The organism is Psychrobacter sp. NPDC078409, assembly GCF_050268505.1.
Taxonomy (GTDB): Bacteria; Pseudomonadota; Gammaproteobacteria; order Pseudomonadales; family Moraxellaceae; genus Psychrobacter.
On the sequence record NZ_JBNNGW010000005.1, the window covers coordinates 1 to 57,671 of the forward strand.

Below are 57,671 nucleotides of genomic sequence, written 5' to 3' on the forward strand. Positions count from 1 at the left end.
CTGATCCCTTCCCGAACTCAGAAGTGAAACATCGTAGCGCCAATGGTAGTGTGGTTCGCCCATGTGAGAGTAGGTCATCGTCAGCTCTCTATTCTGAAATATCCCCCGACATTAGCTTGTCGGGGGATTTTCTTTGTGTGCGGTTTGGTGACGGATTCTTTACCTAATTTATTCTAGCAAGCGTATTGCAGTATTGATTATAGAAAAACTTGAAGGTATGCTATTTTTTATTGAAAGCGCTTATAACTTGTAAAAAGCACTGTATTAAAGACAAAGCCGTCATTAGACTAATAAGGAAGTATGCGTGTCAATTTGGTTGCTGGTTCTAATATCATTTATGCATATTACTATTGGCGGGGCTTTTGCCTTCGGGTTTCTTTTCTATATTTGTGCGGAAGGAAGCCCACGCTTAACCAAAATTGAGAATAATGTTCTCTTTACCTTGCTGATTGGATATGCAGCTTCGCTTGTAATCAGTGTTGGAATGGCTGTTTATTTTTACGTATTTACTACTAGCGATTTATATTATTGGTGTTTCGCCATACCGTGGGTATTATTGACTTTACTTTTAGGTTATTGGGTATATATTTTGGCGAAATTTAATGCATTTTGAGGATACTATTAGCATGTCTGGCGTGATTAATTACTTCTTAAAATAACTCACCTATCTCAGGTATCTCTTCAAAATCAAAGCCTAACTGCTCATCTTTACGCTGTTTCATCTGCTCGATACGCAGCTTGCGTCCTGCGATAAGCCTTAGCACCTCGCGCTGCTGCTCTGTCGTCATATCATGCCATCGCTGGCGCTCAGTTCGACTACGCAGGCAACCAAAGCAATAACCCTTCTTATTGCTTTGGCAAAGACCAATACATGGATTGGCAATCTCGAACAGCTCAAACTGTTGATTCATGACTCCTCCATAATGACTACCGTCATTCCTTTGACCTGCATAAAATCACTGTACAACATTATTATGTCGCAAATACTGACTAATAGTGTGCCGTTTTATTGTTATTATTTCCGTCTAGCGGGTGCTATGCTTAGCTTTGATAGCCTTTATAAGATAATCATAACAAAATTAATAAGTGAGATGATACGTGAACTTGATTTATATCCATGGATTGGACAGTGATGCCAACTCGACCAAAGGGATGTTATTAGAAAAATATTGCCAGCGACATCATCCTGATATTAATGTGCTGCGTCCTGATTTAAATAAAACCCCTGCGCAAGTGTGTGAGCAACTACTGTCTTTAGTCAAAGCGCTAAATAATAGTGAAGATAGAAAATCAGCAGATAAGCAGACTGAGTTATCAAATACAGTATTAATCGGTAGCTCGCTAGGTGGGTATTTTTCTACTTTGATAAGCAATCAGATAGGTTGCCCAGTTTTATTGCTTAACCCTAGTATCCAGCCCCATATGACCTTCCAACGTTTCTCAAATAAACCAGTATCAAGTCAAGATAATTTAAATGAGTCATTTACTAGCAAAGTCCTGTATACGACAGCGGGTGGCTGGAGTATTACGCCTGCAGATTTACAGTGGTTTGCAGATAATCAGCTGTTATCAGTAAATTATCCTAACAAAGTTGCTGTGCTGCTAAAAGAAGGCGATGAGTTGCTAAATTCTGAAGTGTCTAAATGTTTTTATCAAGGTCAGGGCGCATCGGTAACGGTGCAAGAGGGTGGCGATCATCGGTTCAGTGACTTTGATGAGCAGTTGCCCATGGTGATGAATATCTTACAGAGTTTAGTACAGCCTTAAATAGACGACATTATATGACGTAAGCGATGGAGTATTAACGTTAACGTCGCTATTTTTCGTTATAATGGTTTAATAGAATTAAACGCACGCGAACAGTTAAGGATGCATTTGTGAGTCAATATAATGCGCAATCGTTAGAAGTTTTAGAAGGTCTTGAACCAGTCCGTCGTCGTCCGGGTATGTATACCGACACCACGCGCCCTAACCATTTGGCGCAAGAGGTTATTGATAACTCAGTGGATGAAGCGTTGGCTGGTTATGCGAAAACCATCAAGGTGCAATTGCATAGTGATGGGTCGTTGTCTGTCGAAGATGACGGGCGCGGTATGCCAACTGATATTCACCCTGAGTTTGGTCAATCTGGTATTGAGCTGATTTTGACCCGCTTGCATGCAGGTGGAAAGTTTTCGACCTCTAATTACGAAGTGTCAGGCGGTCTGCATGGTGTAGGTATCTCTGTCGTCAATGCGCTATCAACCCGAGTTGAAGTTACGGTATGGCGTGATAGCACACAGTTTGATATGGCATTTGAAAATGGTGCACCAGTTACGCCATTGACGGAAGCAGTCAGCTCAAATAAGCGCAAACGTGGCACCAGAGTACATTTTTGGGCAGATGGTAGTTTCTTTGATACGCCCAAATTTAATGTAAAACAGCTTAAGCACAATCTAAAAGCAAAGGCTGTTTTGGCCGCCGGACTGACGATTGAATTTACTGATGACATCAATGATGAAAAGGTCGTTTGGCAGTTTACGGATGGGGTAGTCGAGTATCTAAGCGAACAACTAGATGGTTTGGAAACATTGCCTGAAGCACCGTTTTATTATAATTATGATGCGAAAGCGGGCGAACGAGCGGCTATTACTTTTGCCTTGTCTTGGTTGCCTGATGGTGGTACGCCGATTCAAGAAAGCTATGTGAACCTTATTCCGACAGCTCAGGGCGGTACGCACGTCAACGGACTGCGTACGGGCATCTTAGAAGCACTGCGTGAGTTCTGTGACATTCATAATTTACTACCACGTAGTGTGAAGCTAACCGCAGAAGACGTCTGGGATGGGGTGAACTATATCTTGTCTCTGAAGTTCTCTGAGCCGCAGTTTTCTGGACAGACCAAAGAGCGTTTATCTAGTCGAGAGGCTGCGGGCGCTGTACAGACATTGGCAAAAGATGCCTTTAGCCTATGGTTAAACCAGCATGCGGAAATGGGCACGCAAATCGCTGAATTGGCGATTAATAAAGCAGGTCGTCGTCTAAAATCTGCCAAAAAAGTCGCTCGTAAAAAGATTACTCAGGGACCCGCATTGCCTGGTAAATTGGCAGACTGCCGTGGTGATTTGCGTGATGGCGCTGAGTTGTTCTTGGTGGAGGGTGATTCTGCGGGTGGTAGTGCTAAGCAAGCCAGAGATCGTCATTATCAGGCGATATTACCTTTGCGCGGTAAAATCCTAAATACGTGGGAGGTATCATCAGATACGGTGTTATCAAGCCAAGAGATTCATGATATTGCCATTGCTATCGGTGTTGATCCTGCCTCTGATGACTTGTCTGAGCTACGTTACGACAAGATATGTATCTTAGCGGATGCTGACTCTGATGGTCTGCACATTGCGACATTGATCTGCGCTTTGTTTGTGAAGCATTTCCCTGCGCTAGTGGATGCGGGTCATTTATTTGTGGCCATGCCGCCCTTGTATCGAGTAGATGTGGGTAAAGAGGTTCACTATGCGTTGGATGAGCCGGAGCTTGCACATATCTTGGCTAACGTACCGGGCAATAAAAAAGCTCAGATTACACGCTTTAAAGGGCTTGGTGAAATGAGTGCTGAGCAACTACGTGAGACGACGATGAGCCGTGATACACGCCGCTTAGTACAGTTAGATATGGATGACATGGTACTGACCAATAGCGTGATGGATATGCTACTGGCTAAGAAACGTGCCTCTGATCGTAAGTCGTGGCTTGAGAGTAAGGGTGATTTGGCCGATATTTCTTAACACTTAGCAATAAGTTTAAAGAAGTAGGTGTACAGAATATCGAAATAGGTCATTACTTATATTTATGGCTGAACGATCTATCACATAATAAAAGCACGCAAAATTCAGCCTAGCCACAAAGGCTTAATGGTATTATGTCAGTACCTTTCATTATATTGTGCTGTCATGATACCGAAGATTTTTAACCGTTCTAAGTCTGTTGCTTCTAAACCTGCGCGCTCCAAAGTACTCCCAAAACTTAGCAAAAAGCATTTGGGAGATAGGGTTCCTAAGCGTGGTAACAAGTTTGCGCCTGTTATTGCATCCGCGCTGTTAAAGGCAACAGGTTGGCGTACGGTAGGCGAGATTCCAAATATCTCACAAGCTGTAGTGCTTGCTCTGCCCCATACTTCTAATGTGGATGGTATTTATGCGATTCCAAGTCTGTTTGCATTAGATATCAAAATCAGCATTATGGGCAAGCACACGCTATTTAAAGTACCTGTGTTTGCACAGCTATTGAATTGGATAGGGGTCATTCCTATCGATCGTGGTAATAAAGGCTCTGTGCTGCAAGCCAGTATTGATAAGTTCAAAACTGGTGAACCATTATTTTTAGGATTATCACCAGAGGGGACACGGCAATATACTGAGTCGTGGAAGACAGGTTTTTATTATTTAGCGGTGGGTGCTGGTGTACCGATTTTGCCAGTAGCGATGGACTACAATACTAAAGAAATACGGTTTATGTCACTGGTTTATCCTACAGGTAATATCGAAGCAGATTTGCCAAAAATATATTCTCAGTATAAAGGGGTGTTGCCAAGACATCTTGAGCGTTTGTCGCAGCCACTACAAGACATCAATAATGTAGCTGAATAAGCTAAATGTTATAAGTATTAGTTTAATTAGTTAAGTTAACAGAACTGACTGTATGAAAGGTATGAAAACTCAAAGCTACCTACAATTAAGCTTTGATAATTGATGTTGAAAAAGCCCCTGATATGATGATATCGGGGGCTTTTTTTGAGTAGTATTTGGATGTCTATCAGCTTAATAATTTAAAACTGTGGTTGGCCGTTAGAGGCACTAACACCGCCATCGACAGGTAGATTGACACCAGTAATCATAGAGGCATCATCACTTGCTAAGAAAGTAATGGCAGCGGCGATATCCTCTGGAGTTGCCAAACGTCCAAGCGGACAGCGAGCTAAGAACTTATCCGTTTTAGATTCGTTGTCTTGAATAGCCGTGGTCATATCGGTTTTGGTGACGCTTGGATTAACCGCATTAACACGAACACCATCTGAACCATGATCTAATGCCAATGTACGGGTTAGATTGGTTACACCCGCTTTAGCAGCATTGTAAGCAGCCATATTCCAGTCACCACCCACGCCCGAGAGCGATGAGATATTGACGATGTTGCCCTTTGATGCAATCAAGTGAGGCATAGCCGCTTGAGAGACGTAGAAGGTCCCATTTAGATTCACATCGATAGCAGAGCGCCAATCATCAGCAGATAGTTCTGTGATTTTACCTTGGGTTGCTTTGCCAGCATTGTTGACCAAGATATCAATCTTACCGAATTTGTCAATAGCGCGTTCAACCATCTCTTGTACTTGGCTTTGGACACTGATATCGCATGTAATAATGAGATAATTGTCAGTATGAATCCAGGTACGATCTTGTGGTAATTCTTTGGCAGTTTCTTCTAGTGTTGCTGCTGTACGTCCTACTAGAACCACGCTAGCGCCTTCCTCGGCAAAGCGAATAGCAGTTGCACGGCCGATACCAGAACCTGCACCCGTTACAACGACGGTCTTTTCTTTAAAACGCTTCATAATGTTTAATCCTTATTATTATATAATAGTCATTAAAGTTTCGATGATTGAAAATTCAACGACTATGGTTTCGATAAATACAACTAAGTACAGTTCGTCATCCATAAAATTGCACGCAAGCAATACTGCTTTGATATCATCATAACAAGTGATCGCTTTGAAAGCGACTGTCTCTGATAGTGCTTATGTAGCATAATTTTGCATCATTCAAATATTTGTAATACGCGATAATGATGTTGTTATTATTACGAGCTGGCATGTGCAATATTCACCATACGATAATAGAAGGTTGGAACTTGTGTCCCATTCGATTACTACCATGCCCGACTGGGGCTATCTGACGACTGAGCTAGTCAGTTATTTACAAGCAGATGCTATGGCAGTGACTTTAGCAGGTATGCATACGATTGAGCATGAATACAATGCTCAGTATATCGCTCGTCACTACCAATATCAGTTACCACTTGGCAAGCTACAGCTGTTGGAGCTGACACTGTATTTACCCTATGATACAGAGTCAGTTGATATTGAGGCTGTACGTATGACGGCGGTCAAGTCAGCACTTACGTGGTACAAGTCATTATCGCCTCAAAATGAAGACAATGCCTTAGCTGGTTATGAGGCCATGATTTTTGACATTCAGCTTGTCGGAGGAAGTAGCAGTCTCAATCAAGATGATAGCGTTGACAATGCAAATAATTCAAACAGTGCTCTACAGCGACTTAAACACAATTTTGGGGTTCGTTACTTTTTAGAAGACTTAGTTGTCGATATGAGCGAAAGCATGCAGCAGCTGCAAGTCTTTAGCTGGGATGACTGGTACTCGATCGCAGCAGCGGTACGCACCCCATGTGAGTTATGGCGTTTTTTAGCTTATCATTTAGAACAGCTGCAGCAATCGGCTGTCAATCATATTCTAAGTTTCGAGTCAGAAGACGCTTTGGTTGAGCGTTTTTTGCAAAGTCCAGACCTGTTTGCTCCTGCCATTGTAGTCGACAATGCGCTCATCAAAAACGAAGTACAAGACGAACCTAACTCAGCACTGGTTGCCATTACGCTTGCCTACAAGAACCAAAGTTCAACTGCTCAGATGTACCATCAGCATATGATACAAGCGGCCACGATATGGTCTCAGCTAAGTATGCAGATGATAGATACGTATGGTAAAAAGCACATAACTAACAGTGACGAACAGACAGAGATACCGCTTGCTCACTGGCAACAACAACTGCTAGATGAGTCTTTGTTTTCACGTCACGAGCTTATTCGTACGCTATATAGACACCCTAAACAAAGCGCAGCGCTGCAAAAAGATGGCTATGTCGTACATCAACATTCTTATGAGAGTTTGGGACGACATTATGTACTGGTGTTTTATGGTCAGGAGTCAAAAGGCCCTAATAGTAAAGCCGCTGTCCAACCAAAGCTAGCGAAAATCGCACAAGACGTTGCCACACGTTTGCCAATTATTGAGCTACATCACGTAGTCGTGCTTGGTATCGACTTTATCACTGAGAATAATGAGAATTTTTTCGATATTGATTTGTGGATTCAGCCAGTTGATGCGATGACTCAAAGGGAGCGCCAACTTACTAAGCAAATGCAGAAGCTAAAGCAACAAGAATTAGATAAGCAAAATACACCAGCTGCTAGTAGCGTGGAAGATAGTAAACCTGCGAAGGCGCAAAAAGAAAACTTACCTCAAGTACAGATGAGCTTAACGATTCCAGCGCGCAAAGATAAGCAGTAGATAGACGTAGTTAGCTTTCTACCCGTTTATTAATAAGAAGAACCATAGATTTATTAATATATTTACTGACATAAAAAAAGACAGCCTAGGCTGTCTTTTTCGTATCCAAACTAAACAATCAAAAATACTTATTTATTGATATCGTCATTGAGACCGCTACCAGGAAGTACGTCATCACTGTTGTAGATGTCATTAGTATCAACACGTGGTGTATCAACTATGTCGGTACGTAAATCAGTGGTAGGTGTACTAGCAGCAGATGGCGTGTTTTCACGAAATGAATCAGCAACTTTTTCTTGAGTTGATGAACTTGGCTGTAGCGCAGATTTTGCTTTCGCTTCAGTACGTTCATGGTCCATCTTATCCTGCATTTTACGTAGGAAGCGAGCTGCAGCTTCTTGACCACCAAGACCAAATGATAGGGCAAAGGCAACGGCTACCGCGCCTAATGTTAGACCAAATGCTAGGTTAACGATTGAATCGGCAATACCCATCGCTTTTAGACCCATTGCTAATACTAGGCCCATGATCAATACGCGTACGATGTTTGCTAGGAATTGTGAACCTTGCTCAGAACGTTCAACTACACCTGCAATGATATTGGCAAGCCAGAATCCGATAAATAGGATAATTGCGCCTAAGATAATATTTGCACCGAATGCGATAAACATCGTGATAATAGCTGAGATAGGCTCGAAACCTAACAAGTCAGCAGCTGCAATAGCAGCAAATAGCATAGCGAAGAAGATAATCGCATAACCAACTAGGTCAGAGATTTTCTTATCACCCATGGTTTCTTGCAGACCAACTTTCGCAGGTAATTGATTGATTTGAGTGTTCTCAATCAGACCTTTGATGATGTTGGCAACCATGCGTACAACATAGAAAGTTACTACTAGGATAGCGACCGCCATAAAGATGTTTGGCAAGGCTTCCATAATTTTGTTAAGCATATTGGTCGCAGGGCGAGCAATCACTTCGATTTTTAATGCATTTAGAGCAGCAATAATGGTTGGAATGATAACCACAAGAAATGCTAACGAACCTGCAATGTTAGGTAAGCTGTTTTGCTCACTTAAACCTGCTTTTGACGCCAATTCTTGTACATTAAAAGTAGAAACAAGATTGGTTACGATGCCGCGTACGACTTTGGCAATGATATAACCAACGACGAAAACCACACCAGCAATCAAGATATTAGGGATGAAGCTAAAGATTTTGTCGACCATATTAGTCAGTGGTGCAAACAAACCATCAAGCTCTAATTGACCAAGTACCATGGTCAACACAACCAATAAGATGAACCAGTAAACCATATCAGCAATCGTGCTGCTCATTGGTTTTACACCAGCTTGTGCACTTAAACGCTCATCCATAGAGGTTTTCGCGAGTGCTGCATTGATCGCTGTGCGTGCAACAGTAGCTACAACCCAACCAATCACACCAAGTGCGATAGCGCCGATAAGATTAGGGATAAATGCCAATACTTGATTAACCATATTTGCGAATGGTGCTGAGATAGAGTTTAAGTTTAATTGGCTAAGTGCGCCTGAGATAGCAATGATGAAAATAAACCAGAAAACAATTTTGGAGATGATACCTTCAAGGTCGTAGGTCTTACCAGTTGAAGAGTTCATACGCTGATTGAGATTAACTTTAGAGAGTACGCCGCGTACCAGTGCTGCGATACCAAGGGCTACTAGCCAACCAATAACGAATATCAAAATAGCACCAATGATGGAACCGATAGGTCCACCGAGATAGCCGTTAAAAGATGTGTACATTGGGTTCATCTTATCCTCCTTGAAGCATCTTATATAACTCGCCAAAAACAATGTTCATACAGCGATTAATGAGCAAGACATACAGATGGTTGTCATAAATAGTATTTTTAGAATCAGTTATATAGAGATATTATCGTTTTTGAGCATAAATTATTATCAGCAGTATCTCTTATTTATATTACAGTGACTTCGCTATCGATATCTGCTTATTTTTGATAAAAATTAACGCTCGGTTACTTATCTCCTTAACTAATTCAGCTTAGCTGATGTATTGATGGATTTAAAGACAGAAAGCTTTACCTGTTACTATATTTGTGTGATAACTTGTTATTATGATAGAAGATATTAACATAGACTATACATTGACCCGATAATTTCGTGCAAAGCGTGGTTCCCAAAACTAAGATTTGTTATTATAGAGGAATGTGACATCTCGCCACTATTCTTACAATTAGAGAGTACTTTATGAAAAAAATCACTACTTTAGGCGTTAGTGCACTTGCTAGCGCTATGTTGTTAGTAACAGGCTGTAGCACCAACAATGGCAATCAAGAAACAGCCGCTCAAAGCGTTTCCATTACTGAACAAAGCTCAGCTAGTGAAAAAGTAGGTTATAGCTTAGGCTTCATGATGGCAGAAGGCAATAAAGACGCTGTCAAAGATCTAGACCTAAATACTTTTGAAAAAGGCTTCCGTGATGGCTACGAAGGCAATGAATCAGCATTGACCCAAGAGCAAATGCAACAAGTATTGATGGACTATCAAAAAGAGCAAGAAGAGCAATTCGTTAAAGACATGGAAACCAAAGCGACAGAAAATAAAGCCGCTGGTACTGCATTCTTAGCAGAAAACGCCAAAAAAGAAGGCGTTAAGCAAACAGAGTCTGGTTTACAGTATAAAGTTATCAAAGCAGGTACTGGTAAATCACCAAAAGCAACTGACGTGGTTGAAGTAAACTACGAAGGTAAATTGCTTGATGGTACAGTATTTGATAGCTCTTATGAGCGCGGTGAGCCAATTGAGTTCCCACTAAACCAAGTAATCGCTGGCTGGACTGAAGGTCTACAGTTGATGAAAGAAGGTGGAAAATACGAGTTCTATATCCCATCAGACATCGCTTATGGCGAAGCGGGTAACGCTGGTATTGAGCCTAACAGCACGCTTATCTTTACTGTTGAGCTATTAAAAGTAAAATAAGTATCTAAAGCAGAAATTATGTAATTTAGGTATTTACCCATAAAAAAGCCTTCATATAGTTATGAAGGCTTTTTTACGACTAATATTTTACCTCAGATTAATACCGAGCTTACAAAGCAAATATCAAATTGGTGATAAATTATAGATTCTTTTGAAAGACTTTAGAGTTACGGCCGTTATGGTATTTTTCTAAACGTGCTTCAGGCAAAGCGCTGGCTTCAACTTCAGCGAAGCCTTGCTCAACGAACCAATGCGCAGTACGAGTGGTCAAAACAAACAGCTTATACAAACCATGACTGCGCGCTTGCTGCTCTAGAAATGCCAATAAATCTGCACCGCGGCTACCACTACGATACTCAGGACGTACGGCAACACAGGCAACTTCCGCTGACTCTGAGTCTAGCGTATGCAATGCTGCACAGCCCAAAATCATACCATCGCGCTCAATCACACTATAATTATCAATCTCTTGCTCTAAGCGCTCGCGTGAACGACTGACCAAGATGCCTTGCTCTTCTAGAGGTGATAGCAGCTCAATAAGTCCGACTACATCATCGATATTAGCACGGCGAATCTCTTCATAAGGGTCGTGGCTAATCAACGTACCAGAACCATCACGTGTGAATAGCTCTTCTAGTAATGCGCCGTTTTTGGCATACGAAATAATATGCGTGCGATGGACACCTTGACGACAGGCCAAACTTGCACAGTTTAAGAAATAATTGATTTCACAGTTTAAATCACGGTCACGTAAGAAGCGATCAACTTCGTTTGGAATCATTTCACGTAATAAACGATCATCGTCGTTGATACCCGCTTCTTCACCTAAGAATATAAGCTTGTCAGCACCCAGTGCTACGGCAGCGCTTAGGGCAACATCTTCCGCCAATAAGTTGAATACTTCTCCAGTCGCAGAGTAGCCCATCGAGCCTAGTACAACGATATGGTCGTGAAGTAGGTTATTTTTGATGGCTTCTACATCGATAGAACGCACTTCACCCGTCATTTGGTAATCAATACCTTCACGGATACCGTATGGGCGCGCTGTCACGAAGTTACCCGATATCGCATCGATACGTGAACCATACATCGGAGAGTTGGCCAACCCCATTGATAGCTGAGCTTCAATCTGTAAACGAATAGCACCAACGGCTTGTAAGATAGATGGCATCGCTGCACGTGGCGTAATACGGATGTCTTGATGTAGCGGCGATTCAATGTTAGCGTCTTTTAAGTTCTTTTCGATTTGCGGTCGTGCCCCGTGTACCAGTACTAGCTTGATACCCAAGCTATGCAACAAGGCAAAATCATGAATAAGTGTGCTGAAATTCGCATGATTGACCGCTTCACCACCAAACATGATCACGAAAGTTTTGCCGCGATGGGTATTAATGTAGGGTGCAGAGTTACGGAACCAATGGACGTATTCAGGGTTAATCTGGGGCATGGAGCTAGTAGTCATAATGGGAGCAGTAGTCGTTAGAATAAGAAAAGGGGCGCAGCAAAAAAATGCCTAACGCTAAAGATTTACCATAGCAAAAAACGCGGTTATGAGCTATCTTTTATTTCAGCTGTATTCAAGCATTCTTATTGCCAATCGCTGATATACACAACCTCAACACTGGGTTAATGTACGTACAAATGCTTTTTGTTATGCTAAGCGCTATTGCTTTACAGATGCTGAGCGAAGATAATCAGGTTAGATAAGTAAGTTCATCTGCTTCATAGATTGTACGAACTATTTTACAGCGATATCTTATATACATCGTAATGCTTTTTATCTGTTGAACAAATTATAAAAATAACTTAAGTTGCACCATCTGTGTTTTACCGACATATCAACCAGGGATAATGAAAATCATGAAAAAAAGTAACCAGTTTGCTAGCCCGTTCAGTGCTTGGAGCGGCCACCGCTTATTTCACGTTGTTGCCGGTACGCTCATCGGTGCAATGGTAGTCACACAAGCCTCAGCGATGCTGCCAACACCAGAGCAAGCGGTTGATAGCTCAATGGCTATTCAGACAAATGCCAACAAGAGCAGCAACTCAAGTGCTCAAGCCGTTAATAGTAGAATTACAGCGTCATTGGTTAGTGTTGATGCCAACGGTCAAGAAGTGCTTGTCCCTGTAGATACCAATACTCGTTTGCAGTCCGGTAATGTATTGGAGTATCAAGGATACTTTACCAATACTAATGCAGATCGCGTACGTAAAATGACCGTTACGATGAGTATTCCAGAGCAGGTAGAGCTGCTGAAAACTGTTGCTCCTGAATTCCCATATGGCAGTGTAGATGGCAATAACTTTGCTCGTATGCCATTACGTACCAAAGTAGATAATCAACTACAAGATGTTGCGCTTAAATACTATAAAGCGGTACGTTGGGACTTAGAAGGCGTAGGCCTAAATGATACCGTCGCTGTGAAATATCGCGCTCGTGTAAAATAGTCCTGAGCTTTTGGATTAGAATTTAGCTAGCATTGATATAGTTGGCATTGAAAACTATCCATTTAGTACTGAAAGCTATCAATAAAAAAGCACCACAGTTTATAGCTGCGGTGCTTTTTTATGGTGTGTCAGGACGTTTGGTATTGCTGATAAGTAAGTAAAAGTACTCAATTACAACGTGGTATATTTGCTACTAGATTTCTCTTGGATAAGTTGTTTAATGGCATTGATTTGTGGTGCTGTGGCTTGCGACCCTGCTTGTATCAAATTGCGACGCTGCCTAGTGTCTACTGAGCTGATATGACCGACATTTGGGGTAATAACAATATCTGCCCGATCCCGTTCACTTTTAGTCGATGCAGAACGGTTGCCAGTCGTGTTAGTCGCCATGATGTTGGTTTCGAGAAAGCCCCAAAAGTCACTCAATGAATTGATGGTTGGTATTTGAGTGGCAGTATGACCAATGCCCTGAGACACCGTCACATCTACGGCGATAACAATATCAGCACCCAAATCATAGGCACTATCGACGGGGACTAAGCTGACCACACCGCCGTCGATATATTTTTTACCGACTTTTTCAGGAATGCGCGGGGCAATAAAAATATTGGGTACACTACAGGATGCTTGTACGGCAAGCCCAGCATCGCCAGTGGTAAAGACCGCTTTCTTCAGAGTGTGTTTTTCTACTGCGATTGCCGCAAAAGCAATAGGGAAATCCTCTATGGCACGCGCATTCACTTTGCTATTAATAAAGTTTTTTAACTTAATACCTTCGATAAAACCTTGATTGGACAATGTAAAGTCTGTGAGCTGGCTATCAGTAGTGGTCAGTGCCAATTGCTCAAGCTGTGCAGGCGTGTAACCACTGGCGTATAAGCTACCAATCAAGCTACCCACACTCGTACCGACCACCAATGTTGGTTTGATACCGTTTTCTTCTAGCGCCTTAATGACACCCACATGGGCAAATCCTTTTGCACCGCCACCACCCAACACCAGTGCGACAGTAGGGACCTTAATAACAGGCTCTGGAGTTTTGGGAATAGTCGATGGCAACGTGCTACACGCATTAATATACAAACCGAGAATGGGTATTAAGCTCAACCTCAGTAATTTTAGATTAGGGCGAATCAGATTGTGACGAAACTGACGAGGCAAAATAGAAACAAGCATAGAAAAACACCTTACGAAATTGCCAGAATTCAAAAAATCGGACATCAGTTATTGATATGATGAGAAGAAGCGGTTTATCTATAGTAGATGGACTGTATAGATGCTATTTTACTAAATAGCCTAGCATAAGCAATTGTATTGTCAGCTATAATGAAATGAGTCGACTTTTTATACGTACTATCGTTATAGCTATTCTGTGGTACAAGTCATCATGTGCAGCCTACTAAAAATGCTCGATTTAGCATACAAAAATTAAAAATAATATTGTTAGGATCTTTAATGCCAATATCGGAGAGTCATGCCTCAGCTAACTCATTAGATCACTTTAGATCTGATATGCCGCTGTCAGCACTAGATATGCCAGTATCTGCACTAGCAGGTGTGGGGGTAAAAGTCGCAGAGCAGTTGGCGCAATTGAATATCAAGCGGATATTCGATTTGCTATTACATTTGCCTCGTGATTATGAGGATCGTAGTCGACTGGTATCAATCGCCGATGTAGAGCATGGACAGTCAGCGCTAATTACCGGTCATATCGTCCATGTCGATACTAAGCGCAGTGGGATGACTGTGACGGTGGACGATGATACGGGTACGATATCGTTACGGTTTTTTAAGGTCTATCGTGGTCTGGTACAGACCATGAATTTGGGAACACGTTTACAGCTATTTGGTGAGGTCAAAGTCAGCCGCTACGGTAAGCAGATACATCATCCTGAATATCAAATTATTACTGACAATACAGTCATGACTGATACGGGATTGCAGCCTATTTATCCTACTGTCAAAGGCTTACATCAAAACAAGCTGCGTACTTTAATTAAGCTGGCATTGCAAACGGTTCGGAGCCAAGGTTTGCCTATGACATTGTTTACGGCTGAAGATTTTGCAGTTGTATCCGATTTGCCATTAGTGCCTTTTGAGCCATCTAAATCAACAGTATCAGAGGCCGAATATACCGAAGATATTTTTTCAACGTTAGCACGCAGCGTGCCTGATAATGCGATTGGCAATAGCGTATACAAACCCAGTCCTTCTACCTATCAGGCAGATAATGACATACATAACGTCGCTGCCAGTATTGCTCAGCACAATGTCTATAATTTAACGATATTTGAAGCATTGGTACTGCTGCATACACCGCCTACTTATACCAGTGCGTCTCAGCAATACAAACTATTCACTCAACTCAGTGCCCGTACGCATGCTGCTTGCCAGCGCTTGATTATTGAAGAGTTGACTGCGCATCAGCTCAGTTTGCTATATCGTCGCCAGCAGCTATATCAGCATAAAGCGCCCAAATGCACTACCAATAGTCCTCTTGCTGACAAGTTGTTTTCTGCATTGCCTTTTGATCTAACGGGTGCGCAAAAAAGAGTGATGAAAGACATTACTGCGGATATGGCGACCTCAATTCCGATGCTAAGACTGGTACAGGGAGATGTGGGTGCTGGCAAGACGTTGGTGGCAGCAGGGGCAGCGGGTTATGCGCTCGATAGTGGCTGGCAGGTCGCGGTAATGGCACCGACTGAGATTTTGGCAGAGCAGCATCTACTGAATTTTAAGCAATGGTTTGAGCCATTGGGCATTGGTGTCGGTTGGCTCGCCGGTAAGCAAACGGCCAAACAGCGCCGTGAAGCTTTGGAAGCGGTTGCAGAAAATACCGTGCAAGTGGTGGTCGGTACTCATGCACTGTTTCAGGAGCAAGTTCAGTTCGCTAAGTTAGGTTTGGTTATCATTGATGAGCAGCATCGATTCGGTGTTGAGCAACGCATGGCATTGACCAATAAAGGCGTGGCTAACAGTACCCCGCATCAGCTAATCATGACCGCAACACCGATTCCAAGAACCTTAGCGATGAGTGTCTATGGCGATATGGATACCTCAATCATTGATGAATTGCCACCGGGGCGTACCCCAATTACAACGGTAACTATCGATCGCAATCGACGCGATGAAGTCATAGAACGTATTGCGATTAATTGCGAAGCGGGCAGGCAAGCGTACTGGGTATGCTCACTGGTAGAAGCGTCTAGTGTCTTGGATGCGCAGGCAGCCGAAGCCACTTATGAGGATTTAAATGAACGTCTAGATATTCGTATTGGACTGGTACATGGCAAGATGAAGTCTGCTGATAAGCAAGCCATCATGCAGGAGTTCAAAGCAGGTAATTTGGACTTGCTGATTGCGACGACTGTCATCGAGGTAGGGGTCGATGTACCCAATGCATCGTTAATGGTTATCGAAAATGCAGAGCGTTTGGGACTATCACAATTGCATCAGCTGCGCGGGCGAGTCGGACGTGGCTCGACCAAAAGCTTCTGTGTACTGTTGTATCAAAAGCCGCTATCAGAGACTGGCACAGAACGTTTAAACGTCCTACGCGATAGTACCGATGGTTTTGTTATTGCTCAAAAAGACTTAGAGCTACGTGGGCCAGGAGAGCTGTTAGGCAAACGTCAAACGGGTAATGTTGGCTACTATCTGGCTGATCTGATCCGTGATGAGCAATTATTTGCCATTGCTCAGCGGTTAGCGAAGCATTTGATAGCAGACCCTGCGCGAAAAGCAGATGTCAGTCAATTAATTCATCGCTGGATGCCTGAGGCAAGTCGCTATACCAATGCTTAGTATTTAGTAATCAGTGCTTAGTATCCAGTGTCTAGTACACAGTGCTTAGTATCGGCAAGTGGGTTCAGTGCGTCATTGAACACATTTCTAATTATCGTCAAACAGCATGGCAGCAATGTTAAAATTCTTTTTAGACAACACTCCATCCATAGTCAGTCGTTGAACACATTAGAGATTCAACAGCTGGCTATACGCGATCTTATTTCTTTAAACCGGTCGATATGCCTTGAACATTGCACATGTATTCGGTCTAAGTTTCAATTAAGTTTATGAACGCTAGACGCTATATATAAAAATAAGATGATGACTAAATATATGCTATTCTCGATAATTTGATGGACTATTATAATAATAAACAGTGCTTTAGAGAACATCGTAATACTCTCTGTAAGTAACGCTCATAGCCCTATATCAGGCTATCCAAACATTGCTTCGATTGCGTGCCACTTTTTCTTATTGCTGTGACTGATTGATATTTTTAGTCATTCTATATCGAGTATTTCAATATTGACTGTACCTACAGAGAGTTATCATGAGCGATTTTGAAGAAACCCATTCTAAGCCGTCAGCTGAATCTGAGCTGCCGCCGTATCGTCAAACTGACACTGTATCTCAAAGGCCATCTGCAAAACCACCAATATGGTTGTGGCCCGTATTGGCAGCCGTACTAGTGATTGGGGTGCTGCTTGGCAAGTATTGGGGCAATGATAGTAATGCAGCTACAGATGAGTCAGCAACTTCTAATTCTGTCGCAAACGATCAGGCAACTGGTAGCGATGCTAGTATTGAGCAATCAGTACTCTCAGTAGAAACAGTCAGTCCAAGCCAAGATGATATCGGCAGCACGCTCAGTGCCGATGGAACCATCAATGCTAAGGATACTGCGAACGTCAGTGCAAAAGTCAATGGTGTGGCTATCGAGCGTATTTTGGTCGAAGAAGGCGACCGCGTTAGAGCGGGTCAGGTCTTAGCCGTGTTCGATACTGATGCCATGGAGCAGCAAGTGCTACAGGCGCAAGCAGATGTCGCAGAAGCGGAAGCCACCCTTGCCAATGCCAGCGCTGATGCTGCACGTGTGCTGCCATTGATCGATATTGATGCCATCAGCAAACAAGAAGCCGATCGCTACCGTACCTCGGAAGTCCGTGCCAGAGCTTCTTTGCAAGCATCCAAAGCCCGTTTGAGCAATCAGCGTTTGACATTAGAGAACGCAAAAGTCGTCGCTCCTGTCAGCGGTATTATCAGTGAAAAAATGGTAGAAGTTGGTCAGGTGGCAGGCGGGGATCCGCTATTTACGATTATCAAAGGCGGGGTTTTGGAATGGCGAGCAGATATAGATCCTAAGCTTGTCGGTGATATAAACGTCGGTACGCCTGTACAAGTCAGTCTACCGGGTGGTGATACAGTGATGGGGCAAGTAAACCGCATCGCACCAACCGCAGACAACAACCGCCAAATTACGATTTATGCTAGCCTAGCTGCCAACTCAAAGATACGTGCAGGCATGTATCAAACAGGCGAATTCCTATTAGGAAGTACCAGTACGCAAACGATTCCTAATAGTGCCGTGGTCAGCAATGATGGTTATGACTATGTAATGCTCGTTACCGAGTCGACTACTCGAGACGATCGATCGATGGGACGTATCAAGCAGCAGCGAGTGACATTGGGTGAGCGATTGGGCGAAAGCGTAGCAGTGTTAGAGCCTTTGCCAAGTGACAGTCGTATCGTAAAACAGGGCGGTAGCTTCTTAAATGATGGTGACCTAGTGCGCGTTGTTAATGGTGTAACTCAAACCAGTAAGCCAGTGCAGGCACAGCCATGAGCTTAAACGTCTCCGCTTATTCGATCAAAAATCCGCTCGTTGCTATCTTGCTGTTTGTGCTGCTGACGTTGGGCGGCATTTACGGTTTCATGAAAATGAAAGTCCAGCAGTTTCCGGACATAGATTTGCCAGCAGTGGTAGTGACGGTGACGCTACCAGGTGCTGCGCCTTCACAGCTTGAAAACGATATTGCCAAAAAGATTGAAAATAAACTGACCAGTATCGAAGGCGTGAGTCATATTCGTACCACGCTACAGACGGGTGCGGCGACCATTGCCACTGAATTCACCTTAGAAAAAGACATTCAAGAAGCGGTAGACGATGTGCGCTCAGCAGTCGGTGAAGTACGTGGTGATCTACCAGCTGCAGCCAACGATCCTATCATTACCAAAGTATCTACTGCTGGGTTTCCAGTCGTTACGTACTCTGTCGCCGCTGAAAATATGAGTGTGGAGGATTTATCTTGGTTTGTTGATGATACCGTTACCAAGCGGCTATCTGATATACCAGGCGTTAGTACCGTGAGCCGTGTTGGCGGGTTGCAGCGTGAGATTACGGTTGCTGCCGACCCAATTGCGTTAAGTGGTCTAAAGTTTTCTATTTCACAATTATCGCAGCAAATCGCTGGTATCCAGCAAGACAGCTCTGGTGGGGAGGCGGAAGTTGGCAATACGACTCAGACCATCCGTGTTCTCGGTGCTGTTGAGCGAGCAAATGAGCTAAACGACTTGCAAGTGGCTGTCCCTACGGGGGGCACACAAGCTTTAGGTCGTATGGCAAAAATCACTGACGGCGCAGCAGATCCAAGCTCGATTGCTAAGCTAGACGGTCAAACAGTGGTGGCATTTAATATTACTCGATCGCGTGGGGCCAGTGAAGTCGATGTGATGGAGCTGGTTGATGAGGAGCTTGCCAAGCTGACCGCTGATGTCGGTAATATCAGTATTGAGAAAGTCTATGACCGAGCCACACCCATTGCAGAAGATTATGAAGCCTCGTTGAGAATGCTCATCGAAGGTGGGCTATTGGCTGTAGTGGTAGTCTTCCTGTTTTTGCGCAATATTCGCGCGACTATCGTTGCCGCGGTCGCTTTGCCGCTATCAGTCATTCCAACTTTTTTAGGTATGTATCTGTTTGGCTTTAGTCTGAATATCATCTCACTACTGGCATTATCGCTGGTCATTGGGGTGCTGGTCGATGATGCAATCGTTGAGGTCGAAAACATTATACGCCATCTACGTATGGGTAAAACGCCTTATGAAGCGGCGATGGAAGCCGCTGATGAAATCGGTCTGGCCGTTGTCGCGACTACTTTTACTTTGATTGCGGTGTTTTTACCAACGGCCTTTATGGGCGGTATTGTTGGACAGTTTTTCCGTCAGTTTGGTTGGACGGCTGCCTTATCAATTTTTGCCTCGCTGATGGTAGCTCGCCTGATTACCCCTATGATGGCAGCTTATATCTTACGACCTGAGAAAAAGCACGTCGAAAAACAAAGCGCGATGATGAAGTATTATCTTAAAATTGTGTCTTGGACCCTACATCATCGCTGGCTAACCATGGGTGCAACGCTTGTTTTATTTGTAGCCTCATTAGCTTTGGTTAAGCTGTTACCCACGTCATTTATCCCTGATAATGATATCGATCAAACTCGAGTAGCTATTGAGCTGACACCTGACGTTTCGTTGGCAGATACTGAGCGCGTGGCAGCGCTAGCGAGTGCTCGTATTTTGGCCATGCCTGAGGTGACCAATATCTTTACCTCAGTGGGAGAGGCGCAGGCATCGATGGGTGCGTCAGATGGTGGCGGCGGTAAGGCTGAAAACATTGCGGGCTTGGATATCGTGCTTGCTCCGCGTGCAGAACGAGGCACCAAGCAAGAGATAGAGCGCAAAATTAGCAAACTGATGACAGAAGTGCCAGGAGCACGGTTTACAGTCGGCTTATCAAGTGGTGGTGAGAGCGGTTATAACTTTTCATTGACCAGTACCAATCCGCAATTGCTTGAACAAACTGCACAAAAAATCATGTCTGAGATTCGAGGGCTACCAAGTGCAGGTGCTGTGACCAGTGATCGCAGTCTGCCACGCCAAGAGCTAACGGTAACGCCAGATAGATTGGCAATGGCTGATAAAGGGGTGACCACGCAAGATATCGCTACGACTCTACGTGTGGCAACCGTAGGCGACTACGAGCAGCAATTGTCCAAGCTTAATCTTGATACGCGTCAAGTACCGATCGTGGTACGTTTACCTGACGTGGCTAAGCAAAATGTTAGCCAACTAGAAGGTTTGTACGTGCCGAGTACCATGCCTGCAGGTCAAGGCGTGCGCGTGGGTGAGGTTGCTACGCTAGACTTTGGCACTGGGCCTGCGCAGATTAGTAGACTGGATCGAGAGCGTGCTATTAGTATCACGGTACAACCTGCGAGTGGCGAGCTTGGTGATTTGGTACAAGCGGTCAAAGCAGTGCCGACCATGCAGCAACTGCCGCCTTCGATTACCATTATCGACCAAGGTCAAGCCGAAAACATGGCAGACCTCTTTAGTGGCTTTATCATTGCGATGTCCGTCGGGGTGGTTTGTATTTTAGGCGTGCTTATTCTACTATTTGGCCGTTTATTGCAGCCTTTTACCATTCTGATGGCGTTACCTCTGTCGATCGGTGGGGCGTTTGTCGGCTTGGTTATTACCAATAGTAGCTTATCGATGCCTTCGATGATTGGCTTTATTATGCTCATGGGTATTGCGACCAAAAACTCAATCCTGCTGGTCGATTACGCGTTGATTGCCCAGCGTAGAGGGCTGGCACGCTTTGAGGCTATCGTAGACGCATGTCGCAAGCGTGCACGGCCTATTATTATGACGACCATTGCGATGGGTGCAGGTATGTTGCCATTGGTATTTGGTTGGGGCGATGCAGATCCTACCTTTAGGCGTCCGATGGCAGCAGCGGTACTGGGTGGTCTGGTAACCTCTACGCTATTGAGCTTGGTTGTTATTCCTGTCGTCTATACCTTGATGGATGACCTATCAGGATGGTTTGCTAAATGGCTAGCTCCACATGGCAAACCTAGTGACCTCTAATAGTCACTTCTCATAGAGAGCCAAATAGCTAACCAAATAGTGAGCCAAGACACGACACAATAATAGCAATGTGGAAAATGCGAAATGATTAACACGCTCTCAATTAGGTCATACACTCGCCAGACTCGAGGGCATTCTCATGACTTTCATCAGATTGTTTTGCCTTTGCGAGGTGCAATCAATATCGAAGTTGGGAGCTATACTGGAAAAGTTATCCCAAGCGAATGTGTTGTGGTTAAGACAAATGAAAAGCATTACTTTAGCGCTGAGGAGAATGCAAAGTTTATCGTTGTGGATACAGATCTGTTGCCAGAAAATGTGCTTCATTCATCACAAATTGTCTTTTCTATAAGTGCGCCATTGTTGGCATTTTTGGAGTTTTCAGAGAGTCAGTTAAGGTATCAAATCAACCCTGAAGTCGAGAAGTTGATGTTTGATACCTTTTATAAACTTCTAGAACAACAAAATCTATTTGTGCAATATGACGCTCGAATTAGAGAAGTCGTAGCATATATTCACCACAATTTTGCTAAAAACCTTTCTGTCGAAGTGTTGGCGGATATCTCTTGTCTCAGTGCTACGCAGTTCAAAAAGAACTTCAAACTGCAAACAAACCAAACTGTCACTGAGTACATCACAAAGATCAGGATGCAAAAGGCGCAAGCTTTATTACTACATACTGATTCACCTATCGCTATCATAGCCGAACTGGTTGGTTATACGGATGTTAGCGCTTTTAGCCGCCGCTTTTCTAAATATTTCGGTATTGCCCCTTCCAAATTAAAACACGTCTAACCAGACATGCAAACCGTCTAATCTGCAAAAATTATATTCTGTAACTCTCTATAATGTTATTCATTATAACGTCAGAGGTAGCTACTATGCTGCAGAATAAATCTAGTCTAAGTGCTATTTTATGTGTGATAGCTGCCAGTGTCCTTTGGGGAACGACAGGTACAGCGTCTGCTTTTATACCTGACGTTAGTCCATTAGCCGTTGGTGCGTTTTCGATGGGGATAGGCGGTGTATTGCTAGTATTGAATGCTAAGAATAATTTATTAAGCGATAGACAGAAACTACTTTCTAAACCCAGTCTCTTGTTCATTGGTAGCCTATGTGTTGCTATCTATCCTTTAGCTTTTTATTCCTCTATGAGATTGGCAGGTGTCGCTATTGGTACAGTAATCTCAATTGCTAGCGCACCATTTTTCACTGTTATCATGGAGCGTCTGATTAGCAATAAAAGAGTCACTAGTCGATGGGTGGTAAGTTTTATATTTGGTGTGGTTGGCGTTATTTTGCTGACTTTAGGTAAAACTCAATATTTAGATATAAACGCACAAGCAAATAATCGAATACTAGGCGTGTTGTTAGGGTTAGTTGCAGGATTGACCTATGCCACATACTCATGGACAGCACGTCAGATGATAGAGAACGGGGTAAACTCGAAATCAGCGATGGCAAGCATGTTTGGTCTGTCGGCGATTTTATTGTTGCCATCATTATTATTAACAGGGGAAAACCTGTTTTTAGATGCAAAACATATAAGCGTTGCCCTATATCTGGCAATTGCGCCGATGTTCTTTGGTTATTTGCTCTTTGGCCAAGCGTTAAGAGTGATTGAGGCGAGCAAAGCGACGCTTATCACGTTACTAGAACCTATTGTGGCCACTATATTGGCTATCATTATAATCGGTGAAACATTCTCTCCTATCGGCTGGCTAGGAATGTCACTAATGATAATCTGTCTTTTACTGCAGGTAATGAAGACGCCAAAACTGACAGGTTATCGAAGAAGACATGCACTATATAAGTAATCAAACAATTAGCAAAACAATGTTGCTGATAACAAGCAGTATTTTTGATGAGTTACTGCCTATTAAGTATGACTCTTTGTATGACGTTAGTCTAAAACTGGTAAGTTGAATGGATTAGTTGGGTCAGTCTTTGCTATAGTCTGTCCAATCAAATCTATTGAAGAAATTGTTTATGTCTTATAGCGCTATTTTAATTTTACTAATAGATAAGTAGCTATTAGAACGATAAACCAATCTCTATAAACTAACCTCTAAAAAAACTAGAAAATAAGGAATAACTATGATTAACGCATATGCAGCAAAAGAGAAAGGTGGCAAATTTGAGCCTTATGAATACGATCCTGGTGCTCTAGGCGATCACGAAGTAGAAATCGAAGTACATAGCTGCGGTATCTGCCATAGTGATTTATCGATGTGGCAAAATGAATGGGGTATGACTCAATATCCGTTTGTCGGTGGGCATGAGGTTGCAGGTAAAGTCCTCAATAAAGGCAAGCACGTCAAGCATCTAGAGTTGGGCGATAAAGTCGGACTTGGTTGGCATAAAGGGTACTGTAACATTTGTGATCTATGCATCGATGGAGACCACAACTTGTGCCCTGAGCAAGAAGGTACGATTATTGGTAATCATGGCGGCTTCGCAGATAAAGTACGCGCAAAAGATACTAGCGTCATCAAGATACCTGAAGGGCTTGATTTTAACGCGGTAGGACCACTGTTATGTGGCGGTATCACAGTGTTTAACCCACTTATGCAGTACGACATCAAACCAACTTCTAGAGTGGCTGTGATTGGTATTGGTGGCTTGGGTCATTTGGCATTGCAGTTTGCCAATGCGTGGGGCTGTGAAGTGACGGCATTTACCAGTGAATCAAAAATGGAAGAAGCAAAAGAGATGGGCGCTCACCATTCACTAAACTCAAGAGACGATAGCGAAATTGAAAAGGCTGCAGGTTCTTTCGATCTAATTATCTCAACAGTGAACGTTGATATGAACTGGGATGTCGTGATCAAGACGCTAAGACCAAAAGGTAAGCTGCATTTTGTTGGACTATTAGAAGCGCCATTAGAGATATCGGCTGCACCAATGATTATGGCTCAGAACAGCCTATCAGGCTCGCCAGTTGGCTCACCAGCGACGCTACGTAAAATGCTAGATTTTGCTGCGCGCCATAATATTCAGCCAGTCACTGAAACGTATAAAATGTCTGAGATTAATGAAGCGTTTGAGCGATTAGAGAGTGGTAATGCTCGCTATAGAGTGGTGCTAGAAAGAGACTAAACATCTCTATAGGCGACTAAATGTAGCTACCAAATAAGAACAATAATAGTGATGCTCTAATTAATAGATAGAGTGTCACTATTTTTTTGTATCGAAATTCTACCTTTTACCAATTTTTAAAATATGTGAATTATTTGGAGCTGGATATAAGTATCTTTATTTAATTTTTGCTCAGGCAATTATTACTACTTTTTTCTAAACTGCTAGTAGGTCGTTTTAAAATTATAAAAAACCCCTGCTACTGAGTTCACAATAGCAGGGGTTAATATTTGTCTTTTCAGAGCTGTCGTAGAGTAATTCTTCTTATTCTACCGTGACTGATTTTGCCAAATTGCGTGGCTGGTCGACGTCTGTGCCACGCATTACTGCTACATGGTATGACAACAGCTGCACAGGCACGCTGTAGACGATAGGGGCAAGCGTCTCGCAAACATCAGGTACATATACTAAGTGCAGTCTATCTTCAGCGACCATTTGACTGGCTTCGCTAGCGAACACAAATAGCTCACCATGACGCGCATGCACTTCTTGCATGTTGGCTTTTAATTTATCAAACATACTGTCTTTGGGCGCTAGTACGACGATGGGCATGTCTTTATCGACCAATGCTAATGGACCGTGTTTGAGCTCGCCTGCCGCATAACCTTCGGCATGAATGTAAGAAATTTCTTTTAGCTTTAGCGCGCCTTCTAGCGCAATCGGGAACTGTAGCCCGCGACCTAAGAATAGACAGCTTTTCTTATCTTCAAAGCTTTCACTCATGGTCTTAATAGGACCATCAAGGTTTAAGCTGGCGTAGAGTTGTCCTGGTAATTGATGTAATTCACTTAATAACGTATTTAAGTGTTCGTCAGTCATGCGTTTCTGCGTGACACCAACTTTTAATATCAATAATATCAAAGCCACAAGCTGAGTGGTAAATGCTTTGGTAGAGGCGACGCCAATCTCAGGTCCTGCTAACGTCGGCAAGAAAATATCTGTTTCACGTACTAGCGATGACGTCGGTACATTACATAGTGCCAAGCTGACTAAGCCTGCTGGCGTTTGCTTTTGGATATCACGTAACGCTGATAAGGTGTCAGCCGTTTCACCAGATTGAGAAATACAGATGACCAAAGTATTATCGACGACGACAGGATTGCGATAGCGGAATTCGCTGGCAACCTCGACCGAGCAAGGTATACGAATAAGGCTCTCAAACCAGTATTTTGCGACCATACCAGCGTGATAACTGGTACCACAAGCAATCACTTGTACATGACGAATACCTGCCAACAGTGTCTCATGACGCTGTAAAAAATCGTCGCGTAGTTTAGTCGTTTCACCATTGTCCAAAGCCATCTCTATCGTACGAGCGACGGCGTCTGGCTGCTCGTAAATTTCTTTGAGCATATAATGTTTGAACTCGCCTTTATCAGCATTGTGCTGGGTTGCATCAATTTCATGTATCTGACGTTGGACTTCAACACCATCTGCATAAACTTGAATACTATTGCGAGTTAATTTGGCGATATCGCCTTCTTCTAAATACATAAAGCGGTTAGTCACCGGCAACAACGCCAACTGATCTGACGCGATAAAGTTCTCACCGATACCGACGCCAATAACCAAAGGTGAGCCTAGACGTACAGTAATGAGCTCATCAGGGCAATCTACGTGTACGATACCCAATGCAAAAGCACCGTGCAATAACGGAATGATGGTGCGTACTGCTTCTAACAAGTCAGGTGTCTTTTTGTAGATATCATGGATCAGATGCGCCACCACTTCAGTATCTGTCTGTGAAGTAAACACATAGCCTTTGGCTATTAGCTCTTCTTTTAGTTCAGCGTAGTTTTCGACGATACCGTTATGAACGACCGCAATCTTGCCTGACACGTGTGGATGCGCATTACGTTGTGCTGGCTCACCATGGGTTGCCCAGCGCGTATGAGCAATACCGATATGACCATCAAAAAACTCTGGATTGATAGCAACGGCATCAACCAGTGCCTGTACTTTACCTACTTGGCGCTCACGGTGTAGTTCGCCATCACGAATAACCGTCAGACCAGCTGAGTCATAGCCGCGATATTCTAAACGCTTTAGGCCTTCAAGTAAGATATTAGCGATATTTCGCTCAGCAACGGCGCCTACAATTCCACACATGGCTATTCCTTAGATTCAAATTTTAGTAGTTCAATATATAATGGTGCAAGATCAAAAATTTGGTTGGTCATTAATGATGAGTCATCAAACGACAAATATAGTGAAGCAGCACCACAAAGATTGCCGTACTGCTTAGATTGGTTCAAGAATGACTGTGGTCGATTAAATTACCAATGAGCAATTATTTTTTAATTGGTCGTTGAAAGTCATTTTTTTGTACTTGGCGCGCACGGCCAAACGCTAAGGCACTACTGTCAACGTCTTTGGTAATCACAGAACCAGCAGCAACGGTAGCAGTATTGCCAATCGTCACTGGTGCAACTAAGCTAGCATTGGAGCCAATAAAGGCATTATCTCCAATGATAGTTTGCGATTTATTAGCACCGTCATAATTACAGGTAATGACACCAGCACCGATATTCACGCCTGTACCGACAGTTGCATCGCCGACGTAGCTTAAGTGATTTACTTTACTGCCTTGACCAATAGTCGATTTTTTAATTTCGACAAAATTACCAACTTTGCTGTTATCAGATAGTACGGTATCAGGACGCAAATGCGCAAAAGGCCCGATATCAACACCAGTACCAATGTCCGCGCGATCGATCACGCAATACGGTTTGATGTAGCAGGCATTACCAATCTTGGCACTTTTGATGACACAGCCCGCTTCGATATAAACGTTATCACCCAAAGTACAGTCACCTTCAAATACCACATTAACGTCAATAAACACGTCTTGACCAGCGGTTAACGTACCACGAATATCGACACGAGTAGGGTCGGCGAACTGTACGCCAGCTTCTTGTAAGTCAGCAACTAGCTTACGTTGCCAAGTACGCTCTAAGCTAGCAAGCTGCTGGCGGTTATTTACCCCTTCAATCTCAAACGTATGCTCAGGCTCAATCGCCTCGATAGTAATACCATCGGCGACGGCCATTTTAACGATATCCGTCAGATAATATTCTTGCTGTGCATTATCGTTAGAGAGCTCAGGTAAATATTTGTGCAGTAGCGCATTATCGACGCAGTAAATGCCGCTATTAATCTCTTTAATACTTTGCTCTTCAGCATCAGCATCTTTTTGTTCAACGATGGCTTCAATATTGCCCGCTTGGTCACGCTTAATACGACCCAACCCAAATGGATTATCGACTGTCAGCGTTAGCATAGACATGCCATCAGTATTGGCAGTTTTTAATGCCGTTAGCGTCTGACAGCTGACCAATGGCACATCACCGTAAAGAATGAGACTTTGTCCTGACTTGGGCAAATCAGACAGCGTCACCTTGACTGCATGGCCAGTTCCCAGTTGCTCAGTTTGAGCAACCCAAGTAATCGAAGCTTGTGTATATTGATTGGTAATTTCTGACTTTACTTGATCACCACCAAATCCATGAACAATGATGGTTTCATCAACAGTTAACTGATGACAAGTATCTAGCACATGACCTAATAAAGACTTCCCAGCCAATGTCTGCAATACCTTTGGCTTTGCCGATTGCATACGTGTGCCTTTACCGGCAGCTAAAATAATTACAGAAAGAGGAGATGTCATAATAGGCTCGCAAATGTAACAAAATATAATATTGGATTATAGCGCAAATGTTCATTTATAAAAATGCTGTGATGTGCAGGCTTTGTAATTTGAATACCAATAATTTAAGTAAGTAAAATCAAATATATAAGACAGCTAAAACTGTAGTAAATATTTCTGTGCGCTAATATCAAAAAGACATGAACATCATCACAATGATGTAAATAACCAACCAAATGACCGCTGCCATGATGCCTGCAATAATATCATCTAACATGACCCCAAGACCGCCAGCAACTTTTCTGTCTGCCCAGCCAATCGGTGGCGGCTTCAAGATATCAAATACGCGAAATAGGATAAAGGCGGTCGGTAGCCAGCCCCAAAACATAGGCATCATCATTAACGACAATGTGTTTTCAGGCTTAGGAAATAAATAAGATAAAATGTAAGATAACGGCAATAAGGTAATCCACATGCCTGCCCATTCATCCCACACAATATGTGGATCATCGTGCACCTGCATTAATTCAGAAGTACGCCCACAGATCCAGATACCAACCAAACAAGATAAAATAGTCAGCAGTAAAAAAGGAATAAAACCTAGACTCATGAGGGGCACGCCCACAATCAGCCCACCAACGGTACCCCAGGTACCAGGTGCACGGCGTGGTAAACCACTACCTAAACCTAGCCCAAGCCAATAGACTGCACGGTCAAGCATACTGGCATCGACCGGTAGCGGTGGGCAGTCATTTGCTTTACGGATGTCAGGCTTAGATAAGTCGTGATCAGTCATGGATTAGCCTGTAAAGTGTTGGTAACCAGTAAGATTGGGCCATATTGAAAACGGTGCGGGCTGAGTTGGCGTCACTGGCTGATTTTGATAAAACAGTTCAAGACGTGAGTTATCAGAAGACTTGGTATCTGTCGCTATCGGATCTGCTAGTGCAATTACCTCGCCGATACAGGTGACAGGTGTATTGCCAGTAGGAGGTTTAATATGCGCAGGTAAGGTAAATGCCAATTCATAATCATCACCGCCCGCTAGCTGACCTAATAAGCGATCAGACAAATCGACAGTAGATAATGACTCGCTACTCGGTAGCTTGTCTAAATGGATGCGCATACCTACAGAGCTTTGCTGACAGATATGGCCAAGATCTTGGTAAAGACCATCGGAGATATCTATCATCGCTGTTGCACCGAGCTTTGCCAACGCTGCACCTAGTGCAATACGCGGCGTTGGCATATGTAGACGATGCGCCAACTCGATACCTTGTACGCTTTCAGGATACTTTAAGGCGAAAGCGGCATCACCAAGGGTGCCTGATACATAAATCTTATCACCAACTTGCGCACCTGAGCGGTAAATGGCAGGTGTATCTGCGGACAGTAATCCCTGCGCGCTGATACTAAGTACTAAGCGCTCACTACGCGTGGTGTCACCACCTATCAGCGTTACGCCAAACAGCTGGCACGCATGAAACAGCCCTTTGGCAAATTCAGTGAGCCATTCGTGATTTGCTAAACGTTCAGGTAATGCCAACGCTAGCATAATGCTATGCGGCGTCGCACCCATAGCAGCAATGTCTGAGACATTAACGGCGACTGCCTTATAGCCAATCGCAAATGCTAATTCGTCGACTTTTTGCCAATCAGCATGAAAGTGACGACCTTGAACCAGTGTATCAATACAGCTAACCAAGCGTGATCCTGCTGGCAATGCCATCACAGCCGCGTCGTCACCGATACCTTTTTCGATACCTGTTAATGGCGCATGCGTGGCCTGCATCTGTGAGAATATACGCTCAATCAGCTCAAACTCGTTCATGGTTAGTCTTAGTCTTTGGTATCGTTAGCGTTTTTCTTGCTCGCCTTAAAGTCACTGATATTTGCACTGGCTTTACTGGCACTACTGCGTTTAACGTTGGCTTTGTTAGCACTGATACGCGGCTTGTTTGATGCAGTCGGCTCATCGACGATAGCGCTTTCTGTTTCAGCAGCAGTTTCGATATTATCGGCTACCGTTACTTCAGCCGAACTCACTTCAGATTGTTTAGCTGCTGCTTTTTGTGACGTACGTAGATTGGCATTAGTATCTGCTTGTACCTCTAAAGCACGCAGCTCACCAGCCATTTTATCCAGTACCGCATTAATCAGTTTGTGAGCGTCAGTCGCCCCAAAGTGATTATTTAGCTTCATCGCTTCATCAAGCACGACTTTATAAGGAATCTCTACACGGTTCTGTAGCTCATACGCGCCAATCAATAAGATAGCGTGCTCAACCGTATCTAACTTATCAACCTCACGATCGAGATGCTGACTGATAAGCGCATCAAGAGCTTCAATTTGCTCTGGGATGTCGCGCATCATTTCATGATAATAACCGATATGGACGGTATGCATGGCATTGGTTGCACGCGTGCGAGCAGCAATATCGTGCGGAGCATTGGCTTTCCAGCCAAGCTTACCATCTACATCAAAGCGGCGATCAGTGACGAGCCATTCGTATAGGCCTTGCATCGCAAAGCGACGTGCCTTACGGATAGCAGTGTGACTGGTCTTGTAAGAAGACTCACTCATATCGAATGTTTGATCACCCGCACTACTGCTCGCTATACGGGTAGCTTCAGCTTGTCCATCATTGGCTTGTGCGGTTTTCGCAGCGCTAATAGCGCGCTTGAGTTGGTCAGTCATAGGGGGTCTGTACCTAAATTTTTGAGATGATACCCAGTCAAAATATAAATTAACAAAGTAGCTTTTTAGCTATGCTTATTCAAAATTTCAAAGGGTATAGAAATACGGCGAAAATTCAAAAAATAGCCAATTATTTTGATAGCTGGCTAGTGCTATAAGGTGCTGTTATTACTAAATAGCAGCACCAGTTAAACTAATAAATTTGAGCTTTAAAGCTTATGCTTCATCGATATCATCAATATCTAGCTGTGACAAAACAGCGATCATTTCTAGTACAACCATCGCAGCTTCAGAGCCTTTGTTGCCCGCTTTAGTGCCAGAGCGCTCAATAGCTTGCTCGATGCTGTCAGTAGTGATGATACCGTTAGCAACAGGGATATTATAATCCATTGCCACAGCGCTCAAACCTTTGGCCGACTCGCTGGCTACAATATCAAAATGCGGCGTGCTGCCACGGATGATTGCACCCAGTGCCACAATCGCGTCAAAACGATCTGATTCAGCAGCACGTTGGGCCACAAGTGGTAGCTCAAATGCACCAGGAACGCGGATAACAGTAATGTTGCTACCCAATACGCCGTGACGGAGTAGGGCATCGATTGCACCATCGACCAATGACTCAACGACAAAACCGTTAAAACGACCAACAACGATACCAATGCGAGCATCAGCGTTTTGATGTAGGTTACCATCGATATGAGTCACGTCGTTGCGCTGCTGTTGTAAGTTCGACATAAAAAATCCTTTGCTTAATAAGCGTTCAATTGAAATATAGGCGTCAATAAATAGCTAAATAGTCTGATGCGTTCAATCGATTCGGTCGCCTATGATTTTGGCGTTGCCCTAGTTAATTGAACGAAAATAAATGGTTAGCGCTATGATAGCATTTTTTTGGGTTTTATTTGTATATTACGAGCGTGCTAAAGACGCATCTGTATTCCTTGCGCTGCCATGTACTCTTTGGCCTCCAATACCGTGTACTCACCGAAGTGAAAAATACTGGCGGCAAGTACGGCATCTACGCCACCTTCTAGTACGCCTTCTGCCAAATGTTGCAGGTTACCAACACCGCCTGAGGCGATAACTGGTACATTAACGCGGCTCGTAATTTGCTGCATGAGAGCCAAATCATAGCCTTTTTTGGTGCCATCACCGTCCATCGAAGTGACCAGTAGTTCACCAGCGCCCAGCTCGGCCATTTTGCTCGCCCAAGCAACGGCATCGATCCCCGTTGGCTTACGGCCACCATGGGTGAAAATCTCCCAACGTGGCACGACAATACCATCGACGTTGATATCAGCGACGCGTTTGGCATCGATAGCAACGACGATACACTGATTACCAAATTTCTGCGCGGCTTCACCAACGAACTCCGGCGTAAATACAGCTGCTGAGTTAATCGCCACTTTATCCGCGCCAGCATTGAGTAAATTGCGGATATCAGCGATTTTTCGAACGCCGCCGCCAACAGTCAGCGGAACGAATACCGTTTCTGCCATGCGTTCAACAGTATGATAAGTGGTATCGCGCTCATCATTGGTCGCAGTAATATCCAAAAAAGTAATCTCATCAGCGCCTTGCTCGTTGTAACGTTTGGCTACTTCAACAGGATCGCCTGCGTCTTTGATATCAACAAACTGAACACCTTTGACCACGCGGCCATTGTCTACGTCAAGACAGGGAATAATACGTTTTGCTAGCATAAAACCGCCTATTAATTCGCGCAAGAATACAAAGATACATCACATAAAATGCTATGATACGCGTAACTATTTTACAAAACAAATGCAAAGGGTGCTTATGTGTCAACTGCTTGGCATGAACAGTAAAAATCCTGCTGATATCGGTTTCTCTTTTGCTGGTTTTCGGGCTCGTGGTGGCCTTACAGACGATCATGTTGACGGTTTTGGCATCGCTTATTTTGAGCCAACGGGACTGCGTTTGTACTGTGATAATCGCGCAGCGATGGACTCTCCACTTGCTGAATTGGTCAGTCAAACCCGAGTAAAAGCTGACAATACTATTGTCCATATACGCAAATCAGATGATCAATTACTCAGTAATGCTCATCCTTTTACGCGTGAGATTTGGGGTGAGGCTTGGGTGTTTTCTCATAACGGTAAAATGACCATCGAAGAAGCAGACGATAGTGACCCTATCAAGCAGGGCAAGTCACATCACTATTGTCCAGTAGGTGACACCGATTCGGAGTTTGCGTTTTGTTATCTGCTTAATCAGTTGAAAGACCAATTTGAGTACAAGCCTGATGCACGGACACTGTATGAGTTCTTAACCGTGCAATGCCGTTTTTTGGCAAACTATGGATTGTTTAACTGTTTGATGTCCAATGGTGAGTGGATGCTTGGTTATGCCAATACGTTGTTATTTCATGTGACCCGTCAAGCACCATTTGGTTCAGCATCTCTCATTGATGTGGATGTGACGATGGACTTTGAGACCGTCAATGAGACAGATGATGTCATGACAGTGCTCGCTACCACCCCGCTTACCAGTGATGAAAACTGGCAACAGCTAGCCGTTGAAGAGTGCATTATTTTTGCAGATGGCCATATAGTTTATCAAGATGTTCCTAATTCCCCTGTTTATTTATCGATTGAAGAGGGTTTGAAAATCGCAAAAAATGCCTAGCCTATGTGTTAGCTGATTTATTAAGTAGTTGTCTTAATGAGTCGCTATTTTGCTAAGTGAATATTTTATTAGTATCAACTACATTGTAGAGCACCGCTTGTTGACAAAATATCCTAACGATATTTAAAGTTTGCTTATCGGCGACGTAATGGTCACTATTATTGTTTGCCGCCACATTTATTATTACCCAAATTGAATTTATTATTTCACCTACTACTTCTACCATTTAACCGTCATAAGTGAGATGTCATGTCCGTCTATACCCAGTTAACCGATGATCAGTTTGCCGCCTTTTGCCAAAGCTTTGGCGTGTCGTTTGCCCGTGCGATTCCGATCACTCAAGGTATTAAAAACTCAAACTGGTTTATTCAAACGACTGACGATGTAGATGGCAGATACTCTTATGTATTTACCTTGTTTGAAGAACGTCCGCCTGCTGATATCGAAAAAATGGCCGTTATTCTTAATCAATTAAATGGCAAGCTACCAGTCGCCGCGCCGCTAGCTGTTATTGAATCAAATAGTGCTCAGGCGGATGGCGCCATCGATGATAAACGCTATGTCATCCATTATGAAGACAAAGCGATTACGCTAGTACCGTGTCTAGCAGGCTCACATCCGGATCAAACCACGCAAGCGATGTGTCATGATATTGGCGCGGCATTAGCGATGCTGCATGAAACGCTACAAGCACTACAACCAAGTGAGCAATATGGCGTGCCTCTGTACCCATGGGCAGATGTGCGCGACCGTGAAATGCAGTTTATGCCAGGTGACGAAGCCAAGCTGATGAGCGATATCTGGCGCTCTTATTCGGAATTGCCATTGGCAACCTTGCCAAAAGGCCTATGTCATTTAGATATGTTTGCCGACAATACCTTATGGAATCTACAAAAAGGCGAAGCGCGTTTGACGGGTCTACTAGACTTTACTGAAGTCAGCGTTGAGCATTACGTGATGGATATTGCGATCACTATCAATGATTTTTGTACCACGTGGGGCGTTGCAGAGCAAGGCGAATCCGTTAACTTTGACCGTAGTAAAATGGCAGCGTTCTTACAAGGTTATGAATCGATACGCCCGCTAAACAGTGATGAAAACCGTGCACTACCTGTTATGCTAGCAAAGGCCGCGGTGATTTTCTGGTTGTTACGTCTAAATGTGATTCACTACAACCGTACCGAAGGCCGTACGGGTGATAATATCATGGTCAAAAACCCTGACTTGATGAAACGTCTGGCCGCTTACCATTGGGCGCATGTTGAAAAGTCGCAAAATACCGTATTTGTACTATTAAACAAACCAGATAATCAAATAGTCGGCGTATTTAGCAGTATCACCCAAGCCGAACAAGCACAGGAAACATTAAATAGTAGTGAGTTTGCAATCAAAGAATATATGCTAGATCAATTATCGTAAGCATTGCCTATTCATTTATTCTAGTATCAATGCTAGTACTAATTTTAGTACCGAAACCTTAGAGGCGACCCTATGACCGATCAAGTTGATAACTGGCACAAACTGGCGCGCTACGATACCAATATGCAAGGTGAGCTGCACGCCAACCTATTACGTAATAATGGCATTACCGTGTCCTTGCAGCCGCTAAGCGCTATCCCTGGGATGAACTCGGGTATCGTTCTTTGGGTAGAAAGTACCGATCTGGCAGAAGCTCAGCGCATTTTGGATACCATCCCAACTGATGGTGCGGCCTTACTAGATGAAATGAGTGATGCTGACTTTGATGCGCTATCTGCTGCTCAAAGCAATCCTACTCAAGGTAACTCGATAATAGACGACAATAACGGCGGTAATGATTAAATGTGTCAACTCTTAGGAATGAACTGTAATACCCCAACGGATATTGGCTTTAGCTTTGCAGGATTTCGCAAGCGCGGCGGGATGACGGACAGTCATGAAGATGGCTTTGGTATTGCCTTTTTTGAGCGCAGCGAATGCAGCAATAATGACAAAACCGATGAGACGGCAAATGACTCAACGGGTCTGCGTTTGTTTCATGATAATCGTCCAAGCCATCTGTCGCCAGTCGCTGACTTGGTCAATAACTATCCAATCAAAGCCATGAACGTCATTGCGCATATTCGCAAAGCGACGCAAGGGCAAAACTGCTTGGCAAACACCCATCCATTCGTCCGTGAAGTATGGGGCGAGCAGTGGGTGTTTGCGCACAATGGACAGATGAATAGCGAATTTATCAAACGCTGTCAGCGCTTACAAGACAATGGCAATGCCTCACACTGTCAGCCAGTTGGTTCAACTGATTCTGAAATGGCATTTTGCTATCTGGTCAATCGTCTAAAGAGCAGCTTTAAGTCACGCCCTGATGACAAGACACTGTTTAATTTTTTGACCACGCAATGTCGTTATCTATCGGCCAATGGGTTATTTAATTGCTTGATATCGAATGGCAGGTGGCAACTGGCTTATGCGGGCAGCTTACTGTTTTATCTCACGCGTAAAGCGCCATTTGGTGAAGCGAAACTCGCTGATGATGATATGGCGATTAACTTTGGTGATGTGACCACAGATACGGATAAAGTTACTATTCTAGTCACCGTGCCACTGACTGAAAATGAAAAATGGCAGCAGCTCGCCGTCAATGAATGCTTAATCTTTCAAGATGGTGATGTCATTTATAAAGACAGCCCAAGCCAGCGCAAGTTTTTGACGGTTGATGAAGGCATTGCGATTGCACGCGCGGTTGGGGCGAGTGTTTAGATAAGCTAAAAGGATAATATGAATGAACAAAATCAAAGATTTTTATGTTTTACGATATTCTATAGTGAAAGAAGATCCTGTGCTCATTGAAACGCCACCGCTTCCAAAAGTTAAAGGTAATACTATTTTGTCAGCTCTTTTACAGAGTCATCAATGGGAGGCAAGGGGAATAATCTATCAGTTCATTGGATTTTCTAAAGAAACTATAGACGACTCTGATTTTTATGTTGGAAAAATTGCGAAATTAAAGACAACACAGTTAGGTGTAAAAGTTTCTGAAGATATAGTTGAGAAAGAAACAGATGATTGGAAAGCGATCATATTAATAATAGATACCAAAAACCAATTCATTTTTGCTAGGAAAAATTCATCTTTTGGTGATGTTTCTCATATATGCAAGTCTATACAAAATGGAATTAATGAGGTTGTTACTCCTGAGTATAACCATAAAGTCTTTGTAGAACCTTTACCGTCTAAGGGTAAGTTTTGGGAAATCGTAAACAATAGCGAAAAGATTTATAGAGTAGAGCTAGTGATGATTTCTCCAAACATTATGGAGACGGATAAAAGGGCGCGGGATGCTCTCGAGGACTTAAAGAATTTATTCAATCAAGATACAACTGTAATAGAAATGAAAAATGATGCTGGAGAACTTATAATTCCTCATGACCCCATTGATATGTATATTGAGTACATAGAAGAAGGTGAAGGTAAATGGGAGTTAATCACGGATTATAATAAGACTAATCGTAAGAAAAAATTCAATAGCGATGGAACACCAGAGGTTTTAGATATTGAACATGTAGATAAATACCACGAAGAGCCGATGGATAAAAGGCAATTAGAGTTATATGAGATAAAAATATCACGTACGAATCAGTTTCTTTTGAAAGTTAAAGACTATATTGAGGATAAAGTGAGAAAAAATTGAAAACGATCCTAATAATTCTAGGTATAAGTTTAATACTACTAGTTCTTTCTAGTATTTTAGGATGGGTTTCGATTTCTTGTAAGAGTTTTGAAGGTTTGTCAGTTTTATATGGTGCAATGACTGCTGCAACAGTTGCTATATCATTAGCGCTATATAACCATATAGATACTATAATTAAAGATATACCTGAGAAACTAAAAGATAAAAATGAATCTTTTTACGTAAAATCAATCGATAGTTTAACTTTATTGAAGAAAGAAGCTTTATCAAATACTTTTTTAGCAGTAGTTAATATTTGCTTATATTTTTCAGTAAGAAGTTTAGATGTTTTTTCATGTAATACTGAAAGTCTACTCAGCTACATAAATTTATTAGTATCGATATTCACATTTCTTGCTTTTGTCTATATGATATTTGACCTGATAAAGGCATTCCAAGTATCAGCTGAGTATCGAAGTATTATTAAAAAGGGATGATTAAGAAGAGTATTTACTATATATAAACCCCACAACACCGTTTAAATTTCTCACCAGACCCACAAATGCACGGTTGTTTTTGGCTGACAGTCATCGCAACCGTCGGATCTAAGAAATACCAGCGCACATCGTTATTAGCCTTGTCTTTTACCTTTACAAAGGTGGACAGCTCATGATGCGCTTGTACTTTTTCTTCTAAACTAGCGGTATTATCTTTGGTATTAAAATACGCCTTAAACTCAACTTGTGCATGACGTTTACCCAGTTTTGGCGTGTGCTCTACAATCTCTAATCCTGCCCAATCTGTCTCTTTGGCCCAACTTTCAATCGCGTCAAAGTCAAGCAAGCCTTGCTGCGCAGGCACTGTGGTCTTGACGATATACTCTGGTTTCACCAATGCAAAGGCACTATAGCGTGTACGCATAAGCCGTTCAGCTGTCTCCGCTTTTATACTATCTGCTTTATCAACCTCATTATTATAAAAAACACCATTATAAAAAGCATCATGATATGGCTGGCAGCAGTCTTGATAGGATAGCGGAGCGTCTGTCGTCTCTGTTGTTGGATTGATTTGGCAAGGGCAAGTATCTGGGTAAGGTTGCATGTTTTACTCTAATTTTTGTTTGGGCTTATTCGTTTAGGCTTAATGGTCTTTTGATAACTTTATTGCAGCATGCTTTTTATTAATTCTGGCAATATACCGACCTTAAGCTGCGCCCATGCGGAAGGATCACTTAATCGTGACCAAAACATCTCAAAAGGCGGAGCAGCATATACCAGTAGCGCAAGGATAGTGTATAAGAGCAAATACCACCATTTGTCTTTTGGCTGATAAAACTTCATCGCTGTACCCGATGAGCGCTTCATTTTCATATTGGACAAATTGACGCTATACAGCTCGTCCAATGACAAATGCACTATCGCGCCACCAAATAAAAACAGCCCATAAAACCAGCTAGTCGTCAGTGGTAGGTGCAAACCATAATAACTCAGGCATGTCAGGCCTAATCCCAGTATCGCCATATACGGCACAGAGTGGATGACACCGCGATGCACCGTCATAGTGGTAAAGATATGAAATACCACGTAACGCATGAAACCGTAGCCTGCCAGCCACAATACTATCAGTGCCAGTAAGCTCAAATCACTACGCCAGTGCATGACCAGACCAAAGGCAAATATGAATGAGGTGATATTAAAACCGAGCTTAATCGGTGTTGAATTATCAGAATCTAAGTCTGGCAGCAACCCACCAATAGTACCAAGCGCTACGCACACCAAAAATCCTGAATCATCAATCAATCCCGCTTTATAAACCGTCAAACTCAGTGTGCCGCTGACCATAAATGCGACATTTAAGTGGGTATTAAAATTTGCCATAAAACTCATTCATCCATAGCGCTCAAAAAGTCCTTTCGAGCGGCGTATCTAGCAGTAAAAAAGCGCACCATGATACCATAGACCGTCCATACGTCTAATAGAGATAGCCTGTAAGAGAGAGCTTCTATGCCTGCCAGTGATTTACCCGCCACACTTAACTCTGATACTCATACTAAGCAGCTGCCTGTAGTAGAAGGTCAGCTTGATAACAGCTTTGCTACTATTGACTGGCAAGTGCCTTGGTTATCGCATATTACTCAATTGAGTTATATCAGCAACACGATTGAACACCTTAGTCGCTCGAAATCACAGAGAAATAGCTTGGATGGTTTAGGTAATTTGGGTGATTCAGAAGGTTTGGATAATGTGAAAAGCCTAGATGAGCACGATATAAATGCTTCTGAAATCAATATGCATGACACGATTGCCAAAGTCTTAAAAACGGCGATGATGCAGCAGGCTGAACATTTGCAACAGCCGTTACCACATACTAAACCTGCTCATGACCACAAATCTCAGACGCTACAGTTCGTTTCTCAAAATGCATTGCCTGAAGGGGAAGCCTATGAGCATTTCATCGGCACAACTGGCAATATCCCGACGCGTGATAACTTACATGACTTGTTTAATGGCAGTATTTGGCTGACCTTTCCGAAGACTAAAGCTATGCTCAATTACTACCATATGCTAGAAATCGCAAAGCAGGGCATTAGTGAGCGTCGAGGGCGTGTGCGCGATACTATTACTGTTTTTGATGAGAATGGCGCAGTGCTAGTGACTTCTGATGCTAGTATCGGTGAGGCATTGGTTGATTTTGACTGGCAGGCAAGTTTGGTGAAACCACGTGCTAAATGGGACAACCCAGCACAACCAAATACAAATGTTCAGGCAGCAGTCTATATTTTTGGGCATGCACTGCTTGAGCAGTTGGTACATCCTCGCAAACCTCTATGCGCACACAGCATTGTCATTCCTGTTGCACAAGAATTCTTTACCTTATCGTTAGCTGAACGTATGCGCTATTTGGATGACAAGGTTGCCGAATATATGAATACATTATTATCCAATGATGACGTCAAGCCGCGCCAGCTTGCGCCGTTACCTATTTTAGGGGTGCCGCATTTTTGGGCAGAAAACGCAGATACTGGCTTTTATAAAGACAGCTACGTGTTCCGCAGTGGACGACGTGAAAAAGACAAAAAATAAATAGAAAGGGATTGCTTAAGAATAGCTCGCTAAACCGTTGTTACGTTTACGATTGTGCCACGATTCGACAACGTCCAGACGTTAACAAAGCCTTGTATGTTTGTTATGGTAAAAGGAAGTTTCTGTTAATCACTATAGATATGATTATCTCTTTTGTTAACACAGACTTCTATTAGACAGTTTTGCGAAACTGCTCTGCTGATCCAAGACAGATCAATCATTTATTGAGCCACCAGTCATACATAAACTTATAATAATTTATGTCCAGGATTTATAACAACGATAAGGAAGCTATCATGAGTGATATTTTTGATGTAAAAGACACCCTTTCGGTTGCTGGCAAGGAACATGCCTACTACAGCCTGCCAAAGCTGACCGAAACTTATGAGCATATCAAGACACTACCATTTTGTATGAAAGTGGTATTAGAAAACCTATTGCGTAACGAAGACGGCGGCCAGTCGGTTGGTAAAAACCATATCGAAGCGGTTGCCAACTGGGATGCAGGGGCTGAGGCGTCAAAAGAAATCGCCTTTATGCCGGCACGTGTGGTATTGCAGGATTTCACTGGTGTACCTTCAGTTGTCGATTTGGCTGCGATGCGTGATGCAGTGGTCGAGCTTGGCGGAAAGGCTGAGCAGATCAATCCGTTTATCCCTAGTGAGCTGGTCGTCGATCACTCTGTACAGGTCGATGCTTATGGCCGCGAAGATGCGCTAGATTTGAACGAAAAGATTGAATTTAAGCGTAACAATGAGCGCTATGAATTTTTGCATTGGGGCAAGCAAGCCTTTGAAAACTTCGTCGTGGTACCGCCAGCGACAGGTATCGTGCATCAGGTCAACCTTGAATATCTAGCCCGTGTCGTGATGGCAGCAGACGTCGATGGCGAGCTGACAGCTTATCCAGATACAGTGTTTGGTACAGATAGTCATACCACGATGATTAATGGTATCGGTGTACTTGGTTGGGGTGTGGGCGGTATCGAAGCTGAAGCTGCGATGCTAGGCCAACCGTCATCGATGCTGATTCCACAAGTAGTCGGTTTTGAGCTAAAAGGCAAGCTAACCGAAGGCGTCACGGCAACTGATTTGGTATTACGTGTGGTTGAGATGTTGCGTGCACATGGCGTAGTGGGTAAGTTCGTCGAGTTTTATGGCGAAGGCTTACACAGTATGCCGCTAGCGGACCGCGCTACCATTGCCAACATGTCACCAGAGTACGGTGCGACTTGTGGTATTTTCCCAATTGACCAAATGGCGATTGATTACCTGCGTCTATCAGGCCGTGAAGAAGAACAGATTGAGCTGGTTGAAAAATATGCTAAGGCGCAAGGCTTATGGCACGATGCCGATACACCAGCGGCGACTTATTCGAGCAAGCTCGAACTAGATCTATCGTCAGTACAGCCAGCACTTGCTGGTCCAAACTTGCCACAGCAGCGTATCAATTTGTCTGATATGCATGAGAAGTTTGGCGAAACGCTAGAAAAAATGACCAAAGATCGTAAGTCAGAAGTAGAAGGCAAAGTACGCTTTGATCAAGAAGGTGGCGAGCAAGAGCAAGCTGAACACTTAGCGGCTGAGCCAAATATCGAAGTTGATACCAGTGATGACAATGCAGGTTATGCGCCAGCTAACAATGTCTTCTCAAATGTCAGTATCGATGATAAGCAGCACAAGTTACGAGACGGGTCGGTAGTTATTGCTGCCATTACTTCTTGTACCAATACTTCAAACCCAGCAGTAATGATTGGTGCAGGTCTAGTGGCCAAAAAAGCGGCTGCAAAAGGGCTTAAAGCCAAGCCTTGGGTCAAGACATCGCTCGCACCGGGTTCTAAAGTGGTTACCGATTATTTAGAAAAAACTCATCTGATGGATGAGCTAGAAAAAACAGGCTTCTATCTAGTAGGGTATGGGTGTACCACATGTATTGGTAATTCAGGGCCATTATCAGAAGAGATCGAAAAAGGCATTGAAGAAAACGACTTAGTCGCGGCAGCGGTACTGTCTGGTAACCGTAACTTTGAAGGTCGTATTCACTCGCATGTTAAAGCCAGTTATTTAGCATCACCACCACTAGTGGTTGCCTACGCGTTGGCAGGTACAGTCGATATCGATCTGACCACTCATCCACTAGGACAGGATCAAGATGGCAATGATGTATTCCTAAAAGATATCTGGCCGACCTCGGAAGAAATTAACGAGCTGATTGCCAATAATATCGATGCTGATATGTTCCGCAAAAACTACGGCGAAGTATTTGATGGTAGTGCAGCGTGGAACGCGATTAGTTCAGCGGATAGCCAATTGTATCCATGGGATGAAGGGTCAACGTATATTAAAAACCCACCGTTCTTTGATGGTATGACCATGGAGCCAGAAGGCATTCCTGATATCGAAGGTGCGCGTATTTTAGGTCTATTTGGTGACTCAATCACCACCGATCATATTTCACCAGCAGGTAATATCGATCCAGACTCACCAGCAGGTAAGTACTTGCAAGAGCGCGGTGTGATGGAAGCAGACTTTAACAGCTATGGTTCGCGCCGTGGTAATGATGCAGTCATGACTCGTGGTACCTTTGCCAATATCCGTATCAAAAATACCATGATGGGCGGTAAAGAAGGTGGCTATACCTATTACTTCAAAGATGACAGCGCTACGCTACAAGATGGGGAAGAAATGCCTATCTATAACGCAGCGATGAAGTATAAAGAAGACAAGCGTCCACTCGTCGTACTTGGTGGATCAGAGTATGGTTCTGGTTCGAGCCGTGATTGGGCAGCCAAAGGTACTATCCTGCTAGGCGTAAAAGCCGTATTGACCAGCTCGTTCGAGCGCATTCACCGTTCAAACCTAGTCGGTATGGGCGTACTGCCATTGACGTTTAAAGATGGTCAAAATGCAGAAACCTACAAACTAGATGGTTCTGAAGTGCTCAGCATCACAGGGCTAGATAACGGCGAAAGTAAAACAGCCACGGTTACGGCTACACGTGCTGATGGTTCGGCAGAAACCTTTGAGGTCAACGTCGGTCTACAAACGCCAAAAGAGCGCGAGTATGTGCGTCATGGCGGCGTATTGCACTATGTACTACGTCAATTGGCTGCTGAGAGCAAAGATGCAGGCTAGTAGTTAGTTAAGCTTTATATGACAAAAGCCCAATTTCCTTCAAAGTAGGGGGTTGGGCTTTTCTATGGAAGACGTTTTTCTTCTTGTTACTTTACTCTTCAAGCCTTTTCAGTCAACAGTTTAATTCCTAGCCCCATAAATACGACACCACTTATTTTATTCATCATAGATTCAACTTTTGGATTCTCTCTTAGTTTTTTGCTGAACTTTGACGCCAGCAGTGCCAAACACAAGCACCATATAAAGCCTGTGGTGGCAAAAGTCAGCCCCAACATCAAAAATGACAGCATGCCATAAGCATAACTAGCGTCGATAAACTGAGGGAAGAACGCCAAGAAGAATAAAGCGACTTTTGGGTTAAAGGTATTGGTCAATACACCTTGCTTATATATTTGCCAACCATCTACAGCGTTTTGGCTAGTCACGTTCTGATCTTTGGATAAATTGTTTGCAATCGAATTAGAGTTTTTGCTCGTCAGCATCTTAAAGCCTAAATAACACAAATAGCTGGCCCCAATATATTTGACAATCATAAAAGCGATAGGGGAGTTGGCAAGTAACACGGACAATCCTAGCGCCGCCAATAAAGTATGTACCAAAATACCCGAAGTAATGCCAAGAACAGAATAAAACCCTGCTGTTTGCCCTTGTGAAATACTACGGGTGATGATGTACATGCTATCCGTACCTGGCGTTAGGTTTAACAAAATAGCCGCCAAGATAAACCCTAGATAATTCTCGATACCAAACATAGCAATCACTTCCCTTTAATCACGCTAAGCCCCATCATTTATAGTATGTGGCTGCACTTTATCAATACGCTTATCAGATCGATATTAACGAGTATTAGATAGGTTGGCAATAGCGCTATCAACAGTAAGCTAGCAGCTATTAATAATAAGCTAACGACAACAGAATAGAGGATTTCAAAAAACGACAGGCATAAAAAATCCCAGTCACCGTATGATGACTGGGATTTTTTATTGTTCGCTTATTAGTCTAATCTGATGCTAAGCAAAAGTGCTAATAAGTGACGCCGAATAGTGGCGTCCCCAGGGGGATTCGAACCCCCGTTACCGCCGTGAAAGGGCGGTGTCCTAGGCCTCTAGACGATGGGGACGCATAGAGTGTTATAACCAGTGGTTACAACGGTACTTCACAATATCAGATAGCTTAGTAAATAAGCATTGCCTAGGTGCTGATATCGTCCTACTAACGAGTATTTATTATTACGTTTCAGTAATACTGAGCGTTGCTATAAATAAGTATGGTGGAGCTAAACGGAGTCGAACCGTTGACCCCTTGCATGCCATGCAAGTGCTCTACCAACTGAGCTATAGCCCCTCGCTAAGAGTGTGCGTATTTTATGTAAGAGCGGCAGTCTTGTCAACAACTATTTTAAAAATAATTCATAAATATGCAAAAAAAAGCGATTTAGCCTATTTTAAAGGCTCAATAAGCCCAAATTAGCGTGGATTTTGTTTAAGCGCGATCTCTTTGATGGCTTTATCGGTATAAAACTCTTCTTCGCTACCATCAGAAAAAATAATCGCACAGCATTCAGTTGGCACATATTGACCGCCTTTTTCTCGGATCGTTCTTATGCTTTTGACGCCAATGACATCATATTTGCCCAATTTATCTAGATTATGTTTGGTGTAGCCACAGTAAGTGCTGTATATCCATTTTAAATCTTCGAAGTCTTGGCCCTTGGTCAGGGTCAAAGTTGCATCAAACAGCTCCTTTACGATGGCATCATAATATTTCTGTGCTTCTTTTAGGGTATTAAAGACATAGTCTTTGCTTTCTATCGTGACGGTTTTGGCGGCCATGTTTATTTCCAATTAAAATATTTAACGAAAGACGTTTAATAATACGAGGGTAGTTGTACTGACTAACAACGAAAAAGGGTCAGAACTGGCCTGACCCTTTTATACTCGACAAGTTGAGCTAATTAACTGTTTAGTAGAGAAGTTATTCAGCTTCTGAACTACTCAGCAGCAGCCAAAAAATCTGGTAACTCAGCCGCTTGTTTCTCAAGTTTTTTGAGTTTCTTTTTACCGAGGCCACCCAGTACATCAACCGCATGACGCAAGCGAGTCAGAGTCATATCAGCGCCGATAATTGCCATAGAGTTCATGACTGGCGTCGATGAGGTGCTACCAGCGATAGCGATAAAGAACGGCGCCATAAAGTCACGCATCTTAATATCGAGGTGAGCAGCAAGGCCTTTTAGCGTGGCATAGATGTTTTCTTCTGACCAAGTTGGCAAGACTTCTAATTGCCAAAGCGCCAATTGCAGCATCTCGATGATTTGTTCAGGTGTGAGTGATTTATGAGCGAAGCTCTCAGCATTGATGTCAGGTAGGTTTTGGAAGTAGAAACCGCCCCAATTAACCGCATCAGACAATAGCTCGATACGTGGCTGAATAGCCGCTGCGATAGCAGTCAGTTTGTCACTGTTGCTGGCCCACTCAAGGATTTTATTCTTTAATTCTTCAGGAGTAAGCGCACGTAGCCATTCTGCATTGAGCCAGTTTAATTTTTCGATATCGAAGATAGGGCCGCCAAGCGACACGCGCTGAATATCAAAGCTGGCAATCATTTCTTCTAGCGTGAACTGCTCAGCATCATTGGGCATTGAGTAGCCCATACGACCAAGATAGTTTAACAGTGCTTCAGGTAGCACGCCTGCATCACGATAGTAGGTGATAGAAGTTGGGTTTTTACGTTTAGACAGTTTTGACTTATCAGGGTTACGCAATAGCGGCATATGACAAAGGGTCGGCATTTCCCAACCAAAATAATCATATAGCAGTTGATGCTTAGGCGCAGAGTTCAGCCACTCTTCACCGCGCATAACATGGGTGATTTCCATCAAATGGTCATCGACGACGTTGGCTAAATGATAGGTTGGCATGCCGTCTGTTTTTAGCAGTACTTGCATATCGACTTGAGTCCAAGGGAACTCAACCGTACCGCGCAGCATGTCTTGTACCTGACAAGTGCCTTCGGTCGGTACACGCATACGAATCACGTGCGGCTTGCCCTCGCTTACCAATTGCTCGGTTTTTTCTGGTGCAAGATGGGCACAGCGACCATCATAACGAGGAGTCTCGCCATTGGCCATTTGCTCAGCACGCATAGCGTCTAACTCTTCACTGGTACAAAAACAGCGGAACGCATGGTCTTTTTCTATGAGTATCTCGGCGTGTTTTTTGTAGATATCGCTGCGCTCGCTCTGACGATAAGGGGCGTGTGGGCCGCCAATATCTGGGCCCTCGCTCCAATCCAGACCAACCCAACGTAGGGCATCCAAAATCATCTGTTCTGATTGCTCAGTTGAGCGAGTCTGATCAGTGTCTTCGATACGTAAGATGAATTCGCCGCCATGCGCTTTGGCAAAGGCCAAGTTAAATAGGGCAATATAGGCAGTACCTACGTGTGGGAAGCCAGTTGGTGATGGGGCGATACGCGTGCGCACAGGGCGCGTGCTGTCAGTAGAGGTTTGCATGATAAAAGTCTCAAAGTTTGCTATCGATATAAGCTATCAGTATAAATAGCGATGAAAGATATGAAGTCGATGTTAAGAAATAGCGTAAAATATAGCGCTAGTATAACAGAGACATGTGATATTTTTAATGAAAAGCCCTTCTAGTGCTTGACTACAGGTGTATCCTTGCGATAATAATGCTAAGCAAGTCATAACTTGTTTATTTTCATCTAATTACTGGCCAGTACGGTCGTCATCTATTGAGTTGTTTGTGTCCCTATCAAAGTCTAAGCCAAAATCGAAAGCCAGTCCTTCTGCCGCCGCTGATCTCTCTGAGTCAGTGTCTAGTCCTTCTGCTGTAAAGGATGCGTCTACGCAAGATGTCGATCTGGATGTTACTCACGCCCGTCATGAGGGCGATATCACGTCTGATGAATTGAGTTTTGTCCATGATGCGGTGTTACTGCAAGAGACTGTCGCAGCAGTACTGGGTATAAAATCCTTGCCTAAGCAAAAAGAAGGCGACCAAAATAGCTTAAATATAAGTGGTATCTATGTTGATGCGACCTTTGGTCGTGGTGGTCATAGCCGACTGCTATTAAGCCAACTTGCCGATGATGCAACACTAATTGTCTTTGATAAAGATCCAACAGCCATTAGTGTGGCGCAAGAGCTGGCAAGCAAAGACAGCCGTGTGCGTGTGGTTCACGATAGTTTTGCGACGTTGACCGACAGTCTGGCTGCTATGGGCATCACTGAAGTTGATGGTTTGATGGCAGATTTGGGCATTTCATCACCGCAGATTGATGACGGTAGTCGCGGCTTTAGCTTTATGCGTGATGGGGCAGTAGACATGCGTATGGATACCAGTCGCGGCCAGTCAGTTGCCGAATGGCTTGAAAAAGTCGATGATGAAACGTTGGCCAATGTGCTTTATGAGTTTGGCGAAGAGCGTCACAGTCGCCGTATTGCACGCGCTATCAAACAGATGGAGAGCTACGAGTCTACACTTGAGTTGGCAGAAGTGATTAAAGTAGCGCATCCCAACTGGCAACGCGGCAAACATCCAGCGACGCAAAGCTTTCAGGCCATGCGTATTTTTATTAATAATGAGCTGGGCGATGTTGATGACTTTTTAGAGCAAAGCATTCCTATCTTAAAGTCAGGTGGACAGTTAGCGGTCATTAGTTTTCACTCATTAGAAGATCGTCGTATCAAGCAGTTTTTGCAGCGACATAGCAAAGGGCAATATCCAGAAGACGAAAACCTGCCAATGCCACCGAATCGTCCGCGCTATTTTAGCAAGCCAAAACGTGTTGGCCCAAGCAAAGCTGAGACGAGTCAAAACCCGCGCGCGCGTAGTGCATGGCTGCGTATGGCAATGCGTACTGACACAGCTTATGAGCAGACAACAAAATCATAGAACAACATGATGCCACAAGCCATAGTCGAATAAGATTGCTAATGTTTGTCTAAATGATGCGCAAATGTCCTAATGGCTACGCCACTGTTAAAAATCTGTAAATATTGTCTGTTAGGCTCAGCAGTTGGTTTTTATCTGCATGATAGTTGCATGGATTTATATGTAGTACAGCCATACAACGTGTTTGGTTGTGATATGGCATATTGATAGCCATGAGTCGTGAAGACTTGTGGCGCCTAAATATATTAGCTATCAAATATATTTTCTATGTTCGGTTTTTTAGGTTTAGTTTTTACACTTACAAGTGTCTTTGGTTTTATATTTATCGATGGTATGACCGAATAATGACACGTTCATCTTTCGAAATCCATTATCTACTCTATCGTTTACGTTCACCTTTTTGAGATCGTCATGGCAATATCTGACAAACCTGCGAAACGCCGCACTGCTACACCTTATAATACCGATGTCGGCGAGCTGTTCGTGCGCCGGTTTAATGTGGTGAGCATTTATGTGGTCGTGCTACTGCTATTGGCAGCCACGATTGTATGGAGTGGTATCAAAACTGCCGAAGAAGTTCAGCAATATCATCAGGACTATAAAACCTTGCAAGACATGAAAAAACAAGAACGTAAGCTGCAAGTAGAGCATCAGCGTCTATTGATTGAGCAACAAACCTTTAGCGCCACGCCGCAGATTGCCAGTCGAGCGGTTGCTGAATTGGGTATGTATTCGCCAACATTAAAGGATAAGCTGATTATCCAACCTGGTGTCGCTACTGCATTGGTGCCAGTGGTTACGGAAGACTCAGAGGAAGATATGTCTGACGTGATTGGGCCACGGGCCTCTACTGACATCTCTCCTGAAGAGCCAGCGACGGAGGCAGGACAATGAGTGAGAAAAAGCCTAAATCCACCGCAAAAAATACCAGCAAGAAACCAGCCAGCGGCAAGGTAACCAAACCTCTCCGCCGAGCCAGTGCTGCTAAATCTGGACAGACGAGCAGTAAGCCTGATAAAGCTGCAAGTAATCGTAAGGCCAAATTGTTTGGTCGCATCAAAAAAAGTGACACCCAAGGCGCTTATACCAGTGTAAAAAATCGCAAAAGTAAAATGGTTTTTTCGAGCAAAGCGTCAGGTGCGTCAGCTCTCGGTGGTTTCGAACAAGACAAAAACCGTTTTCGTATGGTCTGGGGTCTAGCGCTGGTTATATTAGCGCTACTGATTAGCCGCGCTTATTATATTCAGGTTGCCAACGCACAGTTTTATCAAGACAAAGGCAATGAGCTCATTACCAGTGAGCGCACCCAAAAGTCTTATCGCGGTATGATTACCGATCGCAATAATCTACCGCTTGCGGTCAGCGCACCGCTCGCAACGGTTTCGTTTAGTCCGCATGATTATTCGCGTGAATATTACGAGCTAAAGCGCATTATCATTACCAATCCTAGCAGTCCCCAATTACAGGCGCGTATGCAAAAGCGTCTGGATAATATGGACCTGACAAAGCTAGCCGCTGCTGCCAATATCTCAGTCGATGAGTTGAAAAAAGTCACGGCCATTGATGACAGTATCGATGTGACCGATGAGAAAGCCGTAAAAGCTGCTTTGCCATCTGGTGCGGGCTCACACTATTTGCCACTACTTAATAAGGTCACGCCTGAGATTGCCCAAAGCGTCAGCTCGCTTGATTTCCCTGGCGTCTACGAAAAGAATTTCTTTCAGCGTTATTACCCGCAGCCACAGTCTAACGCACAGCTGCTAGGCTTTATGGGTCAAAATGCCAAAGATCCTGAAGGCGGTTACGAAGGCCGTGCTGGTATTGAGCGTCAGTATGAAAAAGATCTAGCAGGTGATGATGGGAAAGTACTGGTTCTAAAAGACGCCAAACAAAACAGCCTAAAAGAAATCAAACAAATCGAGCCAGAAGTACCCGGTAAAGATGTGGCGTTGACGATTGATTCACGCTTACAGTATTTGCTGTATAAAGAGCTAGAAAAGGCTGGGCGTTTGCAAAAAGCACGTTGGTCAACGGGTATGATCGTTGATGTGCAAACTGGTGAAGTGTTGGCGTTATCGACATGGCCATCGTTTAACTCAAACAACCTTAACGAGATGACGGGTGAAAACCAGCGTAACCGCGCACTGTTAGATGTGTTTGAGCCAGGCTCAGTGATGAAACCGTTTACCGTTGCAGCAGCACTAGACTCGGGTAAATATACGCCAACGACTTTGATTGATACCAATCCCGGCTCGATTCGCGTACGTGGCTATACCATTCGAGATCATAATAATTTGGGTATGATTAACATGGCCACGCTATTACAGAAATCTAGTAACGTTGCCTCCACCAAGATTGCGCTATCACTGCCAGCCGATGCTATTAGTAATATGCAACGACAGTTTGGCTTTGGCTCAAAAACACCTTTGCAGTTCCCAGGTGAGGGTAGTGGTCTGATCGTCACGCCAAAAGAAAAAGAAACCTCGCGTCGTGCGACGGTTAGTTATGGTTATGGTCTACAAGTGACATTGGCACAGGTTGCACAGGCGTACTCAGCCCTAGCAGCAGGTGGAGTCATGCATCCATTAACTTTAATTAAAGATGACAAGTCGCAGCCAAGCAAACGTATTATGGCGCATGAGCAGGCAATGTCGATTGTACAGATGCTTGAGAGCGTGACTGAGCCTGGTGGTACGGCAAAAGCTGCTGCCATTGACGGATATCGCGTGGCAGGTAAGACAGGTACGTCACGCCGCATCAATCCAGATGGTGGTTATTATACGGATCAGTATCGTAACGTCTTTGCTGGCATGGCACCTGCATCCAATCCAAAGCTGGTAGGCGTAATGCTTATCGAAGACCCGCGCGGTCAGATTTATGCTGGTCTAACGGTCGCCCCTGTCTTCCATAATGTGATGAAAGAAGCATTACGATTGTATAATGTGCCTTTGGATAAGCCACTAAAAACGGAAGCGCAGTAAGCGTTCAATTATTTTAAATGTCCAGTTCTACTGAGCTGACACGTTTTAACTGTTTAGGATTTATCTATGACTATATCATCGCTAGATAGCGCTACTGTTACTTTACAACAGCTTATAGATGCCAATAAAAGCCAGCAGCAAAAACTGGCTGAGCAGCTTACAGCGATGATAGCAGCATCGATTCAGAAAGCATCCAATCAGGCGGGTTTAGCTCAAGCCCAGTCTATTGCCCATACTCCGTTTCAACAATTTCGCTTAGACAATCGCCAATTGGAAGCGAATGACGTATTTGTCCTGTTAAAAAGCCAAACAGCCAACCCTCAAAAAAGTCGCGATTATCTACTACAAGCCGCTGAGCAAGCCGCGTTTATTCTCTCAGAAATTGACCCTAGTGTTTTGCTGAGCGAAGCAAACAACCTCTCAAATACCAATAGTGAACCTAAGACAGATACTATTGCTAATGCACAGCAGCAACTAGCAGCATTGCCATGCCCTGTCTTATACGTTTCTAATATCCGTGACTTTTTGGGTAGCTTAATTCAAGCGCGCCTGCAATATCAGCAGCCAGTGACTCTACCGACCGTGGTTGCGGTGACTGGTACGAATGGCAAAACAACCATCAGCCAATTAGTAGCACAGCTTACTCAGTTGATGGGTCAGAGTAGCGCGGTGATGGGTACGGCAGGTAATGGTAGACTTGGCGCTCTGGTACAAGCCAGTCATACCACGGGCGATGCGTTAGCTGTCCAACAGTTCTTATATCAAATGGGAACAGAGCAGGCAGAAATATTGGCATTAGAGGCCAGCTCTCATGGGTTGGATCAGCAACGATTACAAGGTATGCCAGTCACCGTAGCGGTTTATACCAATTTGAGTCGTGACCATTTAGACTATCATGCTGATATGGCAGAATATGCTGCTGCCAAAGCAAAACTGTTTGATAAAGCTCATTTCCCAGATTTGACCCATGCCATTATCAACATCGATGATGAGCATACTCAGGTTATGTTAGATATGGCAAACGCCAGCGGTTTGACAGTATGGACATACAGTTTGGATTCATCAAAAGCTGCTACTTTTGTTGCCGCTAATATTATGCCCAGTCTGCAAGGCGTCAAAATAAATCTGCGTACTGATTTTGGCGATGACAAAGCTGACAACATAGAGATTGTCAGTCCATTATTAGGTCGATTCAATGTAGCCAATTTGCTCGCAGCGATAGCAGCTGTCGTAGCACTTGATGTTGACTTGGCTATGAATATCGAGCGTATTGCGCCTGCTGTTGCACAGTTGCAAGGTGCAGTTGGGCGTATGCAGCGTGTACCGTCAAATGATGGTTGTTTTATCGTTGATTATGCGCATACTCCAGATGCGCTGAGCCAAGTGCTGGCAAGTTTAAAAACCCACTGTAAAGGTCAGCTATGGGCAGTATTTGGTTGCGGCGGAGATCGCGATGCAGGCAAGCGACCGTTGATGGCGCAAGCAGGTCTGGCAGGTGCTGATCAAGTTGTTCTGACTGCGGATAATCCACGTACCGAAGACCCTAATATGATTTTGCAAGATATGCAGGCTGGTATGACAGCTGAGCAATATCAACGAACCCATATCGAGCCTGCCCGCCAAAAAGCCGTTGAATATGCAGTTAGTCACTCAGGTGTGGATGATATCGTGGTCATCGCAGGCAAAGGTCATGAGACCTATCAGGAGATTAATAACGTTCGCTATGATTTCGATGACAGTGTTGTTTTGCAGCAGGCATTAAATCAAGCTGGCCGTGTGTAGTTGATTGACTCGCGATACATGTATTAGTAAAAATTGATCATTAAATATAAAAATTAAGTAGTCATCATATAAGGTAATCATTATGACAGCCGACACCGATAATACTGCCCAGTCGCAAGGGCTCTATGTCTGGCAAATGGACAATCTGCTCGCAGCGACCACGTCGCTCGATGGGCATTGGCAACTACCACAAGGCCGTGCAGCAGAGCAGACGGCCTTGTCCAGTAAACGTATAGCCACCGATACCCGCACGATAAAGCCAGGCGATATATTTTTGGCGCTAAGCGGCGATAATTTCGATGGACATGATTATATCGACACAGCAATATCAAAAGGCGCTGTTGCTGCTGTCGTCTCGCGTCCTATCTCGCTATCCGGCCCAAATGCTATTCCGCAATTGGTGGTCAGCGATACTCGTTTGGCACTAGGTCAATTGGCAGCGTATCGTCGTCAGCAGCATACAGATTTAACCGTGATTGCTATTACGGGTTCTAGCGGCAAGACCACTTGCAAAGAAATGCTAGGCAGTATTTTTGGTAGATTGGCACCGACCTTGATCACTCGTGGTAACCTCAATAATGACTTGGGTGTGCCAATGATGCTGCTTGAGCTATCAGATCATCATCGTTATGCTATTTTGGAGTTAGGCGCAAACCATATTGGCGAGATTGCTTATACGACTGAAATCGTTCAGCCTGACGTGGCCTGTATTTTAAACATTGGTACAGCGCATTTGGGTGAATTTGGTAGCCGTGAAGGCATCTGCCAGACCAAAGCAGAGATTTACCATACATTGACGGACGCACAGTTTGCAATTGTTCCTGATAAGGATGATTTTACCAATCAGCTACGCCGTATTGCTGAAAAGCACACTTCACATGTGATTGGCTTTGGTAATACGGATGTCAGTGCAAGCCATCTAGACGTAGAGCCTGAACGTAGCGAATTTAAGCTACATATCGGTAATCAAGTCCATGATATCAACTTGCCATTGGCAGGTGAACACAATGTCAATAATGCCTTGGCCGCTGCTGCCTGTGCACATGCGCTGAATATTGAGGTGAGCGACATCGTCATTGGGCTCGAAAATGCACGCCCTGCTAAAGGTCGTTTAAATAGCCAGATACTTGGTATGCATCGTCTCATTGATGATACTTATAATGCCAACCCTCATTCGGTACGTGCCGCTGCTAAAGTATTGGCTGCGCAAACAGGTACGCAGGTCATGGTGCTAGGCGATATCGGTGAGCTAGGAGAGGCGGCTATCAGTGAGCATCAAAGCTTGGGCCGTACTATTGCGACCACGGGTATCAACGTGCTGCTTTGTGTGGGCGAGTATGCCCCTTATACCGTTGCGGGTGCGCAAGAGGTGTCTGATATCAGTGCTCATGCCTTTGCTGACAAAGACAATCTATTACAGTATTTACAGCCGTATTTGCAAGCGCAACAAGCTAAGCCTTGTACTGTGTTGTTCAAAGGCTCTCGTTCCATGGGAATGGAAACACTTATTCATGCGCTAGTAGAGGAGTAGGCGGTGTTAGTTTGGTTGTTCGGCTGGCTTGGCCAGTATTATACGCCGTTTTCTGCGGTTTCTTCGTTGACACTGCGAGCATTGCTTGCCGTTATTACCGCCCTTATGTTTAGCATGATGTTTGGTGGCCGTGTCATTCGGCACCTGCGATCGCTCAAGTACGGTCAGGCCATTCGTAATGATGGGCCTCAATCGCATTTAGCCAAGACGGGTACGCCAACTATGGGCGGGGTATTGATCCTAAGTGCGATTGGTATATCGACGCTACTATGGGCACGACTAAACAATCCTTATGTTTGGATTTTGCTCGTGGTTATGGTTATTTTCGGTGCCGTAGGTTGGGCTGATGATTGGCTAAAAATTAAGTACAAAGATCCAAAAGGCTTAATCGCTCGCAAAAAGTATTTTTGGCTATCTATGGGCGCACTGTTTGTCGGTGTGTCTTTGTATTATATCGCCACGCTACAACCCGATATCAACACCACGCGCGAGATGCAGGATTTGCTATTGCCAGTATTCAAAGACTGGATGATTCCATTTTCAGCAGTACCATTTGGTATTGGCTTCATCATCTTTACCTACTTTGTGATTAATGGTGCTTCTAACGCAGTCAATCTAACCGATGGTTTGGATGGTTTGGCGATTTTGCCAGTCGTTCTCGTTGCTGCAGGTTTGGGTGCGATGGCCTATGTATCAGGCGATGTACGCTTTGCTGATTACTTGCATGTGCCTTATATTCCTTATAACTCTGAGGTCATCATCGTTTGTGGCTCAATGGTCGGAGCAGGCCTTGGTTTCTTATGGTTCAACGCGCATCCAGCACAAGTCTTTATGGGTGATGTTGGCGCGCTAGCATTGGGTGCAATGCTGGGTACTATCGCCGTGATGACCCGTCAAGAGATTGCCTTTGCGATTATGGGTGGTTTGTTTGTCGCAGAAGCGCTGTCGGTGATGTTGCAAGTTGGCTCGTACAAACTGCGCAAAAAACGCGTCTTCCGTATGGCACCGCTGCATCATCATTTTGAGGAAATTGGCTGGAAAGAAACGCAAGTGGTGGCGAGATTTTGGATTATTGCCATTATCCTTGTCATCCTCGGGCTAATGACGCTAAAACTGCGTTAAGCTATAACCGCCAAGTATCTATATGGATATCAATTTACAAAAATCCAAAAAGCCGTTTCAATCATGATTGAGACGGCTTTTTGTCGCTCAAGGCAGATGAATTTTGTTAAAATACGAAGCATATTGCTGTCACTTTGAGATGCCCGTGTCATTATTTATTTGTCCACTTTGTCAGTCACCACTACAGCCTGCCGCAGATACTTGGCGCTGTGATGGTAGTTTGCACCCTAAGCAAACCTCACATCCCTTTGATGTGGCGCGTCAAGGCTATGTTAACCTGCTGCCAGTACAACAGAAAAAGTCTAAAGCACCTGGGGACAGTCAAGAGTCTATCGATGCGCGTAAACGGTTTTTGAATCATGGGCACTACGCACCGCTACAAAACTTAATTAGCCAAAAGATGACAGAGTTACTGTCTAACGATGAGTTAGTGGATAAACAAGATAACAAGCCAGTCAATTGGCTAGATATTGGTTGCGGAGAAGGATACTACACGCACGCAATGGCACAAATGGGATCGGATGTTATAGACACGCTGATAGCCGCTGACATCAGTAAGCCTGCAGTGGTTGAGCTGGCCAAAGTCAGTAAACTAGCAGGTCATCTATGGTATCAGCCGCGTAAAGAAGATACTGCCAAGACGACTGCGGTCTATCCATTAGTGACCAGTGCTGCACATCTACCGTTACGCCCGCACAGTATGACGGGTATTAGTAGTATTTTTAGCCCTATTTTGCCCGAGGCGTTTGATAATGTATTGATGGATGGTGGCTATCTGATTATTGCCAAGCCTGATGTCGGGCATTTGGCAACGATGCGTGATGCGCTGTTTGATGATGTACGTGAGCATGATTCTGATAAATTTTTGCAAGAATTGGCACCATATTTTACGTCGGTTGAGACCTGCCGTGTCAGTACAGAGCTAACGTTATCCGCAGAGGATTTGGCTGATTTGATGACGATGACGCCTTATGCGTACCGTGCCCGCAGCGAAAAAAGGCAAGTACTATTGGCTGCCGTAGAAACAGCAGCATTTGGTACAGAGGCGAAGTTTGTGGTTTATATTTTGCAGAAAACGTCTGTTTAGCACATTTAGAGCATAGCAGTATGGAGTATTGCTATGCTCGTTTTAAATATTAGCCAGCAACTTCTAATGAGTTAGGTTTTTCGAATAGCAGAAAGGTCGATACAGAAGACTTGGCTTAACCGTTTCCGTATTTGCATTCTTCACCAATCAGCTAGTCATTCGCGTTTTTATAAATATCCTGTCTACGATGCTTACCGATAAAGCCTAAATACGCTTCCATTTAACCAAACATTACGCCAACACCTAACATCCCTTTGATCGCGCATGCCCTCGTAACAATCGCAACCTTTCTTCAAGTTTCATAAATCTACTTAATACTAGAATCATTTATCATTCTCTTTGTCGATAGAGTAAAGCTTTATCACGATAATTCATTTAACACTAAGTGAATTATCTATAACTACTCTAAATATGAATTCAAAGGAATAAAATGATGAAAAAGATACTAGTTAGTTCGATTTTAGCCGCTACTGCTTGTTTGTCGATGGTAGGTCAAGCCAATGCCGCGCCCAGTTATGATCAACATCATTCAGCTCAAACACAGCAACAAAAGCACAGCAGCAATAAAGCGAGTAATAACTATAAGCATGCCAAAGCTAAGGCAGCAAAGTCACATCACAAAGCGAATGTAGTGGCTGCTAAACACAAAGCAACAGCCAAAAATATCCATGCTAAAAACAGCCACGACAAAAACAATCATGACAAAAATAACCATGACCGTCGCTCGTAAAAACCCGATTTTACTATCCAAAAATAGCGCCTTAATGAGGCG

45 protein-coding genes, 2 tRNA genes, 1 rRNA gene and 1 pseudogene are annotated in these 57,671 nt (G+C 43.8%); 30 read left to right on the forward strand and 19 right to left on the reverse strand.

Annotated features, from left to right (window positions below):
• Both rrf and ACQKC9_RS11000 read left to right on the forward strand, forming a co-directional pair.
• Nucleotides 1-86 (forward strand): 5S ribosomal RNA (gene rrf / locus ACQKC9_RS10995); the annotation flags it as partial.
• Nucleotides 87-304: 218 nt separating this feature from the next.
• A complete protein-coding gene (locus tag ACQKC9_RS11000; protein WP_427621826.1) occupies nt 305-613 on the forward strand; it encodes a hypothetical protein in 309 nt (102 codons plus the stop codon).
• A 37-nt stretch (nt 614-650) separates the two neighbouring features.
• Here ACQKC9_RS11000 and ACQKC9_RS11005 read toward each other — a convergent pair whose 3' ends face one another.
• On the reverse strand, nt 651-911 hold the full coding sequence (locus ACQKC9_RS11005; RefSeq protein WP_394125003.1) for a DUF1289 domain-containing protein: 261 nt from the start codon (nt 909-911) through the stop codon (nt 651-653).
• 187 nt (nt 912-1,098) lie between these two features.
• Here ACQKC9_RS11005 and ACQKC9_RS11010 point away from each other — a divergent pair, with 187 nt between their 5' ends.
• The 3 genes from ACQKC9_RS11010 (at nt 1,099) to ACQKC9_RS11020 (ending at nt 4,625) form a co-directional block, all read left to right on the forward strand.
• Nucleotides 1,099-1,767 (forward strand): YqiA/YcfP family alpha/beta fold hydrolase, encoded by a 669-nt coding sequence (locus ACQKC9_RS11010; RefSeq protein WP_427621828.1) that lies wholly within the window; start codon nt 1,099-1,101, stop codon nt 1,765-1,767.
• 110 nt (nt 1,768-1,877) lie between these two features.
• On the forward strand, nt 1,878-3,764 hold the full coding sequence (gene parE, locus ACQKC9_RS11015; protein WP_102092137.1) for a DNA topoisomerase IV subunit B: 1,887 nt from the start codon (nt 1,878-1,880) through the stop codon (nt 3,762-3,764).
• A 165-nt stretch (nt 3,765-3,929) separates the two neighbouring features.
• Complete coding sequence (locus tag ACQKC9_RS11020; protein ID WP_427621829.1) at nt 3,930-4,625, forward strand: lysophospholipid acyltransferase family protein; 696 nt, start codon at nt 3,930-3,932, stop codon at nt 4,623-4,625.
• Between the two features lie 179 nt (nt 4,626-4,804).
• Here the strand turns inward: ACQKC9_RS11020 and ACQKC9_RS11025 are convergent, their stop codons facing one another.
• Nucleotides 4,805-5,587 (reverse strand): SDR family NAD(P)-dependent oxidoreductase, encoded by a 783-nt coding sequence (locus ACQKC9_RS11025; RefSeq protein WP_057762139.1) that lies wholly within the window; start codon nt 5,585-5,587, stop codon nt 4,805-4,807.
• A gap of 298 nt (nt 5,588-5,885) precedes the next feature.
• Between ACQKC9_RS11025 and ACQKC9_RS11030 the strand changes: the two genes are divergently transcribed.
• Complete coding sequence (locus ACQKC9_RS11030; RefSeq protein ID WP_427621831.1) at nt 5,886-7,337, forward strand: hypothetical protein; 1,452 nt, start codon at nt 5,886-5,888, stop codon at nt 7,335-7,337.
• A 128-nt stretch (nt 7,338-7,465) separates the two neighbouring features.
• Here the strand turns inward: ACQKC9_RS11030 and ACQKC9_RS11035 are convergent, their stop codons facing one another.
• A complete protein-coding gene (locus tag ACQKC9_RS11035; protein ID WP_427621833.1) occupies nt 7,466-9,130 on the reverse strand; it encodes a mechanosensitive ion channel in 1,665 nt (554 codons plus the stop codon).
• 456 nt (nt 9,131-9,586) lie between these two features.
• On the opposite strand from ACQKC9_RS11035, the gene ACQKC9_RS11040 reads away from it, so the two are divergent.
• Nucleotides 9,587-10,318, forward strand: a complete 732-nt coding sequence (locus ACQKC9_RS11040) for an FKBP-type peptidyl-prolyl cis-trans isomerase (RefSeq protein ID WP_057762133.1) — start codon at nt 9,587-9,589, stop codon at nt 10,316-10,318.
• Nucleotides 10,319-10,457: 139 nt separating this feature from the next.
• Here the strand turns inward: ACQKC9_RS11040 and argA are convergent, their stop codons facing one another.
• A complete protein-coding gene (gene argA / locus ACQKC9_RS11045; protein ID WP_057762129.1) occupies nt 10,458-11,780 on the reverse strand; it encodes an amino-acid N-acetyltransferase in 1,323 nt (440 codons plus the stop codon).
• A gap of 398 nt (nt 11,781-12,178) precedes the next feature.
• Here argA and ACQKC9_RS11050 point away from each other — a divergent pair, with 398 nt between their 5' ends.
• Complete coding sequence (locus tag ACQKC9_RS11050; RefSeq protein ID WP_114701925.1) at nt 12,179-12,766, forward strand: hypothetical protein; 588 nt, start codon at nt 12,179-12,181, stop codon at nt 12,764-12,766.
• Between the two features lie 171 nt (nt 12,767-12,937).
• Here ACQKC9_RS11050 and ACQKC9_RS11055 read toward each other — a convergent pair whose 3' ends face one another.
• Nucleotides 12,938-13,942, reverse strand: a complete 1,005-nt coding sequence (locus ACQKC9_RS11055) for a patatin-like phospholipase family protein (RefSeq protein ID WP_427621835.1) — start codon at nt 13,940-13,942, stop codon at nt 12,938-12,940.
• 279 nt (nt 13,943-14,221) lie between these two features.
• Between ACQKC9_RS11055 and recG the strand changes: the two genes are divergently transcribed.
• The 6 genes from recG to ahr all read left to right on the forward strand — a co-directional run bounded on the left by recG (nt 14,222) and on the right by ahr (nt 24,583).
• The gene (gene recG, locus ACQKC9_RS11060) at nt 14,222-16,573 is read left to right on the forward strand and encodes an ATP-dependent DNA helicase RecG (protein ID WP_427621836.1); all 2,352 of its coding nucleotides are present in this window, start codon (nt 14,222-14,224) and stop codon (nt 16,571-16,573) included.
• Between the two features lie 532 nt (nt 16,574-17,105).
• Entirely contained in the window at nt 17,106-18,398 is a 1,293-nt protein-coding gene (locus ACQKC9_RS11065) for an efflux RND transporter periplasmic adaptor subunit (protein ID WP_427621837.1), read from the forward strand.
• Nucleotides 18,395-21,484: an efflux RND transporter permease subunit gene (locus ACQKC9_RS11070; RefSeq protein ID WP_427621838.1), complete on the forward strand. Its 3,090-nt coding sequence runs from the start codon at nt 18,395-18,397 to the stop codon at nt 21,482-21,484. Before ACQKC9_RS11065 ends, ACQKC9_RS11070 begins: the two co-directional genes overlap by 4 nt.
• A gap of 84 nt (nt 21,485-21,568) precedes the next feature.
• Nucleotides 21,569-22,279: a helix-turn-helix domain-containing protein gene (locus ACQKC9_RS11075; RefSeq protein WP_427621840.1), complete on the forward strand. Its 711-nt coding sequence runs from the start codon at nt 21,569-21,571 to the stop codon at nt 22,277-22,279.
• Nucleotides 22,280-22,365: 86 nt separating this feature from the next.
• Entirely contained in the window at nt 22,366-23,301 is a 936-nt protein-coding gene (locus ACQKC9_RS11080) for a DMT family transporter (protein WP_427621841.1), read from the forward strand.
• Between the two features lie 280 nt (nt 23,302-23,581).
• Complete coding sequence (gene ahr, locus ACQKC9_RS11085) at nt 23,582-24,583, forward strand: NADPH-dependent aldehyde reductase Ahr (RefSeq protein WP_427621842.1); 1,002 nt, start codon at nt 23,582-23,584, stop codon at nt 24,581-24,583.
• Nucleotides 24,584-24,886: 303 nt separating this feature from the next.
• Here the strand turns inward: ahr and glmS are convergent, their stop codons facing one another.
• The 7 genes and pseudogenes from glmS to hisF all read right to left on the reverse strand — a co-directional run bounded on the left by glmS (nt 24,887) and on the right by hisF (nt 32,668).
• A complete protein-coding gene (glmS, locus tag ACQKC9_RS11090) occupies nt 24,887-26,731 on the reverse strand; it encodes a glutamine--fructose-6-phosphate transaminase (isomerizing) (RefSeq protein ID WP_427621843.1) in 1,845 nt (614 codons plus the stop codon).
• A gap of 181 nt (nt 26,732-26,912) precedes the next feature.
• Nucleotides 26,913-28,289 carry a bifunctional UDP-N-acetylglucosamine diphosphorylase/glucosamine-1-phosphate N-acetyltransferase GlmU gene (gene glmU / locus ACQKC9_RS11095; RefSeq protein WP_427621844.1) on the reverse strand — a complete coding sequence of 459 codons (1,377 nt, stop codon included), beginning with the start codon at nt 28,287-28,289 and terminating at the stop codon, nt 26,913-26,915.
• 169 nt (nt 28,290-28,458) lie between these two features.
• A complete protein-coding gene (locus ACQKC9_RS11100; protein ID WP_347163509.1) occupies nt 28,459-29,064 on the reverse strand; it encodes a phosphatidylglycerophosphatase A in 606 nt (201 codons plus the stop codon).
• A 3-nt stretch (nt 29,065-29,067) separates the two neighbouring features.
• Nucleotides 29,068-30,099 carry a thiamine-phosphate kinase gene (gene thiL / locus ACQKC9_RS11105; RefSeq protein WP_427621845.1) on the reverse strand — a complete coding sequence of 344 codons (1,032 nt, stop codon included), beginning with the start codon at nt 30,097-30,099 and terminating at the stop codon, nt 29,068-29,070.
• 29 nt (nt 30,100-30,128) lie between these two features.
• Nucleotides 30,129-30,965 (reverse strand): annotated as a pseudogene (nusB, locus tag ACQKC9_RS11110) (transcription antitermination factor NusB); the annotation flags it as partial.
• Nucleotides 30,966-31,181: 216 nt separating this feature from the next.
• Complete coding sequence (ribH, locus tag ACQKC9_RS11115; RefSeq protein WP_057762077.1) at nt 31,182-31,700, reverse strand: 6,7-dimethyl-8-ribityllumazine synthase; 519 nt, start codon at nt 31,698-31,700, stop codon at nt 31,182-31,184.
• 185 nt (nt 31,701-31,885) lie between these two features.
• Nucleotides 31,886-32,668, reverse strand: coding sequence for an imidazole glycerol phosphate synthase subunit HisF (hisF, locus tag ACQKC9_RS11120; protein WP_101205985.1), 783 nt, complete (start codon nt 32,666-32,668; stop codon nt 31,886-31,888).
• A gap of 97 nt (nt 32,669-32,765) precedes the next feature.
• Here hisF and ACQKC9_RS11125 point away from each other — a divergent pair, with 97 nt between their 5' ends.
• The 6 genes from ACQKC9_RS11125 to ACQKC9_RS11150 all read left to right on the forward strand — a co-directional run bounded on the left by ACQKC9_RS11125 (nt 32,766) and on the right by ACQKC9_RS11150 (nt 37,760).
• Complete coding sequence (locus ACQKC9_RS11125) at nt 32,766-33,614, forward strand: class II glutamine amidotransferase (protein ID WP_427621846.1); 849 nt, start codon at nt 32,766-32,768, stop codon at nt 33,612-33,614.
• 249 nt (nt 33,615-33,863) lie between these two features.
• Nucleotides 33,864-35,033 (forward strand): homoserine kinase, encoded by a 1,170-nt coding sequence (locus ACQKC9_RS11130; protein WP_427621848.1) that lies wholly within the window; start codon nt 33,864-33,866, stop codon nt 35,031-35,033.
• Between the two features lie 72 nt (nt 35,034-35,105).
• Complete coding sequence (locus tag ACQKC9_RS11135) at nt 35,106-35,435, forward strand: hypothetical protein (RefSeq protein ID WP_339726770.1); 330 nt, start codon at nt 35,106-35,108, stop codon at nt 35,433-35,435.
• Nucleotides 35,436-36,353 carry a class II glutamine amidotransferase gene (locus ACQKC9_RS11140; protein WP_427612593.1) on the forward strand — a complete coding sequence of 306 codons (918 nt, stop codon included), beginning with the start codon at nt 35,436-35,438 and terminating at the stop codon, nt 36,351-36,353.
• A gap of 22 nt (nt 36,354-36,375) precedes the next feature.
• A complete protein-coding gene (locus ACQKC9_RS11145) occupies nt 36,376-37,284 on the forward strand; it encodes a hypothetical protein (RefSeq protein ID WP_427621849.1) in 909 nt (302 codons plus the stop codon).
• Nucleotides 37,281-37,760, forward strand: a complete 480-nt coding sequence (locus ACQKC9_RS11150) for a hypothetical protein (RefSeq protein WP_427621851.1) — start codon at nt 37,281-37,283, stop codon at nt 37,758-37,760. Before ACQKC9_RS11145 ends, ACQKC9_RS11150 begins: the two co-directional genes overlap by 4 nt.
• A 16-nt stretch (nt 37,761-37,776) precedes the next feature.
• Here ACQKC9_RS11150 and ACQKC9_RS11155 read toward each other — a convergent pair whose 3' ends face one another.
• Together ACQKC9_RS11155 and ACQKC9_RS11160 are read right to left on the reverse strand one after the other, a co-directional pair.
• The gene (locus ACQKC9_RS11155) at nt 37,777-38,364 is read right to left on the reverse strand and encodes a YchJ family protein (RefSeq protein WP_427621853.1); all 588 of its coding nucleotides are present in this window, start codon (nt 38,362-38,364) and stop codon (nt 37,777-37,779) included.
• A gap of 59 nt (nt 38,365-38,423) precedes the next feature.
• On the reverse strand, nt 38,424-39,140 hold the full coding sequence (locus tag ACQKC9_RS11160) for a metal-dependent hydrolase (protein ID WP_298810142.1): 717 nt from the start codon (nt 39,138-39,140) through the stop codon (nt 38,424-38,426).
• Between the two features lie 126 nt (nt 39,141-39,266).
• Between ACQKC9_RS11160 and ACQKC9_RS11165 the strand changes: the two genes are divergently transcribed.
• Nucleotides 39,267-40,346 carry a DUF3025 domain-containing protein gene (locus tag ACQKC9_RS11165; protein WP_427621855.1) on the forward strand — a complete coding sequence of 360 codons (1,080 nt, stop codon included), beginning with the start codon at nt 39,267-39,269 and terminating at the stop codon, nt 40,344-40,346.
• 296 nt (nt 40,347-40,642) lie between these two features.
• Nucleotides 40,643-43,480: an aconitate hydratase gene (locus ACQKC9_RS11170; RefSeq protein ID WP_427621856.1), complete on the forward strand. Its 2,838-nt coding sequence runs from the start codon at nt 40,643-40,645 to the stop codon at nt 43,478-43,480.
• Between the two features lie 98 nt (nt 43,481-43,578).
• On the opposite strand, the gene ACQKC9_RS11175 is transcribed toward ACQKC9_RS11170, so the two are convergent.
• The 5 genes from ACQKC9_RS11175 to gltX form a co-directional block, all read right to left on the reverse strand.
• Nucleotides 43,579-44,232: a LysE family translocator gene (locus ACQKC9_RS11175; RefSeq protein ID WP_427621858.1), complete on the reverse strand. Its 654-nt coding sequence runs from the start codon at nt 44,230-44,232 to the stop codon at nt 43,579-43,581.
• 292 nt (nt 44,233-44,524) lie between these two features.
• Nucleotides 44,525-44,600, reverse strand: a tRNA-Glu gene (locus ACQKC9_RS11180).
• A gap of 148 nt (nt 44,601-44,748) precedes the next feature.
• Nucleotides 44,749-44,824: transfer RNA gene (locus ACQKC9_RS11185), tRNA-Ala, on the reverse strand.
• A 122-nt stretch (nt 44,825-44,946) separates the two neighbouring features.
• The gene (locus ACQKC9_RS11190) at nt 44,947-45,312 is read right to left on the reverse strand and encodes a hypothetical protein (protein WP_427621859.1); all 366 of its coding nucleotides are present in this window, start codon (nt 45,310-45,312) and stop codon (nt 44,947-44,949) included.
• Nucleotides 45,313-45,470: 158 nt separating this feature from the next.
• Nucleotides 45,471-46,997: a glutamate--tRNA ligase gene (gene gltX, locus ACQKC9_RS11195; RefSeq protein WP_427621937.1), complete on the reverse strand. Its 1,527-nt coding sequence runs from the start codon at nt 46,995-46,997 to the stop codon at nt 45,471-45,473.
• A gap of 364 nt (nt 46,998-47,361) precedes the next feature.
• On the opposite strand from gltX, the gene rsmH reads away from it, so the two are divergent.
• The 8 genes from rsmH (at nt 47,362) to ACQKC9_RS11235 (ending at nt 57,629) form a co-directional block, all read left to right on the forward strand.
• Nucleotides 47,362-48,396 carry a 16S rRNA (cytosine(1402)-N(4))-methyltransferase RsmH gene (gene rsmH / locus ACQKC9_RS11200; RefSeq protein WP_427621939.1) on the forward strand — a complete coding sequence of 345 codons (1,035 nt, stop codon included), beginning with the start codon at nt 47,362-47,364 and terminating at the stop codon, nt 48,394-48,396.
• A 411-nt stretch (nt 48,397-48,807) separates the two neighbouring features.
• A complete protein-coding gene (ftsL, locus tag ACQKC9_RS11205; RefSeq protein WP_427621860.1) occupies nt 48,808-49,290 on the forward strand; it encodes a cell division protein FtsL in 483 nt (160 codons plus the stop codon).
• A complete protein-coding gene (locus tag ACQKC9_RS11210; protein ID WP_057762051.1) occupies nt 49,287-51,377 on the forward strand; it encodes a peptidoglycan D,D-transpeptidase FtsI family protein in 2,091 nt (696 codons plus the stop codon). The genes ftsL and ACQKC9_RS11210 overlap by 4 nt, the downstream gene beginning before the upstream one ends.
• A 66-nt stretch (nt 51,378-51,443) precedes the next feature.
• Nucleotides 51,444-53,159 (forward strand): UDP-N-acetylmuramoyl-L-alanyl-D-glutamate--2,6-diaminopimelate ligase, encoded by a 1,716-nt coding sequence (locus tag ACQKC9_RS11215; protein WP_427621862.1) that lies wholly within the window; start codon nt 51,444-51,446, stop codon nt 53,157-53,159.
• 82 nt (nt 53,160-53,241) lie between these two features.
• A complete protein-coding gene (locus ACQKC9_RS11220; RefSeq protein WP_427621864.1) occupies nt 53,242-54,690 on the forward strand; it encodes a UDP-N-acetylmuramoyl-tripeptide--D-alanyl-D-alanine ligase in 1,449 nt (482 codons plus the stop codon).
• 3 nt (nt 54,691-54,693) lie between these two features.
• The gene (gene mraY, locus ACQKC9_RS11225) at nt 54,694-55,812 is read left to right on the forward strand and encodes a phospho-N-acetylmuramoyl-pentapeptide-transferase (protein WP_427621865.1); all 1,119 of its coding nucleotides are present in this window, start codon (nt 54,694-54,696) and stop codon (nt 55,810-55,812) included.
• A 139-nt stretch (nt 55,813-55,951) separates the two neighbouring features.
• Nucleotides 55,952-56,899 carry a putative RNA methyltransferase gene (locus ACQKC9_RS11230; RefSeq protein ID WP_427621940.1) on the forward strand — a complete coding sequence of 316 codons (948 nt, stop codon included), beginning with the start codon at nt 55,952-55,954 and terminating at the stop codon, nt 56,897-56,899.
• A gap of 433 nt (nt 56,900-57,332) precedes the next feature.
• Nucleotides 57,333-57,629, forward strand: a complete 297-nt coding sequence (locus ACQKC9_RS11235; RefSeq protein WP_427621867.1) for a hypothetical protein — start codon at nt 57,333-57,335, stop codon at nt 57,627-57,629.
• Nucleotides 57,630-57,671: the final 42 nt, after the last annotated feature.

Excerpts from the sequence above, each read along its gene's own strand:
- ACQKC9_RS11035 (WP_427621833.1), bottom strand. The coding sequence starts at position 9,130 with ATGAACCCAATGTACACATCTTTTAACGGCTATCTCGGTGGACCTATC.
- ACQKC9_RS11165 (WP_427621855.1), top strand. The coding sequence starts at position 39,267 with ATGCCTGCCAGTGATTTACCCGCCACACTTAACTCTGATACTCATACT.
- thiL (WP_427621845.1), bottom strand. The coding sequence starts at position 30,099 with ATGAACGAGTTTGAGCTGATTGAGCGTATATTCTCACAGATGCAGGCC.
- ACQKC9_RS11020 (WP_427621829.1), top strand. The coding sequence starts at position 3,930 with ATGATACCGAAGATTTTTAACCGTTCTAAGTCTGTTGCTTCTAAACCT.
- ACQKC9_RS11140 (WP_427612593.1), top strand. The coding sequence starts at position 35,436 with ATGTGTCAACTCTTAGGAATGAACTGTAATACCCCAACGGATATTGGC.
- ACQKC9_RS11235 (WP_427621867.1), top strand. The coding sequence starts at position 57,333 with ATGAAAAAGATACTAGTTAGTTCGATTTTAGCCGCTACTGCTTGTTTG.
- ACQKC9_RS11025 (WP_057762139.1), bottom strand. The coding sequence starts at position 5,587 with ATGAAGCGTTTTAAAGAAAAGACCGTCGTTGTAACGGGTGCAGGTTCT.
- ACQKC9_RS11040 (WP_057762133.1), top strand. The coding sequence starts at position 9,587 with ATGAAAAAAATCACTACTTTAGGCGTTAGTGCACTTGCTAGCGCTATG.
- ACQKC9_RS11170 (WP_427621856.1), top strand. The coding sequence starts at position 40,643 with ATGAGTGATATTTTTGATGTAAAAGACACCCTTTCGGTTGCTGGCAAG.
- argA (WP_057762129.1), bottom strand. The coding sequence starts at position 11,780 with ATGACTACTAGCTCCATGCCCCAGATTAACCCTGAATACGTCCATTGG.
- ACQKC9_RS11130 (WP_427621848.1), top strand. The coding sequence starts at position 33,864 with ATGTCCGTCTATACCCAGTTAACCGATGATCAGTTTGCCGCCTTTTGC.
- ftsL (WP_427621860.1), top strand. The coding sequence starts at position 48,808 with ATGGCAATATCTGACAAACCTGCGAAACGCCGCACTGCTACACCTTAT.
- ACQKC9_RS11125 (WP_427621846.1), top strand. The coding sequence starts at position 32,766 with ATGTGTCAACTGCTTGGCATGAACAGTAAAAATCCTGCTGATATCGGT.
- recG (WP_427621836.1), top strand. The coding sequence starts at position 14,222 with ATGCCAATATCGGAGAGTCATGCCTCAGCTAACTCATTAGATCACTTT.
- ACQKC9_RS11220 (WP_427621864.1), top strand. The coding sequence starts at position 53,242 with ATGACAGCCGACACCGATAATACTGCCCAGTCGCAAGGGCTCTATGTC.
- ACQKC9_RS11080 (WP_427621841.1), top strand. The coding sequence starts at position 22,366 with ATGCTGCAGAATAAATCTAGTCTAAGTGCTATTTTATGTGTGATAGCT.
- ACQKC9_RS11210 (WP_057762051.1), top strand. The coding sequence starts at position 49,287 with ATGAGTGAGAAAAAGCCTAAATCCACCGCAAAAAATACCAGCAAGAAA.
- ACQKC9_RS11145 (WP_427621849.1), top strand. The coding sequence starts at position 36,376 with ATGAACAAAATCAAAGATTTTTATGTTTTACGATATTCTATAGTGAAA.
- ACQKC9_RS11070 (WP_427621838.1), top strand. The coding sequence starts at position 18,395 with ATGAGCTTAAACGTCTCCGCTTATTCGATCAAAAATCCGCTCGTTGCT.
- ACQKC9_RS11190 (WP_427621859.1), bottom strand. The coding sequence starts at position 45,312 with ATGGCCGCCAAAACCGTCACGATAGAAAGCAAAGACTATGTCTTTAAT.
- ACQKC9_RS11050 (WP_114701925.1), top strand. The coding sequence starts at position 12,179 with ATGAAAAAAAGTAACCAGTTTGCTAGCCCGTTCAGTGCTTGGAGCGGC.
- ACQKC9_RS11100 (WP_347163509.1), bottom strand. The coding sequence starts at position 29,064 with ATGACTGATCACGACTTATCTAAGCCTGACATCCGTAAAGCAAATGAC.
- ACQKC9_RS11065 (WP_427621837.1), top strand. The coding sequence starts at position 17,106 with ATGAGCGATTTTGAAGAAACCCATTCTAAGCCGTCAGCTGAATCTGAG.
- ACQKC9_RS11160 (WP_298810142.1), bottom strand. The coding sequence starts at position 39,140 with ATGGCAAATTTTAATACCCACTTAAATGTCGCATTTATGGTCAGCGGC.
- ACQKC9_RS11005 (WP_394125003.1), bottom strand. The coding sequence starts at position 911 with ATGAATCAACAGTTTGAGCTGTTCGAGATTGCCAATCCATGTATTGGT.
- hisF (WP_101205985.1), bottom strand. The coding sequence starts at position 32,668 with ATGCTAGCAAAACGTATTATTCCCTGTCTTGACGTAGACAATGGCCGC.
- ACQKC9_RS11075 (WP_427621840.1), top strand. The coding sequence starts at position 21,569 with ATGATTAACACGCTCTCAATTAGGTCATACACTCGCCAGACTCGAGGG.
- ahr (WP_427621842.1), top strand. The coding sequence starts at position 23,582 with ATGATTAACGCATATGCAGCAAAAGAGAAAGGTGGCAAATTTGAGCCT.
- ACQKC9_RS11215 (WP_427621862.1), top strand. The coding sequence starts at position 51,444 with ATGACTATATCATCGCTAGATAGCGCTACTGTTACTTTACAACAGCTT.
- ACQKC9_RS11135 (WP_339726770.1), top strand. The coding sequence starts at position 35,106 with ATGACCGATCAAGTTGATAACTGGCACAAACTGGCGCGCTACGATACC.
- ACQKC9_RS11175 (WP_427621858.1), bottom strand. The coding sequence starts at position 44,232 with ATGTTTGGTATCGAGAATTATCTAGGGTTTATCTTGGCGGCTATTTTG.
- glmU (WP_427621844.1), bottom strand. The coding sequence starts at position 28,289 with ATGACATCTCCTCTTTCTGTAATTATTTTAGCTGCCGGTAAAGGCACA.
- ACQKC9_RS11155 (WP_427621853.1), bottom strand. The coding sequence starts at position 38,364 with ATGCAACCTTACCCAGATACTTGCCCTTGCCAAATCAATCCAACAACA.
- glmS (WP_427621843.1), bottom strand. The coding sequence starts at position 26,731 with ATGTGTGGAATTGTAGGCGCCGTTGCTGAGCGAAATATCGCTAATATC.
- ACQKC9_RS11055 (WP_427621835.1), bottom strand. The coding sequence starts at position 13,942 with ATGCTTGTTTCTATTTTGCCTCGTCAGTTTCGTCACAATCTGATTCGC.
- ACQKC9_RS11230 (WP_427621940.1), top strand. The coding sequence starts at position 55,952 with ATGCCCGTGTCATTATTTATTTGTCCACTTTGTCAGTCACCACTACAG.
- ribH (WP_057762077.1), bottom strand. The coding sequence starts at position 31,700 with ATGTCGAACTTACAACAGCAGCGCAACGACGTGACTCATATCGATGGT.